General features: G+C 72.1%; 51 protein-coding genes, 1 pseudogene and 1 riboswitch (2 of these 53 running past the window's edge). Of the genes and pseudogenes, 29 read left to right on the top strand and 23 right to left on the bottom strand.

What is annotated here, in order from left to right; all coding sequences use genetic code 11:
• A protein-coding gene (locus ACIBAG_RS18470) for a CoA transferase (protein WP_399106234.1) crosses the window boundary here: on the top strand, positions 1-1,186 show its 3' portion. Its footprint begins 242 nt before the window's first position; the window shows 1,186 of its 1,428 coding nt (coding positions 243-1,428); its start codon lies beyond the left edge, outside the window; it ends in the stop codon at positions 1,184-1,186.
• 372 nt (positions 1,187-1,558) lie between these two features.
• Positions 1,559-2,587: a CopD family protein gene (locus ACIBAG_RS18465; RefSeq protein WP_399106346.1), complete on the top strand. Its 1,029-nt coding sequence runs from the start codon at positions 1,559-1,561 to the stop codon at positions 2,585-2,587.
• A gap of 346 nt (positions 2,588-2,933) precedes the next feature.
• Here the strand turns inward: ACIBAG_RS18465 and ACIBAG_RS18460 are convergent, their stop codons facing one another.
• Together ACIBAG_RS18460 and ACIBAG_RS18455 are read right to left on the bottom strand one after the other, a co-directional pair.
• Positions 2,934-3,977, bottom strand: a complete 1,044-nt coding sequence (locus ACIBAG_RS18460) for a zinc-dependent alcohol dehydrogenase family protein (protein WP_399106232.1) — start codon at positions 3,975-3,977, stop codon at positions 2,934-2,936.
• Between the two features lie 169 nt (positions 3,978-4,146).
• On the bottom strand, positions 4,147-4,857 hold the full coding sequence (locus tag ACIBAG_RS18455; RefSeq protein WP_399106230.1) for a VIT family protein: 711 nt from the start codon (positions 4,855-4,857) through the stop codon (positions 4,147-4,149).
• A 196-nt stretch (positions 4,858-5,053) separates the two neighbouring features.
• Between ACIBAG_RS18455 and ACIBAG_RS18450 the strand changes: the two genes are divergently transcribed.
• The 3 genes from ACIBAG_RS18450 (at position 5,054) to ACIBAG_RS18440 (ending at position 7,230) form a co-directional block, all read left to right on the top strand.
• The gene (locus tag ACIBAG_RS18450; RefSeq protein WP_399106228.1) at positions 5,054-6,073 is read left to right on the top strand and encodes a DEDDh family exonuclease; all 1,020 of its coding nucleotides are present in this window, start codon (positions 5,054-5,056) and stop codon (positions 6,071-6,073) included.
• A 79-nt stretch (positions 6,074-6,152) separates the two neighbouring features.
• Positions 6,153-6,386 (top strand): hypothetical protein, encoded by a 234-nt coding sequence (locus ACIBAG_RS18445; RefSeq protein WP_078662307.1) that lies wholly within the window; start codon positions 6,153-6,155, stop codon positions 6,384-6,386.
• A gap of 49 nt (positions 6,387-6,435) precedes the next feature.
• A complete protein-coding gene (locus ACIBAG_RS18440) occupies positions 6,436-7,230 on the top strand; it encodes an SURF1 family protein (protein WP_399106225.1) in 795 nt (264 codons plus the stop codon).
• Between the two features lie 279 nt (positions 7,231-7,509).
• On the opposite strand, the gene ACIBAG_RS18435 is transcribed toward ACIBAG_RS18440, so the two are convergent.
• On the bottom strand, positions 7,510-9,663 hold the full coding sequence (locus tag ACIBAG_RS18435) for a carbon starvation CstA family protein (protein WP_399106223.1): 2,154 nt from the start codon (positions 9,661-9,663) through the stop codon (positions 7,510-7,512).
• Between the two features lie 60 nt (positions 9,664-9,723).
• Positions 9,724-9,984, bottom strand: coding sequence for a DUF3311 domain-containing protein (locus tag ACIBAG_RS18430; RefSeq protein WP_399106221.1), 261 nt, complete (start codon positions 9,982-9,984; stop codon positions 9,724-9,726).
• Positions 9,985-10,152: 168 nt separating this feature from the next.
• On the opposite strand from ACIBAG_RS18430, the gene ACIBAG_RS18425 reads away from it, so the two are divergent.
• The 5 genes from ACIBAG_RS18425 to ACIBAG_RS18405 are packed head-to-tail and all read left to right on the top strand — an operon-like array spanning position 10,153 to position 15,175.
• Complete coding sequence (locus tag ACIBAG_RS18425) at positions 10,153-11,691, top strand: sodium:solute symporter (RefSeq protein WP_399106219.1); 1,539 nt, start codon at positions 10,153-10,155, stop codon at positions 11,689-11,691.
• An 8-nt stretch (positions 11,692-11,699) separates the two neighbouring features.
• Positions 11,700-12,263, top strand: coding sequence for a sigma-70 family RNA polymerase sigma factor (locus tag ACIBAG_RS18420; RefSeq protein WP_399106344.1), 564 nt, complete (start codon positions 11,700-11,702; stop codon positions 12,261-12,263).
• On the top strand, positions 12,260-12,592 hold the full coding sequence (locus ACIBAG_RS18415; protein WP_399106217.1) for a hypothetical protein: 333 nt from the start codon (positions 12,260-12,262) through the stop codon (positions 12,590-12,592). Before ACIBAG_RS18420 ends, ACIBAG_RS18415 begins: the two co-directional genes overlap by 4 nt.
• 34 nt (positions 12,593-12,626) lie before the next feature.
• Complete coding sequence (locus ACIBAG_RS18410) at positions 12,627-14,414, top strand: glycoside hydrolase family 15 protein (protein WP_399106215.1); 1,788 nt, start codon at positions 12,627-12,629, stop codon at positions 14,412-14,414.
• 5 nt (positions 14,415-14,419) lie between these two features.
• Positions 14,420-15,175, top strand: a complete 756-nt coding sequence (locus tag ACIBAG_RS18405) for an SDR family oxidoreductase (protein ID WP_399106213.1) — start codon at positions 14,420-14,422, stop codon at positions 15,173-15,175.
• Here ACIBAG_RS18405 and amaP read toward each other — a convergent pair.
• Genes amaP through ACIBAG_RS18380 form a run of 5 tightly spaced genes read right to left on the bottom strand, consistent with a single transcriptional unit; the run spans position 15,172 to position 17,537 of the window.
• Positions 15,172-15,759 carry an alkaline shock response membrane anchor protein AmaP gene (gene amaP, locus ACIBAG_RS18400; protein ID WP_399106211.1) on the bottom strand — a complete coding sequence of 196 codons (588 nt, stop codon included), beginning with the start codon at positions 15,757-15,759 and terminating at the stop codon, positions 15,172-15,174. The two genes, ACIBAG_RS18405 and amaP, sit on opposite strands and share 4 nt — an antisense overlap.
• A complete protein-coding gene (locus ACIBAG_RS18395) occupies positions 15,756-16,436 on the bottom strand; it encodes a DUF6286 domain-containing protein (protein WP_399106209.1) in 681 nt (226 codons plus the stop codon). The genes amaP and ACIBAG_RS18395 overlap by 4 nt, the downstream gene beginning before the upstream one ends.
• Complete coding sequence (locus tag ACIBAG_RS18390; RefSeq protein WP_399106207.1) at positions 16,433-16,804, bottom strand: Asp23/Gls24 family envelope stress response protein; 372 nt, start codon at positions 16,802-16,804, stop codon at positions 16,433-16,435. The genes ACIBAG_RS18395 and ACIBAG_RS18390 overlap by 4 nt, the downstream gene beginning before the upstream one ends.
• Before the next feature lie 5 nt (positions 16,805-16,809).
• Positions 16,810-16,995 (bottom strand): hypothetical protein, encoded by a 186-nt coding sequence (locus tag ACIBAG_RS18385; protein WP_399106205.1) that lies wholly within the window; start codon positions 16,993-16,995, stop codon positions 16,810-16,812.
• A 59-nt stretch (positions 16,996-17,054) separates the two neighbouring features.
• Positions 17,055-17,537: an Asp23/Gls24 family envelope stress response protein gene (locus ACIBAG_RS18380; protein WP_399106203.1), complete on the bottom strand. Its 483-nt coding sequence runs from the start codon at positions 17,535-17,537 to the stop codon at positions 17,055-17,057.
• 87 nt (positions 17,538-17,624) lie between these two features.
• Between ACIBAG_RS18380 and ACIBAG_RS18375 the strand changes: the two genes are divergently transcribed.
• A complete protein-coding gene (locus tag ACIBAG_RS18375; RefSeq protein WP_399106201.1) occupies positions 17,625-18,347 on the top strand; it encodes a nucleopolyhedrovirus P10 family protein in 723 nt (240 codons plus the stop codon).
• Between the two features lie 23 nt (positions 18,348-18,370).
• On the opposite strand, the gene ACIBAG_RS18370 is transcribed toward ACIBAG_RS18375, so the two are convergent.
• The 4 genes from ACIBAG_RS18370 to ACIBAG_RS18355 form a co-directional block, all read right to left on the bottom strand.
• Entirely contained in the window at positions 18,371-19,174 is an 804-nt protein-coding gene (locus ACIBAG_RS18370) for an enoyl-CoA hydratase/isomerase family protein (protein ID WP_399106199.1), read from the bottom strand.
• Positions 19,175-19,339: 165 nt separating this feature from the next.
• Positions 19,340-19,561 (bottom strand): helix-turn-helix domain-containing protein, encoded by a 222-nt coding sequence (locus tag ACIBAG_RS18365; RefSeq protein WP_004002281.1) that lies wholly within the window; start codon positions 19,559-19,561, stop codon positions 19,340-19,342.
• Between the two features lie 335 nt (positions 19,562-19,896).
• Positions 19,897-21,495, bottom strand: a complete 1,599-nt coding sequence (locus ACIBAG_RS18360) for an ABC-F family ATP-binding cassette domain-containing protein (RefSeq protein ID WP_399106197.1) — start codon at positions 21,493-21,495, stop codon at positions 19,897-19,899.
• A gap of 93 nt (positions 21,496-21,588) precedes the next feature.
• Complete coding sequence (locus ACIBAG_RS18355) at positions 21,589-22,506, bottom strand: hypothetical protein (RefSeq protein WP_399106195.1); 918 nt, start codon at positions 22,504-22,506, stop codon at positions 21,589-21,591.
• 318 nt (positions 22,507-22,824) lie between these two features.
• Between ACIBAG_RS18355 and ACIBAG_RS18350 the strand changes: the two are divergent.
• Positions 22,825-23,104 (top strand): annotated as a pseudogene (locus ACIBAG_RS18350) (hypothetical protein).
• 13 nt (positions 23,105-23,117) lie between these two features.
• On the opposite strand, the gene ACIBAG_RS18345 reads toward ACIBAG_RS18350, so the two are convergent.
• From ACIBAG_RS18345 to ACIBAG_RS18335, 3 genes are all read right to left on the bottom strand, one after another.
• Positions 23,118-24,518, bottom strand: a complete 1,401-nt coding sequence (locus ACIBAG_RS18345; protein ID WP_399106193.1) for a hypothetical protein — start codon at positions 24,516-24,518, stop codon at positions 23,118-23,120.
• Between the two features lie 180 nt (positions 24,519-24,698).
• Positions 24,699-25,826: an alpha/beta hydrolase gene (locus ACIBAG_RS18340; protein WP_399106191.1), complete on the bottom strand. Its 1,128-nt coding sequence runs from the start codon at positions 25,824-25,826 to the stop codon at positions 24,699-24,701.
• 148 nt (positions 25,827-25,974) lie between these two features.
• On the bottom strand, positions 25,975-26,739 hold the full coding sequence (locus ACIBAG_RS18335; protein WP_399106189.1) for a class II aldolase/adducin family protein: 765 nt from the start codon (positions 26,737-26,739) through the stop codon (positions 25,975-25,977).
• 207 nt (positions 26,740-26,946) lie between these two features.
• Between ACIBAG_RS18335 and ACIBAG_RS18330 the strand changes: the two genes are divergently transcribed.
• The 3 genes from ACIBAG_RS18330 (at position 26,947) to ACIBAG_RS18320 (ending at position 29,356) form a co-directional block, all read left to right on the top strand.
• Complete coding sequence (locus tag ACIBAG_RS18330) at positions 26,947-27,693, top strand: lysozyme (RefSeq protein ID WP_399106187.1); 747 nt, start codon at positions 26,947-26,949, stop codon at positions 27,691-27,693.
• A gap of 165 nt (positions 27,694-27,858) precedes the next feature.
• Positions 27,859-29,091, top strand: coding sequence for an anion permease (locus tag ACIBAG_RS18325; protein ID WP_399106185.1), 1,233 nt, complete (start codon positions 27,859-27,861; stop codon positions 29,089-29,091).
• Positions 29,092-29,134: 43 nt separating this feature from the next.
• Positions 29,135-29,356, top strand: coding sequence for a hypothetical protein (locus ACIBAG_RS18320; protein WP_093907307.1), 222 nt, complete (start codon positions 29,135-29,137; stop codon positions 29,354-29,356).
• 46 nt (positions 29,357-29,402) lie between these two features.
• On the opposite strand, the gene ACIBAG_RS18315 is transcribed toward ACIBAG_RS18320, so the two are convergent.
• Positions 29,403-33,680: a trypsin-like peptidase domain-containing protein gene (locus tag ACIBAG_RS18315; RefSeq protein ID WP_399106183.1), complete on the bottom strand. Its 4,278-nt coding sequence runs from the start codon at positions 33,678-33,680 to the stop codon at positions 29,403-29,405.
• Positions 33,667-34,023, bottom strand: a complete 357-nt coding sequence (locus tag ACIBAG_RS18310; RefSeq protein ID WP_399106181.1) for a CU044_2847 family protein — start codon at positions 34,021-34,023, stop codon at positions 33,667-33,669. Before ACIBAG_RS18310 ends, ACIBAG_RS18315 begins: the two co-directional genes overlap by 14 nt.
• A 199-nt stretch (positions 34,024-34,222) precedes the next feature.
• Positions 34,223-34,365: riboswitch (cobalamin riboswitch) on the top strand.
• Positions 34,366-34,465: 100 nt separating this feature from the next.
• Between ACIBAG_RS18310 and ACIBAG_RS18305 the strand changes: the two genes are divergently transcribed.
• The 13 genes from ACIBAG_RS18305 (at position 34,466) to cobC (ending at position 51,806) form a co-directional block, all read left to right on the top strand.
• Entirely contained in the window at positions 34,466-35,407 is a 942-nt protein-coding gene (locus ACIBAG_RS18305) for a cobalamin biosynthesis protein (RefSeq protein WP_399106179.1), read from the top strand.
• Positions 35,404-36,951, top strand: a complete 1,548-nt coding sequence (locus ACIBAG_RS18300) for a cobyric acid synthase (RefSeq protein ID WP_399106177.1) — start codon at positions 35,404-35,406, stop codon at positions 36,949-36,951. The genes ACIBAG_RS18305 and ACIBAG_RS18300 overlap by 4 nt, the downstream gene beginning before the upstream one ends.
• On the top strand, positions 36,948-40,619 hold the full coding sequence (cobN, locus tag ACIBAG_RS18295) for a cobaltochelatase subunit CobN (RefSeq protein WP_399106175.1): 3,672 nt from the start codon (positions 36,948-36,950) through the stop codon (positions 40,617-40,619). Before ACIBAG_RS18300 ends, cobN begins: the two co-directional genes overlap by 4 nt.
• Positions 40,616-42,634 carry a putative cobaltochelatase gene (locus tag ACIBAG_RS18290; protein WP_399106173.1) on the top strand — a complete coding sequence of 673 codons (2,019 nt, stop codon included), beginning with the start codon at positions 40,616-40,618 and terminating at the stop codon, positions 42,632-42,634. Before cobN ends, ACIBAG_RS18290 begins: the two co-directional genes overlap by 4 nt.
• Positions 42,634-43,233, top strand: a complete 600-nt coding sequence (gene cobO / locus ACIBAG_RS18285) for a cob(I)yrinic acid a,c-diamide adenosyltransferase (protein ID WP_399106171.1) — start codon at positions 42,634-42,636, stop codon at positions 43,231-43,233. The genes ACIBAG_RS18290 and cobO overlap by 1 nt, the downstream gene beginning before the upstream one ends.
• A 7-nt stretch (positions 43,234-43,240) precedes the next feature.
• A complete protein-coding gene (locus tag ACIBAG_RS18280) occupies positions 43,241-44,644 on the top strand; it encodes a cobyrinate a,c-diamide synthase (protein ID WP_399106169.1) in 1,404 nt (467 codons plus the stop codon).
• On the top strand, positions 44,629-45,375 hold the full coding sequence (gene cobI / locus ACIBAG_RS18275) for a precorrin-2 C(20)-methyltransferase (protein ID WP_399106167.1): 747 nt from the start codon (positions 44,629-44,631) through the stop codon (positions 45,373-45,375). The genes ACIBAG_RS18280 and cobI overlap by 16 nt, the downstream gene beginning before the upstream one ends.
• Before the next feature lie 74 nt (positions 45,376-45,449).
• On the top strand, positions 45,450-46,268 hold the full coding sequence (cobM, locus tag ACIBAG_RS18270) for a precorrin-4 C(11)-methyltransferase (RefSeq protein WP_399106165.1): 819 nt from the start codon (positions 45,450-45,452) through the stop codon (positions 46,266-46,268).
• Complete coding sequence (gene cbiE / locus ACIBAG_RS18265; protein ID WP_399106163.1) at positions 46,265-47,509, top strand: precorrin-6y C5,15-methyltransferase (decarboxylating) subunit CbiE; 1,245 nt, start codon at positions 46,265-46,267, stop codon at positions 47,507-47,509. The genes cobM and cbiE overlap by 4 nt, the downstream gene beginning before the upstream one ends.
• A complete protein-coding gene (gene cobJ / locus ACIBAG_RS18260; protein ID WP_399106161.1) occupies positions 47,506-49,212 on the top strand; it encodes a precorrin-3B C(17)-methyltransferase in 1,707 nt (568 codons plus the stop codon). Before cbiE ends, cobJ begins: the two co-directional genes overlap by 4 nt.
• Positions 49,209-49,826, top strand: a complete 618-nt coding sequence (locus ACIBAG_RS18255) for a precorrin-8X methylmutase (RefSeq protein ID WP_399106159.1) — start codon at positions 49,209-49,211, stop codon at positions 49,824-49,826. Before cobJ ends, ACIBAG_RS18255 begins: the two co-directional genes overlap by 4 nt.
• Positions 49,823-50,752: a sirohydrochlorin chelatase gene (locus tag ACIBAG_RS18250; RefSeq protein ID WP_399106157.1), complete on the top strand. Its 930-nt coding sequence runs from the start codon at positions 49,823-49,825 to the stop codon at positions 50,750-50,752. The genes ACIBAG_RS18255 and ACIBAG_RS18250 overlap by 4 nt, the downstream gene beginning before the upstream one ends.
• Positions 50,742-51,806 (top strand): Rv2231c family pyridoxal phosphate-dependent protein CobC, encoded by a 1,065-nt coding sequence (cobC, locus tag ACIBAG_RS18245; RefSeq protein WP_399106155.1) that lies wholly within the window; start codon positions 50,742-50,744, stop codon positions 51,804-51,806. The genes ACIBAG_RS18250 and cobC overlap by 11 nt, the downstream gene beginning before the upstream one ends.
• 20 nt (positions 51,807-51,826) lie before the next feature.
• Here the strand turns inward: cobC and ACIBAG_RS18240 are convergent, their stop codons facing one another.
• The 5 genes from ACIBAG_RS18240 to ACIBAG_RS18220 all read right to left on the bottom strand — a co-directional run bounded on the left by ACIBAG_RS18240 (position 51,827) and on the right by ACIBAG_RS18220 (position 56,530).
• On the bottom strand, positions 51,827-52,747 hold the full coding sequence (locus tag ACIBAG_RS18240; protein WP_399106153.1) for an SCO1860 family LAETG-anchored protein: 921 nt from the start codon (positions 52,745-52,747) through the stop codon (positions 51,827-51,829).
• Positions 52,748-52,913: 166 nt separating this feature from the next.
• Positions 52,914-54,005 (bottom strand): amidohydrolase family protein, encoded by a 1,092-nt coding sequence (locus tag ACIBAG_RS18235; RefSeq protein ID WP_399106151.1) that lies wholly within the window; start codon positions 54,003-54,005, stop codon positions 52,914-52,916.
• A 21-nt stretch (positions 54,006-54,026) separates the two neighbouring features.
• Positions 54,027-54,836, bottom strand: coding sequence for an amino acid ABC transporter ATP-binding protein (locus ACIBAG_RS18230; protein ID WP_399106149.1), 810 nt, complete (start codon positions 54,834-54,836; stop codon positions 54,027-54,029).
• Positions 54,833-55,675, bottom strand: a complete 843-nt coding sequence (locus ACIBAG_RS18225; RefSeq protein ID WP_399106147.1) for an amino acid ABC transporter permease — start codon at positions 55,673-55,675, stop codon at positions 54,833-54,835. The genes ACIBAG_RS18230 and ACIBAG_RS18225 overlap by 4 nt, the downstream gene beginning before the upstream one ends.
• 3 nt (positions 55,676-55,678) lie before the next feature.
• Positions 55,679-56,530: a transporter substrate-binding domain-containing protein gene (locus ACIBAG_RS18220; protein ID WP_399106145.1), complete on the bottom strand. Its 852-nt coding sequence runs from the start codon at positions 56,528-56,530 to the stop codon at positions 55,679-55,681.
• Between the two features lie 202 nt (positions 56,531-56,732).
• Between ACIBAG_RS18220 and ACIBAG_RS18215 the strand changes: the two genes are divergently transcribed.
• On the top strand, positions 56,733-57,354 hold the 5' portion of the coding sequence (locus tag ACIBAG_RS18215) for a pyridoxal-phosphate-dependent aminotransferase family protein (RefSeq protein ID WP_399106143.1). 488 nt of this gene lie beyond the right edge of the window; only the first 622 of its 1,110 coding nucleotides appear in the window; the start codon lies at positions 56,733-56,735; the stop codon falls past the right edge of the window.

Here is a 57,354-nt window from a genome sequence, read left to right as displayed (position 1 = left end):
GCGGCTGGACGACGGGGCGGTCGCCACGGCGTTCGTGAGTGAACGGCATCTGCTGGTCGACGGGCGGGTGCCGGTCAACTTCGCGCCGCTGTCGCGGTTCTGGCGGACGGCGGACGGCTGGGTGCGGACGCACGCGAACTATCCGCACCACCGGGCCCGGCTGCTGGCCGCGCTGGGTGTGGCGCGGGAGGATCCGGAGGAGGTGGCCGCGGTGCTCGCCGAGTGGTCCGCGCACGAGGTCGAGGAGTCCGTGTACGCGGCCGGCGGGCTGGCCGTGGCGCTGCGTACGCCCGAGGAGTGGGCGGCGCACGAGCAGGCGGCCGCGGTGGCCCTGCGGCCGCTGGTCGAGCGCGAACGGCTCGACTCGGCACACGCGCGCGTGCTCCCGCCTCTCGACGGCACTCCCCTGCTGCCCGCCGCCGGAGTCCGCGTGCTTGACCTTACCCGGGTCATCGCGGGCCCCGTCGCCACCCGCACGCTCGCGCTGCTCGGCGCGGACGTACTGCGTCTGGACGCACCGCAGCTGCCCGAACTGCCCGACCAGCACGCCGACACGGGCTTCGGGAAGCGCTCGGCGACCCTGGACCTGGCGGCCGACCGGCGCGCCTTCGAGGAACTGCTCGCGTCGGCGGACGTCGTCGTCACCGGGTACCGGCCGGGCGCCCTCGACAGGCTCGGGCTCTCGGCGCGGGAACTGGCCGAGCGGCGGCCCGGTCTGGTCGTGGCGCAGTTGTCGGCCTGGGGGGCGTACGGGCCGTGGCGCGAGCGGCGCGGGTTCGACAGCCTCGTACAGGTCGCCACCGGGATCGCCGCGACCGAGGGAGCCCGGGCCGACGGACCGGCCGGACGCCCCGGCGCGCTGCCCGCGCAGGCCCTCGACCACGGGACGGGGTATCTGCTGGCGGCGGCCGTGCTGCGGGCGCTGACCGAGCGGCGGGAGCAAGGGTACGGCCAGTGCCTGCGGCTGGCTCTGGCGCGCACGGCGCAGTGGCTGACGAACGACATCCGGCGGGGCCCGGAGGTTGACCTGGCGTACGAGTCACCCGACGCCTGGCTCACCGAACGGGACAGCGCGGTCGGGCGGCTGCGGTACGCCCTGTCTCCGGTGTCGTTCACGGGCGGTCCCGTCGACTGGGCGCGGCCATCGGGGGTTTGGGGCGCGGATTCGGCGAGGTGGGACGGGTGAGGATCGGGGGCTTCGCGTCGGAGCCCGGCGGACGGGCGGCCGGGCGGCCAGGCACCTCTCCTTCCGTCGGGCCTGAGCGACTGAGGCCTGACTCCCCTCCGTCGGGCCTGAGCGACTGAGGCCTGTCTCACCTCCGTCGGGCCTGAGCGACTGAGGCCTGTCTCACCTCCTCGGGCGGGTGGCCCAGGCATTGTCTCCTCCCATCCGCCCGAACGGCCGAGTCCCCGTCCCCTCGCCTTGCCCCGAGCCGCGGATGCCGGCGTTCCGCACGCTCGGCCCGAGCATCGGCCTGAGCAAGGAGGCTGCCCCAGCCGTACCTCTGGGCGGAATGCCGCACCACCACTTGTTTTCCAGCACTTGCCCGACTCTGTGATGTTTTGTGAAGATCACGAGGTGACATTGACCGAACCCTCCGCCACCGCGTCGGACGGGAGTGCGCCGAGACCGCGTCCCGGCGTCGGCCCCGCCGTCGCCGTTCTCGTTCTGGTCGGGCTGGCGGCGCTGATCCCGCTGCTCGGGCCGTCGGCCGCGCTGCACGGCACCGGGGAGGCCGCCGCGCCCGGCACCGGTGGGATCGCGCTGCTGCGCACGGTGCTGTTCGCGGCGCTGTGCGTCCCGCTGGGCGAGCTGTTCGTGAGCCGGCTGGCCAGGTCCCTGCCCGGCGCTCCCCCGGCGCTGCCCCGCAGTTGGGCGCCGTACGCGGCCGCCGCCGGTTTCGTCGCCGCCCTCGGTCTCGCCTCGGTCGTGTCCACGGGCAACCTCGTCCCGGACAGCCCCGCCGACCTCGACATCGGCGGCCTGTACGCGTCGCGCGACGGCAAGCTGGCGCTGCTGGAGGTCAACGCCTTCGCCATGGCCGGACTGTGCGCCTTCTCGCGCCGGCCGACCACCCAGGTCTGGCCGTTGGCCGCGGTCGTGGTCGCCGAGGCCCTGCGCGCGCACCCCACGACCGAGTACAGCCCGCTGCTCGGCTCCGGCCTGACGCTCGTGCACCTCACCTGCGCGTCGCTCTGGGTCGGCGGACTTCTGTACGCGCTGCGAACCCTGCGTGGATGGGGTGCCGCGCCCGCGGGTGCGGCCCTGCTCGGCCTCTACGCGCGCGTGGCGGCCGTGCTGCTCGCCGCCATCACGGCGACCGGGGTGTGGAGTTCGTTGCGCAGGATGCCGTCGGACACGGTCCTCGGGCAGTTGACGGACACGGCGTACGGGCGCGCCCTGCTGGCCAAGGTGCTGCTGGTGGTGGCCGTGGCCGCGCTGGCCCTGTGGGCCCGGACCCGGCTGCGCCGCACGACCGACCCGCTGACCGCCTGCTCTCCCGCGCGCGCGGAGGTCGTCGCCCTGGGAGTGGTGGTCGCGCTGTCGGGCCTGCTCACGGCCCTGCCGGTACCGATCCGCTGGTGAACCCCGCCGGGCGGCCCGCAGCCGGCTGCTCCCCGGCCCCGGTGCCTGAGCCCCTCGGCCGGCTTCTCCCCAGGCCCCGGCTGACCGAGGCCCGCAGCCGACCTCGTTCCCGGCCTCAGTCGGCACAGGAACTCAGCCGACCCTTTTCCCCAGCCTCAGTCAGCACAGGAACTCAGCCAACCTCTCCCCAGCTCAGTCCACACAGACCCGCAACCGGCCACCCCCCGGCCTCAGATCAGCACAGAATCTCAGCCGACCCTTTTCCCCAGCCTCAGTCAGCACAGGAACTCAGCCAACCTCTCCCCAGCTCAGTCCACACAGACCCGCAACCGGCCACCCCCCGGCCTCAGTTGGTGACCAGGACCTTGAGCGCCGTGCGCTCGTCCATCGCCTTGTAGCCGGCGGGGACGTCCTCCAGGCCGACGGTCAGGTCGAAGACCGGCGACGGGTCGATCGTGCCGTCCAGGACGTCGGGCAGCAGCTCCGGGATGTACGTGCGGACCGGCGCGACACCTCCGCGCAGCGCGATGTTGCGGTCGAACATGACGCGGAGGTCGACACCCGTGCCGCTGCCGTGCGGTACACCGACCCAGCCGACGGTGCCGCCGTCGCGGGCGATCCCGAGCGCCGTACGCATCGACTGCTCGGTACCGACGGCCTCGACGACGGCGTGCGCGCCCTGTCCGCGCGTGAGTTCGCGTACGGCCTCGACGGCCGCGTCCCCGCGCTCGGCGACGACGTCGGTGGCGCCGAAGCGGCGCGCGATGTCCGTACGGACCTGGTGGCGTCCCAGCGCGATGATCCGCTCCGCGCCCAGGCGCTTGGCGGCGAGCACCGCGCACAGGCCGACGGCACCGTCCCCGACGACGGCGACCGTGGCGCCCGGGCGGGCTCCCGCGCCGAGGGCGGCGTGGTGGCCGGTGCCCATGACGTCGGACAGGGTCAGCAGGCTGGACAGCAGCCGGTCGTCGCCGGCCGCGTCCTTGGGGAGCTGGACGAGGGTGGCGTCGGCGAAGGGGACACGCACGGCCTCGCCTTGGCCGCCGTCGGAGCCCTCGGAGCCCCAGAAGCCGCCGTGCTCGCAGGAGGTGGTCAGACCCTCCCGGCAGTAGTCGCAGACGCCGTCGGACCACATGAACGGCACGACGACGAGGTCACCCCGCTTGACGCCCGTCACCTCGGAGCCGGTCTCCTCGACGACACCGAGGAACTCGTGACCGATCCGCTGACCCGGCTGCCGGACCGCCTCGCCCCGGTACGCCCACAGGTCGCTGCCGCAGATACAGGCGCGCAACACCCGGATCACGGCGTCGGTGGGCTGCCGCACCACCGGGTCGGGCACGTCCTCCACGCGCATGTCGAAGGGGGCGTGGATGGTGGTGGCGCGCATGGCGAGGATCCTTCTCGTCTCTTGTCGTACGTCGCACTCGAATGGGGTGGTCGAGCGCGCGTCCCACCGTACGTCGCCGTCGGCGCCCGGCGCGCTTCGAGGGCTCCGAGTATGCCGGTGGCCCGGGGGAACCGCGCGGCAAATAGGCACCCACCGGCGGTGGCCGCAGCTACACCCCGGCCACGTCCAGCAGCGACCCGGCCGCGTAGGTGACCCCCATGGCCAACGCACCGCCCGCCACATTGCGCAGCACCGCGCGGGTGGGGGCGGCGGCACCCAGGCGGGCGCTGCTCCAGCCGGTCAGGGCGAGGGCGGCCAGCACGGAGACGACGGTGACCGCCAGCCGCCAGGCGGAAGGCGGCAGCACCATCGCGAGCAGCGGCAGCAGCGCCCCGGCCGTGAACGCCAGGAAGCTCGCCCACGCCGCGTGCCACGGGTTGGTCAGCTGGTCCGGGTCGATACCGAGCTCCACGCGCGCGTGTGCCTTGAGCGCGTCCCGTTCCGTCAACTGGACGGCCGCCTCCCGGGCCACCTCCCGGGAGAGCCCCCGCCGCTCCAGCAGGACAACCAGTTCCTCCAGCTCCGCCTCGGGCCGCTCCAGCAACTCCCGCTTCTCCACGGCCAGCGCGGCCTTCTCCGAGTCGCGCTGCGTGGACACCGAGACGTACTCCCCCGCCGCCATCGACATCGACCCGGCGAGCAGCCCGGCCAGCCCGGCCGTGAGCAGCGCCGAGCGGTCGTCCGTCGCGCCGGCCACGCCGACGACGAGTCCCGCGGTCGACACGATGCCGTCGTTCGCCCCGAGGACGGCCGCCCGCAGCCAGTTCAGCCGCTCGCCCAGCGCGCCGCCGCGGGCCTCGTCATGCGTTGGTCCGGTCACATGCGGAGGATCGCACCGCAGGGGACATCCGGGACGTACCGACGCTCACGTCCGGGAACCGTGGTCACCGGGACGCGGCAACACGCCGTACACGCCGACCGGTTGACGCGTGTGCGTTCGCCCCGCTCGAACAGGCGGGCGCGGCAAGGCACCTGACGGTCAGGGCTGTCAGTGGCGGCCCGTATCCTCAGTGACCATGCTCGAAGACCGTACGACCGCAGCGTCCTCCCCCACAGTGTGGCCGGCCGCGTATCCGCAGGGATACGCGGTCGTTGACGTGGAGACCACGGGCCTGGCCCGGGAGGACCGGATAATCTCCGCGGCCGTCTACCGGCTGGACGCGCGCGGTGAGGTCGAGGACCACTGGTACACGCTGGTCAACCCGGAGCGCGATCCGGGCCCGGTCTGGATCCACGGTCTGACGAGCGAGGTGCTCGAGTCGGCGCCGCTCTTCACTGACATCGCCGAGGAGTTCTCGGCCCGCCTCGACGGCCGGGTGCTCGTCGCGCACAACGCGGTCTTCGACTGGCAGATGATCGCGCGGGAGTACGCGCGCGCGGAGCGGCAGGCGCCGGTACGGCAGCGGCTGTGCACCATCGCGCTGTCCAAGGAGCTGGGCCTGCCGCTGCCCAACCACAAGCTGGAGTCTCTGGCCGCGCACTTCGGCGTCGTACAGCAGCGCGCGCACCACGCGCTGGACGACGCGCGCGTGCTGGCGGAGGCGTTCCGGCCGAGCCTGCGGGCCGCGGCGGCGGGCAGTGTGCGGCTGCCGCTGCAGGAGTGCCGTCCGCTGACCGAGTGGCGGGACACCGCCACGCCCCGGATCGGGCAGCAGCCGGGCGGGTACGGCGGCTACAGCGGCTCCGGCGGCTACAGCGGCTATCGGCCGACCAGTTGGCGGCCGTCCCGCAAGAGGCCCGCCTGCCCCTATCCCAACCCGGGCCGCTACGAAGAGGGCAAAAGGCTCAAGCAGGGCATGCGGGTCGCCTTCTCCGGGGACACGTCGGTCGAGCGGGACCTGCTGGAGGACCGCGCGATCGAGGCCGGGCTGCATGTGTCGACGAGCCTCTCCCGGCTGACCAGCCTGCTCGTCACGAACGACCCTGACGCGGGCACCTCGAAGGTGGTCAAGGCCCGGCAGTACGGGACGCCGGTGGTGGACGAGGCGGCCTTCGGGCAGCTCCTCCGGGATGTGGAACCCGCCTCGGAGCAGTGACCGTACGGACGGGTGATTGCCGCGCGACTCGCCCGGAGCCGTCTCGCCCGGGCCGCGGTGACGGCTCACCCTGTGGCGCATGGCGACATGTGAAGTATGCGGAAACGACTACGGCATGACCTTCGAGGTGCACGCGCAGGGCGCGGTGCACGTCTTCGACTGTTTCTCCTGTGCGATCCACCGCATGGCTCCCATCTGCGAGCACTGCCGGGTGCAGATCATCGGGCAGGGCGTCGAGGTCGAGGGCCACTGGTACTGCGGCGCCCACTGCGCCCGCCAGGAGGGAAAGGTGGGGATCGTCGACAAGGTGTGACCCGGTACCCGCCTGAAAGCACCCCACGACCGAGTTGTACGGTCGTGGGGTGTACCGCTTCCTGTTGTCCCGGCAGTGGGTGATCCTCACGCTGGTCGCCCTCCTCCTCATCCCCACGATGATCAGGCTGGGCTTCTGGCAGCTGCACCGCTACGAGGAGCGCAGCGCCCGCAACCAGCTGGTCGCCGACGCGCTGGGCGCGAAGCCGGTGCCCGTGGAGGAGCTGACGTCCCCGGGGCACACCGTCACCTCGAAGCAGCGGTACCGCACCGTGACCGCCGAGGGGCGGTTCGACACCGACCGGGAAATCGTCGTCCGGCGGCGCGTCAACGCCGACGAGGAAGTCGGCTTCCACGTCCTGACCCCCTTCGTCCTCACGGACGGCAAGGTGCTGCTGGTCAACCGTGGCTGGATCCCCGCCGACGGGCCGAGCCAGACGGCCTTCCCGAAGATCCCCGCACCGCCGAGCGGGCAGATCACCGTCACCGGGCGGCTGATGCCCGACGAGACGACCGAGGCGAGCGGCATCAAGAACCTCGAGGGCCTGCCCGACCGGCAGGTCATGCTGATCAACAGCGAGCAGGAGGCGCGGCGCCTGGACGCCCGGGTGCTGGGCGGCTACGTCGTGCAGACGGCGCCCGAGCCGAAGGGCGACACACCGGAGCTGATCGGGAAGCCCGGTGACGAGAACGCTCCGCTGAACTACGCGTACGCCGTCCAGTGGTGGCTGTTCGCGGCCGGCGTTCCCATCGGGTGGGTGATTCTGGCTCGTCGCGAGGCAAGGGAGCGGAGGGCTGCCGCCGCTGTGCCGGAGGAGTCGGAGTCGGCGGCGGCTGCTGTCTAGCGGTCTCGTCCCGGGAGCTTCTGTCTCTGAGCGGCTGCGGGTCGTCCGTGGCTGGTCGCGTCCACGCGGCGGAGCCGCAATATCGACACAGCCCCGCGCCCCTTGCGTACGTGCAGTGGACGTACCTCAGGGGCGCGGGGAACTGTCCGAGCGACCACGAACCCCCCGCAGCCGCCCTCCGGCATCAGCAGCAGCGGCCCTCCGGCCGGCCCTCTTGGTGCCGCAGGCTCGATACGGCCATCAGCTCCCGCACATACCAGCGCACCCACCTCACCACCCTCACGACCGAACCTCCACCAGCGGCTCACCCTCCCGCTCCGGCACGTCGATACGGGACTCGACGTACGGCGCCTCGGTCGTCGGCAGCGGGCCGCCGGAACGGACCGCGCGCACGCACACCACCGCGCAGTTGACCAGGACCGTGAGGACCAGCAGCAGGAAGATCGCCATGAGCACGCCGTCGACCGTGTTGTTGAGCACGATCGTGTGCATGTCGTCCATGTTCGTGGCGCCCGGCAGGAGCTGCCCCTCCTCGATGGCCTGCGCGTACTTGTCCCGCAGGGCGAAGAAGCCGATCGCCGGGTTGTCCGAGAAGATCTTCTGCCAGCCCGCGGTGAAGGTGACGGCCACGTCCCAGGCCAGCGGGATGCCGGTGACCCAGGCCCAGCGCAGCCTGCCGGACTTGATCAGCACGGTGGTGGTGACGGCCAGGGCGACCGCGGCGAGCAGCTGGTTGGCGATGCCGAACAGCGGGAAGAGCTGCTTGATGCCGCCGAGGGGGTCGGTGACACCGGCGTGGAGGAAGTAGCCCCAGGCGCCGACGACCAGGGCGCTGGTGATCCAGATGCCGGGCTTCCAGGTGACGCGACCGATCGGCTTCCAGACGTTGCCGAGCATGTCCTGGAGCATGAAGCGGCCGACGCGGGTGCCGGCATCCACCGTGGTGAGGATGAACAGCGCCTCGAACATGATCGCGAAGTGGTACCAGAAGGCCTTCATCCCGGCACCGCCGATCACCCCGGCGAAGATCTCCGACATGCCGACCGCGAGGGTGGGCGCACCGCCGGAGCGGCCCACCAGCGTCTCCTCCTCGACCGCCTTGGCGGCTGCCGTGAGCTGGTCCGGGGTGATGGTGAAGCCGAGGTTCCGCACCGCTTCGGAGGCGGTGTCCACGGTCGGGCCGAGCAGCGCGGCCGGCGAGTTCATGGCGTAGAACAGGCCCGGTTCGAGCACGCAGGCGGCGATCAGGGCCATCACGGCTACGAAGGACTCCGTGAGCATGGAGCCGTAGCCGATCAGCCGGACCTGGGACTCCTTCTGGATCAGCTTCGGGGTCGTACCGGAGGAGACCAGGGCGTGGAAGCCGGACAGGGCGCCGCAGGCGATGGTGATGAAGAGGAAGGGGAAGAGGGAGCCGGCGAACACCGGTCCGGCGCCGGTGGAGGCGAAGTCGGTCACCGACTCTGCCTTCAGGTTCGGGGCCGCGATCACCACGCCCACGGCCATCAGGGCGATCGTGCCGACCTTCATGAAGGTGGAGAGGTAGTCACGGGGTGCCAGCAGCATCCACACCGGCAGCACGGAGGCGACGAAGCCGTAGCCGACCAGGCAGAAGACCAGGGTCTCCGGGCTCCAGACGAAGTACTCGGCGAGCGAGGAGTCCTGGATCCAGCCGCCGCCGAGGATGGCGAGGAGCAGCAGGGCCACGCCGATGAGGCTGGTCTCCACGACCCGGCCGGGGCGCAGACAGCGCAGGTAGAAGCCCATGAAGAGGGCGATGGGGATGGTCATGGAGACCGAGAAGGTGCCCCACGCGGACTCCGCCAGCGCGTTGACGACGACCATCGCGAGGACCGCGAGCAGGATGATCATGATGGCGAAGACGCCGATCAGCGCGGCGGCCCCGCCGACCTTGCCGATCTCGTCCCGGGCCATCTGCCCCAGACTCTTGCCGTCCCGGCGCATGGAGAGGAACAGGACGATCATGTCCTGCACCGCCCCGGCGAAGATCACGCCCGCGATGATCCAGATCGTGCCCGGCAGATAGCCCATCTGGGCCGCCAGGACCGGGCCCACCAGCGGACCGGCGCCCGCGATCGCCGCGAAGTGGTGGCCGAACAGCACCCGCTTGTTGGTGGGGTGGTAGTCGACGCCGTCCTCGAGGCGTTCGGCGGGGGTGGCGCGGCTGTCGTCGACCTGGAGTACCCGGCGGGCGATGAAGCGCGAGTAGAAGCGGTAGGCGATCGCATACGAGCCGAGGGCCGCCACGACCAGCCACACGGCCGAGATCTCCTCGCCCCGGGACAGGGCGAGCACGGCCCAGCCGAGGGCGCCGACGAGGGCTACAGCGCTCCAGATCGCCACCGACCTCGGCGACATTCGTGATTTTTCCGGCGCCGAGCGACCGGATTCGGGCATGGCTGATGCGGGCATGGCGGCTCCTGACCTGAACAGGTGGGCTAAGCGGGTGTGCGACAGACGGGGAAGTGCGGCTCAGCGATCGCGATGTCGATCCTGATGTGGATCGTGATGTCGATGTCGATCTCGATGTCGGTCCGTCAGCGCGTACGCCACGAGCAGGCAGAGGCCGCACCCCGGCACCCAGGCGAGCTGGTACCAGTAGAAGAACGGCGTCCCGGCCAGCCGCGGCTCGGCACCGGCGTACCAGGGGACCCACAGCAGGCCTGCGGCCGGCGCGAGAAGCAGTACGGCGATCGCGACGCGCCGTAGCCGGTGATGACCGGTCCGTGCCATGACCTGCGCTCCTCTCCCGCTCACTGTGGGTTTGTGCAAGAGTTGCGCACTCCCCCAGACCGGTTGACAGCGAGTTTCCGGGAAATTTCCCGCCGGTTCCGTGTCATCCGCTCCTGCCGCTCGCGCAACTTAGGCGCGAGGGCACAGGCACACCAAGGACGGTGACCCATGGCCGACGGCGCCATGACCGCGACGTTCCTCGCCGTGATCGGCGGGGCGTCGCTGCTCGCCGTCACCGCCCGGCGCCTCAGCCCGAGCGACCGGCTGCCGTCGCTGGAGGGCTGGGCGCTGGCCGACCGCAGTCTCGGCCCGGTGTGGACCTGGCTGCTGCTGGGCGGCACGATCTTCACCGCGTACACCTTCGCCGCGATACCGGGCCTGGCCTACGGCAACGGCGCGCCCGCCTTCTTCGCGGTGCCGTACACGGTGATCGTCTGCCCGCTCGCCTTCGTGCTGCTGACCCGGCTGTGGGCCGTGGCCCGCCGGCACGGCTATGTCACTGCGGCCGACTTCGTGCGCGGCCGGTACGGTTCGGCACCGCTGGCCCTGGTGGTCGCGCTGACCGGGATCCTCGCGACGATGCCGTACCTCGCGCTGCAACTGCTCGGCATACGGGCGGTGCTGGCGGCCGGGGGCGTGTATCCGCGAGGCGCGGCCGGTGATCTGGTGATGGTGGCGCTGTTCGCGGGGCTGGCCGTCGCCACCTACCGGCACGGGTTGCGCGCGCCCACCGTCATCTCCGCGCTCAAGGCCGTCGCCGTCTTCGTCTCGCTGACCGCGGTGACCTGGCTGGTCCTCGACCGGCTCGGCGGCCCGGGTGCCGTCTTCGACGGTGCGGCCGAGCGCCTCGGCGGACCGGCACTGCTCCTCACCCCCGAGCAGCAGCCCGCCTACGCCACCCTCGCGCTCGGCTCCGCGCTCGCGCTGCTGATGTACCCGCACGTGCTCACCGCGGGTTTCGCCGCCGACGGGACGCAGACCCTGCGCAAGGTGTCCGTGGCGCTGCCCGCCTGGACCGGGCTGCTCGCCCTGTTCGGCTTCCTCGGCATCGCGGCCCTCGCGACCGGCGTACGCGCACCGGACGGGGGCGCCGAGGCTGCCGTACCGATGCTGGTCGACCGGCTGATGCCGGGCCCGCTGGCCGGGCTGGTGTTCGGGGCGATCACCGTGGGGGCGCTGGTCCCGGCGGCGGTGATGTCGATCGCGGCCGCCACCAGCTTCGTCCGCAATGTGTACGTCGAGTACGTCCACCCGACGGCCACACCCAAACGGCAGGTGCGCATCGCCAAGACGGTGTCGCTGACCGCGAAGGTGGGCGCGGTGGCGTTCGTGTTCGGGCTGCGCGACCAGGACGCCATCAACCTCCAGCTCCTCGGCGGGGTCTGGATCCTGCAGATCTTCCCGGCCGTCGCGGTGGGCCTGTTCACCGGGCGGCTGCATCCGCGGGCGCTGCTCGCCGGGTGGGGCGTGGGCATGGCGGCGGGGACCTTCATGGTCGTACGGGAGGGGTTCTCGTCGATCGTGCCCATCGGCTCCGGCCCGGAGATCTACGCCGGGATCGCCGCCCTGCTCCTCAATCTGACCGTCGCCGTGGCCGGGACCGCGGTGCTCGAACGTCTGGGCGTCCCGCGCGGCGCCGATCTGACCGACCTGCCGTCACGCCTGAGCGTCAGGCGGCGCCCCGAGACGGGAGCGAACAACCTGTGAGACAGCACCTGAGACGCGAGAGCGGCGCTGCGGCGGTACCGGCCGTTGCGCTCACCCCCGCGGTGAGCGACCCGGCGGACCTGGAGCGCGAGGCCGGTCTGGCCCGCCTGTTCGAGCTGCACTACTCCTCGATGCTGCGCCTCGCCGTCCTGCTCGGCGCCGACGACCCGGAGAACGTGGTCGCCGAGGCCTACTACCAGATCTACCGGAAGTGGCGGCGCCTGCGGGACACCGAGGCGGCGGAGGCGTATCTGCGCTCCACCGTGTGCAATCTGACGCGGATGCGGATACGGCACCTCCAAGTGGCCCGCAAACACGTGGAGAAGCCCACGCCGGAGGAGCTCGTCGCCTCCGCCGAGAGCACCGCGCTGCTGCGTGACGACCAGCGCGTGCTGATCGACGCGCTCCAGCAACTGCCGGCCCGGCAGCGCGAGGCGCTGGTGCTGCGGCACTGGCTCGGACTGAAGGAGAGCGAGATCGCCGCGGCGATGGGCATCTCCTGCGGCTCCGTCAAGACCCATACGGCACGCGGCCTGGCCGCCCTGACCCAGGCGATGGAGGCCCGGCGATGACGCACCGAGACACCACTGGGTCGCGGGGCACCAGCCCGGACCGCACGGAGCGGGAGCTGCGCGAGGCGCTCGCCGCCCTCGCCGACGGTGTGCGGGCGGCGCCCGACGCCTACCGCACGGCGCGCGGCGAGTGGCTGCGCCGGGAACGCCGGCGCCGGCTCGTCCTCGCCGTCCTCGTCATGGTCGTGTTCGCCCTGGCCACACTGATCGGACTGTGGGTCCTCAACCAGGCCCCGGCTGATCCCGGCGTCATCTTCTCCGGCACCGGGTCCGCGTTCTCCGGCACCGGACCGGCGACGGGCGGGTCACTCCCCCGGCCCCACCCCTGATTGGCCCAGCGGCCCTTGGGGAACCCGCCATTGCGTGCACCCGCGCATCGAGGACTACGCCCTGATCGGTGACGAGCAGACGGCTGCCCTGATCGGCAGGGACGGCTCCGTCGACTGGCTGTGTCTGCCCCGCTTCGACTCGGGAGCCTGCTTCGCCAAACTTCTCGGCGACAAGGAGAACGGCCACTGGCGCATCGCCCCGAAGGCCGCGAAGGGCCACTGCACCCGCCGCGCCTACCGCCGGGACACCCTGGTGCTGGACACCGAGTGGGAGACCGCCGAGGGCACGATCCGCGTCACCGACCTGATGCCCCAACGCGACCGCGCCCCCGACCTCGTACGCATCGTGGAGGGCCTCGACGGCGACGTCACCGTGCGCAGCACCCTGCGGATCCGGTTCGACTACGGCTCGATCGTCCCCTGGGTGCGCAGGTCCGACGGGCACCGGGTGGCCGTGGCCGGACCGGACTCGGTCTGGCTGCGCAGCGAACCGGAGGTGCGCACCTGGGGCAAGGACCGCGCCACGCACTCGGAGTTCACGGTCGGCAAGGGCGAGAAGGTCGCGTTCGTGCTCACCTGGCACCCCTCGCACGAGCCGCGCCCACCGCTCGTCGACCCGCACAAGGCACTCTCCAACAGCGTCCGCGACTGGCGGAAGTGGGCGGGGCGCTGCCACTACGACGGCCCGTACCGCGACGCCGTCGTCCGCTCCCTGATCACCCTCAAGGCCCTCACCTACCGGCCGACCGGCGGCATCGTCGCCGCCCCCACCACCTCGCTCCCCGAGGAGCTGGGCGGTGTCCGCAACTGGGACTACCGCTACTGCTGGCTGCGCGACTCCACCCTCCTGCTCAACGTGGGACTCTCGGCGGGCTACCGCGAGGAGGCCGAGGCCTGGCGCGACTGGCTGCTGCGCGCGGTCGCGGGCGATCCGGCCGACCTGCAGATCATGTACGGCCTGGCGGGCGAGCGGCGGCTGCCCGAGTTCGAGGTGCCGTGGCTGTCCGGCTTCGCCGGCTCCCTTCCCGTACGCATCGGCAACGAGGCGGTGAAACAACTGCAGTTGGACGTGTACGGCGAGGTCATGGACACGCTGGCGCTGGCCCGGGAGGCGGGACTGCCCATCAAGCCGCACATGTGGGCGATCCAGTCCTCCCTCATGGACTGGCTGCAGTCGGAGTGGCGCCGGCCGGACGAGGGCCTGTGGGAGGTGCGCGGCGGCCGACGGCACTTCGTCCACTCGAAGGTGATGGTGTGGGTGGCCGCGGACCGGGCGGTGCGCACCCTGGAGACGAACCCGTCGCTCAAGGGCGACCTCGCCGGCTGGCGGGAGTTCCGCGACGAGGTGCACCGCGAGGTCTGCGAGAAGGGATACGACGCCCAGCGCAACACCTTCACGCAGTCCTACGGCTCCCGGGAACTCGACGCCGCGCTGCTGCTCATCCCGCGCGTCGGCTTCCTGCCGCCCGACGACCCGCGCGTCATCGGCACCATCGACGCGATCCGCGCCGAGCTCAGCCACAACGGCTTCCTGCGCCGCTACAGCGTGGACGGCACCACCGTCGACGGCCTCCCGGGCAGCGAGGGCACGTTCCTGGCCTGCTCGTTCTGGCTCGCGGAAGCGCTGCAGATGACGGGGCGTACGCGGGAGGCACATGAGCTGTTCGACCGGCTGGTGCGCCTCGCCAACGACGTCGGCCTGCTGTCCGAGGAGTACGACCCCGTCGCCGACCGCCAGCTCGGCAACTTCCCGCAGGCCTTCAGCCACATCGGCCTGGTGAACACCGCCCTCGCCCTGTTCGGGGGCGACGGGGCAGGATAGGTGCCATGGATCTTGGACTGAAGGACCGGGTGTACGTCGTCACGGGCGCCACCCGCGGGCTGGGCAACGCGGCGGCGCGTGAGCTGGTGGCGGACGGCGCGAAGGTGGTCGTGACCGGCCGCGACGAGGAGCGGGTCGCGGCCGCCGCGGCCGAACTGGGGCCGAACGCCGTCGGAGTGGCCGTCGACAACGCCGACGCGGACGCGCCGGCGCGGCTCCTCGCCGCCGCACGGGACGCCTTCGGCGGGTTCGACGGCATTCTCGTGAGCGTGGGCGGGCCGCCGGCCGGGTTCGCCGCGGACAACACGGACGAGCAGTGGCAGTCGGCCTTCGAGTCGGTGTTCCTGGGGGCCGTCAGGCTTGCCCGGGCGGCAGCGGCGGAACTGGACGAGGGCGGGGTCATCGGGTTCGTGCTGTCGGCGTCGGTGCACGAGCCGATTCCGGGGCTGACCATTTCGAACGGGCTGCGGCCGGGGCTCGCCGGGTTCGCCAAGTCACTCGCGGACGAGGTGGGGCCGCGCGGAATCCGGGTCGTCGGGCTGCTTCCGGCGCGTATCGACACAGACCGGGTGCGGGAGCTGGACGGGCTGTCCGCCGACCCGGAAGCCACCCGGGCCGCGCACGAAGCGCGCATTCCGCTGCGGCGGTACGGAGCTCCGGAGGAGTTCGGACGTACGGCCGCGTTCCTGCTGTCGCCGGCGGCCTCCTATCTGACGGGGATCATGCTGCCGGTGGACGGCGGCAGCCGGCACGGGTTCTAACTGACCCTTTCGGCACGGTGCTTGACGCCCCGTAGGCGGACCTCCGTCGGCAGTTCGGCCAAGCCCGCCGAATTGCGGGCGTGCGCCAGAGCCTGGCCGGTGAGGTCGTTCAGCGCCGTCCCGGGGTCCACGTGCGGTTCCAGCAGGAGGCGTACGCGGGCCTCGGGGGCGCTGCGCCTGCCCGTCAGGTGGACGTGGGCGCGCTGCACGCCCTCCAGCCCCGCAGCCTCGCTCGCCAGCACGTTCTCCAGGGCCCGTCCCCGCAGCAGCGCGCCCTCGCCGTCGCCGGTGTCGACGAGGACCTCGGTGAGGCGGCGCCGGCGCAGGTTCGCGGTGAGCCACCACAGGGCGAGCAGGACCAGAACGGCCAGGACGGCGAGGACCGTCGGCCACCACCAGCCGTCGTCCCGCCAGCGGGTGCGCTCGGCGTCGCTGAGCAGTACGTCGTGCCGGTCGTCGTGGATCCACCAGGAGGGAGCCGGCGCACCCAGTCCCACGGCGAGCACCGAGCCGCCGATCACGAGCAGCACCAGCCCGACGATCCCGACCAGCACCCGGTTGACCACCCTGAGCACGGCCCTCACCCCTTCCGTCCGGGCCGCCGTACCCGCACCGACAGCGCGGGCGAGCGGGTCAGGCCGAGGCCCCTGATCGCGTCGGCGAGCGTGGCGTCCAGGTCGGCGCGTACGTCGTCCAGTTCGCGGAAGTGGGAGACGGCGCGGACGTCGGCCCGCTTCCGGCGCATCCGTACCCGTACCGACTGGACGCCGGAGACCTCCATGGCCCGGTCCCGCAGGACGAGGGCGGCGAGGTCTCGGTGCAGGCCGGCGCGGACGTCGGGGTGGGTGCGCCGCATCGGCAGGACGGAGCGCAGGCCGGGCGTGGTCGCCAGGACGAGCAGCCAGAGACCCAGGACGGCGGCGACACCCGCGCCGACCAGCACCCAGATGTCGTCGAGGGGACGTCGGGCGAGCTGGTCGGCGAGTTCCCGGCGCCATTGCATGGCGGGCCGGTCGGCGCGCACCGAGGCGATGTCGTACAGGAAGAAGCCGGCGACGACGAAGAGCAGCAGGGCCGTGATCGCGGCCGGAATCCGGCGTGCCGACCAGAACCGGCCGTTCCCACCGCCGTCGCCTTCGGCGGTGGGCGGAGGCTCGTAGTCCGCCGCCGACGCCGACTGGTCGAGAGTGTCGGGGCCGGTCGCCTTCTCGATGACCGGCAGTCGTTGTGTGGTGCCCTCGGAACCCTGGGACTCGCTCATCGCGTCCTCCCTGCCGCGCCCTGCACGGGCACCGGGTGCAGCCGCTCCACGTGCACGGCGACCTCCGGCACCTCCATGCCCACCAACGCGACTACCCGCTCCGCGACATGCCGACGCACGGCCGCGCAGCGGGCGCCGATGTCGGTGGGGTAGTCGAGTTCGAGGTGGATGCGGATCCGGGCGGTCCGGTGGGCGACGACGACGTCGGCGGACGGCCGGGCGGCACCCTTGGCCGGCTGCCCCACCGCCTCGCGGGCGGCCTGTGCGGCGATCTTGGAGACGACCCGGTCGGCGATCCGGGTGGCCCCGCGCTCGCCCGGCGGGACGGCGGGACGGGGTCTGCCGAGTTCACCGGCCCCCGCACTCACCGGCCTCACCGCCGCCGTTCGTCACGGTGCCGGAAGAAGTCACCGAGTTCGTAGTCCCCCTCCAGGAACCGCCCGACGACGAAACCGACGGCGCCCAGGGCCGCCACCAGCAAGAAGGCGCCGAATCCGCCGAAGTACCCGGCGAAGCCCAGTGCCATGCCGGCGATCATGCCGACCACGGCCATGCTCATGGTGCGCTCCTCAGCTCCTCAGCAACTCCCCGGCCACTGCGTTGTCGATCGCCGACGCCTCACTGGATCCGGCGCTCCGGTTCCTCTTCCTCTTCCTCTTCCTCCGGGAGCTTCACATCACTCACCGCGATGTTGACCTCGACGACTTCGAGGCCTGTCATCCGCTCGACGGCGGTGATCACGTTCTCGCGCACGTCCCGGGCGACGTCGGCGATCGACACTCCGTACTCGACGACGATCTCGAGGTCGAGCGCGGCCTGCACCTCGCCGACCTCGGCCTTCACTCCCCGCGTCACGGACTTCGTACCGCCCGGCACCCGGTCGCGGACGGCCCCGAAGGTCCGTGACAGTCCGCTGCCCATGGTGTGTACGCCGTCCACATCGCGCGCGGCCATCCCGGCGATCTTCTCCACGACGCCGTCCGCGATGGTCGTCCGTCCCCGGGCGCCCGGGTCTGCGCCCCCGCGCCTGGGCATCTGCGTCTTCCGGGTGGTGGGGGCCTCGCCCTCCGTCCCCCGGTTCTGCTCCGTCGTCTCAGTCATGACCGCATGTCCTTTTCGGTTGTCGTCCCTCGACCACCGTAAGCACGGTTACGCGATCGTGCGCCAGGGATGCGGCAGGCTGGAGGAATGGCGACGGCAGACCGGTGGACGCAGGCAGTGAAACGACAGCTCGGCCTCGGCAGACTCCTGCCCCTGGGCGACCCGCACGACGGCGCATGGATCGCCGAGACGGCGGCCGAGGCGGTGCTGCGGCGCGCGGCAGAGGGCATGCGCGGGGTACGGCTGGACGCGCTGCGGATCGGGCTCACCGACCCCGAGGACGTGCGCGAGGCCGCCGTACCGGCCCCGCCGAGCGCCCTGCCGCCGGGCCCGCTGCGGGTGACCGGGGAGTTCGCGGCGACGGCGACCGAGCCGCTGCCGGCGACGGCGGAACGGCTTCGCGGCCTGCTGGCCGGCACGGCGACGCAACGCCTCGGGCTGACGGTGACCGAAGTGGACCTGCGCGTGACGGCGCTGCTGGACGAGGATCCGGAGAACCCTCCCGTAGGGCAGCCCGAGCCGACGCCGGCCGCGGAACCCGGGAACCCCGACGAGGAACGCGTCGCCGCCGCGGCGCTCGCCGTCCCGGGCGTGGCGCAACTGACCGGTTTCCTCGGCGGGTTGAGCCATGCCGTGCACATCGAGGAGCGGCAGGGCGAGGCCGCCTTGCCGCGCCGTCATGTGCGCGTGGAGCTCGCGGTGCGCGCGGACCACCGGGCCGTGGAAGTGGCCCGGGAGGTCCGCGAGAAGGTGGGAAGGGCGCTGGCGGATCACCCGACGGTGGCCGTACTGGTGACGGCCGTCAGCTGATCAGCGCATGCCTCGTCGCCCGGTCACTCGCCGAGGCCGGCCAGGTCCCGCAGCCGTCGTGCCTGCGCGGCCCGCTCGGCGCCGCGCTGCTCGTCGTAGGTGCGGTCCACGGCACCACGAAGCAGCGCCTTGGTCTCGATCACGGCATCCCGCGGCGCGGCCACGACGGCCCCCGCCAGATCCCGTACGGCGTCGTCGAGCTGTTCGGCGGGCACCGCGAGGTTGGCGAGCCCGCTGCTGACGGCCTCCTCGGCCGACACGAACCGCCCGGTCACGCAGATCTCCAGCGCACGGCCGTAACCGACCAGCCCGACCAGCGGATGCGTACCCGTCAGGTCCGGCACCAGCCCGAGGCTGGTCTCACGCATGGCGAACTGCACGTCGTCGGCGACGACGCGCACGTCACAGGCGAGCGCGAGCTGGAAGCCCGCCCCGATGGCATGGCCCTGTACGGCGGCGATGGACACGATGTCGTTGCGCCGCCACCAGGTGAAGCCCTCCTGGAACTCGGCGATGGCAGCGTCGAGTTCACCGTCGCTGCTGCGCGCGAGTTCGATGAAGGAGGGCTCGCCCTCGATCCCGTCGGGCGTGAACATCTGCCGGTCGAGCCCGGCGGAGAAGGACTTGCCCTCACCGCGCAGCACGACGACCCGCACACTGCCCGGCACAGTCCGCCCGGCCTCGGCGAGCGTCCGCCACATGGCGGGGCTCTGCGCGTTGCGCTTGGCCGGATTGGTCAGCGTCACCGTGGCGATCGCGCCGTCGACGGTGAGCCGTACGCCGTTCTTGTCGAGCAGGGGAGCGAGTTCCTGGTCGGGCGAAGCCATGGGGTGCCTCCGATGCGTGCGGTCATCACGGGATGCCGGGAGGGCACCCCCTAAGTGACTGCACAGTAACCACCCGGTCAGTCTGGGGGTCCCCCCAGGTCCCTTAAGGACACTGGGGGACGACCGACCGGGTGGCCACCATCGAAGCCGATGGGCCGCCCGGGCTCAGGACGATGCGGCCTTCTTGCCCCGCGTCGCCCCGCCACGCCCACGGAGCGTGACGCCCGATTCGCTGAGCATCCGGTGAACGAAGCCATACGAGCGGCCGGTTTCCTCGGCCAGCGCCCGAATGCTCGCACCGGAGTCGTACTTCTTCTTCAGGTCTGCCGCGAGCTTGTCGCGCGCGGCGCCGGTTACCCGGCTGCCCTTCTTCAGAGTCTCGGCCACCCGTGCCTCCTCATGGGAAGTGCGCTCTGGTCTCCTCATGATCACCCCTCCGGGCCTTCATGGCCACCCATTCGGCAAGGTCCGTGAGACATGGTTTTGACGACAGGAGCACATCCCCACATGCGGAATCTGTAATTCCGCTGAGCGGTGTCCGTACGGCCGAACGGGTTCATTCGCGAATGAGCAGGTCAGGGACGCGCGACGGCCGAGCCCTTGTCGATAAAGGACTCGGCCGGGAAATTGATGTAGTACACACCTCGGTACGAGGAGATCTCACACAGATGATGGATCACCGATGGGCCGAATGATCCATACGCCGGTGATCACGCATTCGATCAAGCCAGGGCGACGAGATCCGCGTAGTCGGCGCCCCACAGGTCCTCGACACCGTCCGGCAGCAGAATGATCCGCTCCGGCTGCAGCGCCTCCACGGCGCCCTCGTCGTGGGTGACGAGCACGACCGCGCCCTTGTAGGTGCGCAGGGCCCCGAGGATCTCCTCGCGGCTGGCCGGGTCGAGGTTGTTGGTGGGCTCGTCGAGGAGCAGGACGTTCGCCGACGACACCACGAGGGTGGCGAGGGCGAGCCGGGTCTTCTCACCGCCGGAGAGGACACCGGCCGGCTTGTCGACGTCGTCGCCGGAGAACAGGAACGAGCCGAGCACCTTGCGGACCTCGACGAGGTCCATGTCCGGGGCGGCGGAGCGCATGTTCTCCAGCACGGTGCGGTCGGCGTCCAGGGTCTCGTGCTCCTGGGCGTAGTAGCCGATCTTGAGGCCGTGACCGGGGATGACGGCGCCGGTGTCCGGCTGCTCGACTCCCGCGAGCAGCCTGAGCAGGGTCGTCTTGCCGGCACCGTTCAGCCCGAGGATGACCACCCTCGACCCCTTGTCGATGGCCAGGTCGACGTCGGTGAAGATCTCCAGGGAGCCGTACGACTTCGACAGCCCCTCGGCGGTCAGCGGGGTCTTTCCGCAGGGTGCGGGCTCCGGGAAGCGGAGCTTGGCGACCTTGTCGGACTGCCGGACGTCCTCGAGCCCCGACAGCAGCCGCTCCGCACGCCGGGCCATGTTCTGCGCGGCGACGGTCTTGGTGGCCTTGGCGCGCATCTTGTCGGCCTGCGCGTTGAGCGCCGCGGCCTTCTTCTCGGCGTTCTGCCGCTCGCGCTTGCGGCGCTTCTCGTCGGCCTCGCGCTGCTGCTGGTAGAGCTTCCAGCCCATGTTGTAGATGTCGATCTGGGCGCGGTTGGCGTCCAGGTAGAACACCTTGTTGACGACCGTCTCGACCAGGTCGACGTCGTGGGAGATCACGATGAAGCCGCCGCGGTAGGTCTTCAGGTAGTCCCGCAGCCAGACGATCGAGTCGGCGTCGAGGTGGTTGGTCGGCTCGTCGAGCAGCAGGGTGTCCGCGTCCGAGAACAGGATGCGGGCGAGCTCGATACGGCGGCGCTGACCGCCGGAGAGGGTGTGCAGCGGCTGGCCGAGCACCCGGTCGGGCAGGTTGAGCGCGGCGGCGATGGTGGCGGCCTCGGCCTCGGCGGCGTACCCGCCCTTGGTGAGGAACTCCGTCTCCTGGCGTTCGTACTGCTTCAGGGCCTTCTCGCGGGTGGCGCCCTGGCCGTTGGCGATGCGCTGTTCGTTATCGCGCATCTTGCGGATCAGTACGTCCAGGCCGCGCGCGGAGAGGATGCGGTCGCGGGCGAGGACGTCGAGGTCGCCGGTGCGGGGGTCCTGCGGGAGGTAGCCGACCTCGCCGGAGCGGGTGATGTTGCCGCCGGCGGGGATGCCCTCGCCGGCGAGGCACTTGGTGAGCGTGGTCTTGCCGGCGCCGTTGCGGCCGACGAGGCCGATGCGGTCGCCCTTGGCGACGCGGAAGGTCGCGGACTCGATGAGGACGCGCGCACCGGCGCGCAGCTCGATACCGGAGGCGGAGATCACGGACAGACTCCAGGGCAGGGATGGGTGGCGGGACGGGCGGCTGAGGACGTTCCCGCCGTCTAATGCGCGAGGAGAATGGCCATGAGGGCCAGTCTAACGGGGCCGTGCAACCACTTTTTCTGGGTTCACGTGTTCGGAGGCCCGCTCGGCGCCCTCCCCGCGGACTTCGTTGCCGAGCGGCTTGCGGTGCGGGGTGATCCGCCCCAGGTCGTCCAGGGCGATGAGCTGGGCGGTCCAGGCCGCGCGGGGGCACGGCTGGGCCAGGAGAAGCACCTCGCCGTGACGTTCGGCACGTGCGGGCTCGAAGGCACAGCCCTCGCGCGCGGGCAGCACCCAGCGCAGGTCGCCGTCGGCGATCCGGTACGCGGCGACGCGGCGCGGTGTCACGACCGCGAGCATGCCGCGGCCGAGGGGGCGCAGGACGCCGGTGCCGCCGCGGGCGGCCAGCCAGTCGCGGGCCGCGGGGAGGGCTCGGTGCCAGCGGACGGTACGGCCGTCGGTGTCGGTGACCATGCCGTCGTCCCAGAGGGTGATCACGTCTACGCGCGCGTGAGGTGGAGGCACGAGGAGCGAGGAGCGGGAGGAGCGGGAGGAGAGGGCGGGGGCGGGGGGCGAGGTGAGCGGGAGTGAGGTGAGGGGGCGGCGGCCTTCCCGGGTGTAGCGCCAAAGGGGGGTGCCGGTGTGGGGGGCGTAGACCTCGATGGCTGTGGGGGTCGTGCGGAGGTGGGGCGTCGACGTCCGTTGCGGGGGTGGGGCGTGCGGGGTGGTGGCGTGGTGCGCGTGCGGGGGGACGGTCACGTGGGTGGTGAGGTGGTCGCCGTAGGGGGTCGGGCGGGTGTGGTGGGCGGCGGTGAGGAGTGGGGGCGCCAGCAGGAGGAGCAGGCCGGGGGTCAGGAGCGTGCGGAATCGGCGAGGGGTGCGCCGGGTGGGGGGCCGGCTGCCGGTGCGGAGCTGGACGGGAATGCGGAGCCGGTCCAGGGCGCGGACCCCCGGTGCCTCGGAACGACCCACCAACGCCCCCTCAGGAACCCGTCGCGGGGCCTTCTCGGCCCGTCCTGGCATCCGCTTCCGGCGGATCAGGCGCAGAGCGTAGCCATGTTCGAGGCGAGCAGCCGGACAAGCAGTCGGGACACGGCGAGCCGGCACGCCGTCTCCCTCGTTCAGCCCTCTGGCGGGCCGGGCGCCCGCGGCCGGGGGGCCGTTGTCAGTGGTCGCTGCGAGACTGGCAGCGGATCGACATTCCGGCAGTCGCAAGCGATGGACCACGGGGACCGATCACGGCGACGGACCGGCGCCGGATCGCTGAGGGATCACAAAGGGGTGATCGGCATGGCAGGCACGAGCGGTGGGCGTCCGAGCATCTACCCGACGGTGCAGTACGCGGACGCGAAGGCGGCGATCAGGCAGCTGACGGAGGCATTCGGGTTCACGGAGCTGGCGGTGTACGAGACCGAGGACGGCAAGGTCGCGCACGCCGAACTGGTGCAGGGCAACGGCGCGGTGATGCTCGGCTCGACCGGCACCGGCAGCGCCGCGGGACTACATGGCCCGGGACATCGAGGGCAATGTGTGGAGCTTCGGCACCTACGCGCCCGCGATAGCCGGCTGAGCGCCGCCCCGGCTCAACTCCCCCCGGTGTGCACCTGGAAGGCGGCGCGGCGTACGACCTTCGCGAGGGCGGGGTCGGGGTGCGCGGCGGCGAGCGCGACCAGGACCTGCACGGTGCGGGGATGGCCGACGGCACGCACCTCGTCGAGAAGCGCGGGCACGGTCGGCTGGAGCGCTGACTCCAGGTGCCGTACGAGCATGGGGGACTCACCGTGGTCGGCGACGGCGGCTGCGGTGTCGACCCACAGCCAGGTGGCCTCCTCCCGGGTGAGCACCTCGTGGGCGTCCTCGGGGTCGACTCCGTCGTGCTCGGCGAGCCAGAGCAGGGCGTACGGCCGCAGGGCCGGTTCGTCGACGACGGCGCGTACGTCGGGCTCGGCGGGGGCGCCGACGACGCGCAGCGCCTCGAAGGCGAGGCCGCGCAGGAGGGCGTCCTCGCCACGGGCGGCGCCGAGGAGTTCGGTGACGGCGCTGCCGACGGGGCGGGCGGCGAGCCAGGCGCGGTACTCGTCGCGGGCGGCGTTCGGACGGAGCTGGGCGCAGCCGCGGAGCATGTCCTCGGCCGCCTGCTCGATGTTCCCGGCGGGGCTCTGGGCGGCGACGCAGATCTGCTCCAGCTTGACCCAGACCGCCCAGTTGCCGAGCGGGGTGAGGGTGGCCTGTCCGTCGCCGTAGGTGAGGGCGCCGACGGAGGCGAGGGCGTGCAGGGCCCAGTCGAGGAGCGGGGCGAGGGGCGTGTCCGCGGCCGCGGGGTCGGCGACCGGCTCGGGCTGCGGACCGTAGGGGATCTCGCATCTCTCGGTGCGCAGTTCGGTGACGCGCTGCTCCAGCAGGTCCAGGAGCTGCTCGACGGGGACGGGCCCGGCCGACAGCTGGAGGAAGGAGAGCACTTGAGGCATGGCGGACACGACGTCGGAGACGGCGCCGTGCTCATGCTGGCCGGGATCCGGGTGCGCGAGCGACCAGGCGTCGAAGAGGGCGACCCAGCCGCGCAGGACGGCGCTGTCGTCGCGGTTCCAGGCGCGCAGCCGCCAGCCGGGCCGGGCGGTGTCGCCGTGCACCTCCACGAGACCGGCGAGGCGCGCGGTGTCCCAGTCGGCGCGCACCTGAGCCACGGTCAGGCCGAGGTCGCTCGCCGCCCGTTCGGCGGTCGCGTCGGAGAGGGTGCCCTTGCCGTCGGAGCCCGCGCCGTCTCGGCCGGGGCGCAGGGCGGCGTCGGCCCAGTGGGCGACGCGGGCCGCGGCGGCCAGAACGGAGCGAGCCATTCTGGCCAGCTCGGCCTGGGCCGGTGTGCCCTCCGGAGGGCGGGGAACAGGGCGCCTTGGGCGTCGCTGGTTCACGGCTCTGGGGGCGGCGGCCAGGGGTCGCGGGCGGACGAGTCGAAGCCTGGAGTCGCGCGGGATACGGGACGTCACGGGTGCAGTCTTCCGGTTGACGGTCCGAAAACCCAAACGGAATGTCACGAGGGGCGACGGGGATGGCCAACGCACGGGGTCTCGCGGGCGGAAAGGGACCGATAACAGGCCAGTGGTACGGGGTTAAACGGAATCTGTGGGACCGGTACGGGCCGGAAGGGGGGCGGAGGCCGGCGGACGTCACATGAGCGGCGTCATGAAGCGGCGCAGCGCCTCCTCATAGGACTCGGGATCGGCGTTCCACATGGCGGAGTGCGGGGCGTTGCGGACCGTGTGGAGGGCGACCAGGTTGGGCTGGGCGTCGGCCAGGCGGCGGGAGAGGGTCCAGGGGGCCACCCGGTCGCCGGGGCCGTGGAAGACGAGGGTCGGCACCGTGAGGCGGTCGGGCGTGCCGTCGCCGGTGGTGCGGTCGAGGTCCAGGCCCGTGCGGCCCTGTGCCGCGCGCACCGCGAGCGGCAGCAGCGCGCTCGGTGTGTGGCGGGCCCTGGCGAGGGCGCGCAGTGTGGCCTCCCAGCTGAGCACCGGGGAGTCGAGGACGAGGCCGGAGACACGGTCGCGCAGTCCCGAGTGCGCGGCGGCGCGCAGCGCCATGGTCGCGCCGGTGGACCAGCCGAGGAGGACGAACTGCTTGGCGCCGTACCGCACGGCGTAGCGCATCGCCGCGTCCAGGTCACGCCACTCGGTCTCGCCGAGGTGGTTCAGGCCGTCGGGCGGGCGGGGCGCGCCGAGGTCGCCGCGGTAGGAGAGGGCGAGGACCGGGAAGTGGCGGCCGTTGAGGAACCGCATGACGTTCATGGCGTGTTCTCGGGTGGTGCCGAGGCCGTGCACCGCGATGACCCAGGTGTCCCGCGCGCCGGGGACGAACCAGGCGGGCAGGGAGCCGAGTTCGCCGGGGACGTCGACATCGGCGTGGTCGAGGCCGAGGGCGGCGCTCGGGTTGCCGACGTACACGTTCGGGGTGAGCCAGACGCTGTCGCCGGGTCGGAGGGTGCCGTGGGTGACGCGTTCCAGGCGGCGTACGACGGTGTCGGCGGAGTGGTTCGCGGTGACGATGACGGGGCCGACGACCGCGTGGGAGCCGTCGCCGGAGAGACCGTAGGTGCCGGGGCGCAGGGAGGCGAGGTCGCGGGTGAGCGCGATCTGGCCGGCGGCCGTGGCGTGCACGGTGAGCCGGGGTTCGGTGGGCAGGGGCCGGCCCGGTGTCGCCGTCAGCGCGGCACCGCTGGCGAACCGGCCGGCTGCGACGCTCGCGGCGCCGGCGGCCAGGGCCACGGTGACGGCGGCGGCCGTCGCTTTGACAGTGCGCACGTGTCCAGTGTCCGGGTGGACGGGGGGAGCGGCCAGTGGGAGGGCGGGTTGGGGTGAGGTCGCTTTTGCCTCGCCCCGACCCGCCCCTACCGGTCCCTCCCCAAGCTCTTCGGGCATGGGCGCCCGGACAGGCTCGGCAGAGCGCGGTTCAGCGTCCGGAGGCGGCGTCCCGCTGCCCATACCCCCGCAACCGCTCCCCCACCTCCGCCACCTGCCCCGCCGACAGCAGCGTCGGCGACAGCCCCGGTACCGAGGACGCCGTGAGCCACAGGCGGCACATCCACTCCAGCTGGGCCGTGCGGTCGTAGGCCTGGTCCAGGGTCGCGCCGTAGCTGATCGTGCCGTGGTTCCGGAGGAGGCAGGCGGTGCGGTCGGTGAGCGCATGGAGCATGTTCTCGGCCAACTCCTGGGTGCCGTACGTCGCATAGGGGGCAACCCGGACAGGGCCCCCGAGGGCGGCGGCCATGTAGTGGATCAGCGGGAGCTCGGGGACGAGGGTCGAGACGGCCGTCGCGTGGACCGCGTGGGTGTGCACGACGGCGCCGGCGTCGGTGGCCCGGTAGACGGCGAGATGCATGGGCAGCTCACTCGTCGGCACCAGCGACCCCAGTACCCGCCCGCCGTCCAGGTCGACCCCTGTCACATCCTCCGGCGTCAGCCGGTCGTACGGCACGCCCGACGGCGTGACCAGCACCGTGTCACCGACCCGCACCGAGACGTTCCCGGACGTGCCGACGACCAGCCCGTCGGCGACGGTCCGCCGCGCCGTCGCCACGAGAGCCTCCCAGGCCTCCGCCTCCTCGGGCCGCGCACTCCTGCCCCACGACTCCCCCACTTCCTGTGCGCCCTCCCGCCCATCCCGCGCTTCCCGCGCATCCCGAACGCCCCGCTCGTCCCGCCGCTCCTCAGCCATGCGGCGATCCTGCCAGGCGCGACCACGACGCGGTCCTCAAGTGGCCGACGAGCCGGGGCACTTTAGGGCGGAAGACGGACGTCCGGAAGATGCCATACCGGGATGAATACCCCACCCCCAGGCTTGGCCGGAGATCGATCGACTTTCAAAGACCTTCCAGTACTCTCTGGGAGATTTGTCGTGCACGTCGCCATTCCGGGGGGAAATATGGCTCGTGATCGCAAACCGTCCCGCCACCGCTCCCGCCTCATAGCGGCATCCGTGGCAACACTCGCCCTGGGGGGAACCGCCCTCGCCGAGATCCCGGCGATGGCGGCCGGCAAGCCCAAGGGCCACGACGTCTCTTCCCACCAGAAGAACGTCGACTGGCAGAGCTCGAAGGCGAAGGGCGCACGGTTCGTCTACGTCAAGGCCACCGAGTCCCACACCTACCGCAACCCGTACTTCAACCAGCAGTACAACGGCTCCCGCAACGCGGGCCTCATCCGCGGCGCGTACCACTTCGCGCTGCCGAACAAGTCGTCGGGCAAGACGCAGGCGCAGCACTTCGTGCGCAACGGCGGCGGATGGACGTCGGACGGCTGGACTCTGCCGCCCGCACTGGACATCGAGTACAACCCGTACAGCAAGCACAAGTGCTACGGGCTGAGCAAGGCCAAGATGGTCAACTGGATCCAGTCCTTCAGCAACGAGGTGAAGCGGCTCACCGGCCGTCGTCCGGTGATCTACACCACCACCCACTGGTGGAACACCTGCACCGGAGCCAGCCGCGCCTTCGCCTCGAATCACGCGCTGTGGATAGCCCGCTACAACTCGTCCAGCGCGGGATCACTGCCGGCCGGGTGGCAGTTCTGGACCATCTGGCAGTACGACAACGGCGGCAGCCTGCCGGGTGACCAAAATCTCTTCAACGGGTCCATGACCCAGCTCAAGAAGTTAGCCCGAGGCTACTAGCCCTTGCGGCGCCCGGGCCGCGCGGTGAACGACGGAGACGGAGCTCCCCTCCAGGGAGATCAACCCTGCCTTCCGGACACCGCGCGGCCCCTCTCAGTTCACCTCTCGTTCACTCAGGTTACGTACGTTCGTCCGGCCAATGACCTCGAACGATTGCCTGGGTAAATGGAAAACTTCTCGCTGATCCTCGCGATTGTGGTGGTAACCGCACTCGCGTTCGATTTCACGAACGGTTTCCACGACACCGCCAACGCGATGGCCACGACCATCTCGACCGGTGCGCTCAAGCCCAAGGTCGCGGTGGCCATGTCCGCCGTGTTGAACCTTGTCGGCGCCTTCCTCTCCGTGGAGGTCGCCAACACGATCTCCAAAGGTCTCGTCGACGAGACCGGCATCCGCCCCGAGGTCATCTTCGCCGCGTTGGTCGGCGCGATCCTCTGGAACCTGCTGACCTGGCTGGTCGGACTCCCGTCCAGCTCCTCGCACGCCCTGATGGGCGGTCTGATCGGCGCCACCATCGCCTCGGCCGGTGTCGGCGCGGTGCACGGCGACGTGCTCGTCACCAAGGTGCTGATCCCGGCGATCGCCGCCCCGCTGGTCGCGGGCATCGCCGCGATGCTGGCCACCCGCCTGACGTACTCCCTCGGCAAGAAGGCCGACGGCGACGCCTCCAAGAAGGGCTACCGCGCCGGCCAGATCGCCTCGGCCGGCCTGGTCTCCCTCGCCCACGGCACCAACGACGCGCAGAAGACGATGGGCATCATCACCCTCGCCCTGGTCGCCGGCGGCACCCTCGCGCCCGACTCCGACCCGCCCATGTGGGTCATCCTCTCCGCGGGCATCGCCATCGCGCTCGGCACCTACCTCGGCGGGTGGCGCATCATCCGCACCATGGGCAAGGGCCTGACCGACCTCCAGCCGCAGCAGGGCTTCGCCGCCCAGACAAGCGCCGCGACGGTCATCCTGGCCTCCTCCCACCTCGGCTTCTCCCTCTCCACCACGCACTCCGTCTCCGGCGCGGTGATGGGCGCGGGCCTCGGCCGCAAGGGCGGCGTGGTCCGCTGGTCGACGGCCACCCGCATGTTCGTCGCCTGGGGCCTCACGCTCCCGGCCGCCGCCCTGGTCGGCGCGATCGCCGAGTACGTGACCGGCTTCGGTGCCTGGGGCACCGCCGTCGTCGCGGTCTTCCTGGTCGCCTCCAGCGCCGCGATCTGGAAGATCTCCCGCCGCGAGGTCGTCGACCACACGAACGTCAACGAGACCGACGAGCCGGCCGGCGTGGTGACCACGGCGATCGCCGCCGTGACCCCGCCCCCGGTCGGCACGGCGACGGAGGACCTCGCGGCCACCATCCCGGCCCCGTCCTCCGAGCCGACGCCCTCCCAGGCCACCGTCTGACCCCGCCCGGTTACTCCTCCCGGCTACTCAAGGAAGCAGCAACATGAAGATCGACTGGGCGGCCCTCGGCTCCGTCTTCGGCGTGAGCCTCGTGGTCACGGTGGCCCTGGTGGGCCTGTTCACCCTCGGCATCGCGGGCCTGTCCCGCCAGGAGAAGGCCACGGCCCAGGGCGGCTCGGCCGCCCTCGCGGTCACCGGCGCGTACGCGTGCTTCGCGGCGTGCGCGGCGGCCGTGGCGTACGGGATCTATCTGATCGTGGCCTGACGTCTCGACCTCTCCGTCCGCCCTGCCGGTGGTCGCCCCGCGGTGACTATCGGCAGGGCGGATCCATGTCCGCGTGCTCGGGGGCGGGCAAGGAAGACAGGCGGAGTGCCTCTCGTACGTCCGGGGGCTGGGGCCCGAGGCGGTCGCAGAGGTACGTGCGGGAGCCGTCGCCCAAGGGGCGAAGGTCGTAGTCCAGGAAACCGGCGTCGGTGAAGCCGCGCAGACGGTTGCCGGTGAGGCTCCAGACACGGGGGTGCGCATTCAGTGTCATCAGTGGGGCCGTCCCATCTCCCTCGTCCCACAGCTCCGGCTTCCCGACGCCGCTGTCGCTGGGGACCACCACGAGCCGCCCGTTCCTGTCGTACGGCCCCACAAACCCCGCGTCACCGGTGAGGAGGCGCGGTTCTCCGTGCCCCGGTGTCCACAGCTCGACGCCTCTCGTCGTGCTCACCGCCACGACGACGCCATCGGATCTGAACACCGCCTCCGGGTGCCCCGGTGCCTCGGCCACCACTCCGAAATCCGTGTCCCACTCGGGGTCGCTCTGCCCCGGCCGCCAGACCTCCGCGCGTCCACCGGCTCTCAGGACGAACACCTCGTCGTCGTTCTCCGGCCGCCCCACGGCAAGGACACACGCACGCGGGTGCGGCGTGCTTCCCGGCGGGCAGTCAATGTGGGCAAGAGGAGTCACCTTGCCGCTGTGCCCGTGCAGAACCGACAGTCCGCTTTCCTGCAGGATCAGAAAATCCCTCTCCCGGTAGCGCTGCACGTCCTTGATCAGGAAGCGATGACCTGCGGTGGACGCGTCCGCATCCCGGTGGGTGACATCCGCGGTGTTGAGCAGTTCCCAGGCGTCGTCGCGCCAGACGAGGAGCAGGCTGCCGTCCTGGCTGAGGACGACGCTCTCCGAGGACTCGCTGGAAGGCTTCATGGGCACCGTGCCGTGCCGGGATTCCTTCCCCTCGGCGGACACGACCACGTGAAGCACATCCTGCTCGGTGTCCGCGCCCACCCGACGCAGCTGCGCGGTGATGCCGGGCGCCGGCACATGGTCGGAGTCACTCACATCCCCCTGGACGGTGTCCCACTTGGGCAGGGGGGCCGGGAGAGCCTCGAACCTGAGGAGGTCCCGGCCGAACGCGCTGAACACCACGACTTCCCCGGCCTTCCTGACGACGCACAGCGCGTCCGTCGACAGGACCTTGGGCAGCACCATGTAGGAGCGGTTTCCGGTGACCAGATCCTGCAACTGCACAGGACCTGTCTCGAGCACGCTCCTCTCCAGCCGTGCGCGCTCGTCGAGCCTCCCCTCCTGCACCAGGAACCGGCCGGCGCAGTCGGTGTCGAAGGGGTAGTCGGCAGGCCACTTGCCCTTGGTTTTCGGGTCACTCGACGTACTGAGCTGCGAGTGCCAGTAGAGGTCGTCCTCCGTCAACGTCCCGAGAGAACGTCCACCCGTGCCCAGCGTCGCGCTGTACAGCCCTTTTCCGAGACGCTCGTTCGGCTTCGCGCGCACCGCCTCGGCGTCCTCGCTGTAGGCGGTGACGGTCACTTCGCCCGTGCCCCGGTTCCGCAGGGCGGCCCCGATCAGACACTCGTCCGCCTTCAACAGTCCGTCGGGAGGCTTGTGGCCCCGGCCTTTCACCTTCACACCGGTGAGAGATACGACGCGCAGCCGGTCCCTCAAGTCATCCGGACCGCAGAGCGTGGCGCCCGACGCATGCGCGACAGCATGCAGCAGCCGCCCGCCGTCCGGCGAGAAGTCCAGGGTCAGTGAGTCCTCGGCATCCAGCGGCGAGTCCCACTGCCACCTCTGCGCCGGGATCCGGTCCGTGTCCAAGGGACCCGTCAGATCCCAGATCCGAACCGTCCCGCCCGCCGACGCGGCCGCGGCCTTGCGCCCGTCGTCACTGACCGCCACCTCGTCGGCCGCGGCCGGTGGATCCGGCAGCCTCACGCTCCTGGGTGCGTCGCCGAGGAGGTCGGTCACGACGTACACCTGCTGGCCCACGTCCGTTCCCTCGTGCCGCACCACCATCCGGCGACCGTCCGCCGAGGCCGCCAGCTGCAGCACTCTCCCCGTGGGGAAGATGCGGTGTGCTGAGCGCAGCGAGGAGAGCTCGAACCCCTGGCGGGTCAACGCCGCCCGTGCCGCCGCGCTGCTGCTGGTGGTGCGGCCCGCAGACAGCGCGAAGAGGGCGGCGTCGACCGGATTGCTCTCCGCGCCGGCCTGCGCGTGCCCGGCGAGAATCCGCGCGGCTTCGTCCTTGTCCCGCCGGCCGTCCTCGTCGATGAGCTGGTAAAGCCCGAAGGAGAGCCCGACAGCCAGCACCGTCAGACACGCGACCAACGCGACCCCGGTCCGCCCCCGCCGCACCGACCGCCTCCGCTGCAGCCGGCTGAGGCGCACGAACTCCGTCTCCTCGGCCGAGACTTCGTCCGGTCGCTGAGCCGTCCATGTCCTGGCCGCCGCCAACTCCTGCTGCCGCAGGAGCAGATCGGGGTCTCGTCCGCCCTCCTCCCACTCCCGCATCCGTGTGCGCAGCCTCTCGAGCCACACGATGAAGTCCCGCGACTCGTCCAGCCAACCCCGCAGAGTGGGCCACTGCCGCAGCAGCGCCTCGTGGGCCAGGGCCACCGTCTCCCGGCCGGAGCTGTCGCGGGCGATGACCAGGAGGCGGGTGGCGGCCAGGGCCTGGGCGGCGGTGCGCAGTTCGGGCGGGAGGTGGTCGAAGGCGCGGGCCACGCGGGCGTACTCCTTGCCCTTGACCGGCCGGGCAAGTCGTTCGAAGAGGCGGCGGGCGACCGTCTCGTCGGGGCCGCCCGGTGCCTTGCACACCTGCGCCAACTGCTGGTCGGCATAGCGGGACAGCGCGCCCTCGACCCGGCCGATCTCCCGGTACGCGGCATGGGTGAGGCGGCCGTGCGTCTGCCGCTCCCACAGCTCGGCGAGCGCGAACTCCACCAGGGGCAGAGCGCCGGGCTCGCCGCCCGCGTCGGAGACGATCAGTTCCGCCAGGCCGGGCTCGAACTCCACGCCGGGGACCGTGTCGACGGGGCGGCGCACCACCTCGTCGAGCTGGGCCGGGGTCATCGGCGCGACCATCTGGACGGTGCCGCTCAAGGCCTCCGCCCGGCCGTCGGCGACCAGTTCCTCGAGGGAGGCCGAGCGCAGGGTGGCCAGGATGTGCAGGCGGCGGCCGGCCGGGTGGACGGCGCGGGTCATCGGCAGGAGGACATCCAGCAGGGCGCGGGCGTCGGCGGGGCGTGCCCCGACGGTCTCCTCGAACTGGTCGAGAAGGATCACATGGCCCCGGGGACCGGCCTCGTCCAGGAGACGGGCACCGAGCAGTACGGCCGTCTCCCTGCCCCGGGTGGTGGCCGTGGCGGCGTCCAGTCGCCCCGCCAGCCGCTGTGTGCTCGGGAACTGTCCGGCGAGCGCCTCTGCCAGTGTCCGTACCGGATCCGTCTCCGGTTGCCCCACGAAGTCCGTCACGGTCAGGCCCGCCGCCCGCAGCAACGGCAGTACGCCGGCCCGCACCAGTGACGACTTACCCACCCCGGACGCCCCGGCGACCGGGACGAAGGCGTGGGCGCGGACCGCCTCCGCGATGCGCGCGCTGTCGTCGCGTCGGGCGAAGAAGAGGGCCGCGTCCTGTTCGCGGAACGGTTCCAGGCCTCGGAACGGGCTGGGGCGCAGGTCCGGTTCCAGGCCGAGCAGCAGAGCGGTCGGGATGAGGTACGCGGTGCGCGCGCCGGAGCCGACATCCGCGGCCACGGTCATGCCGACCACGCCGCCCTGCTCGGTGTCCCACACGGGCGCCCCGCTGAAGCCCTGGCCGATCGCCGGGCCGTGCGGCGTCTCCTGGGCCTCCATGGACGTCCAGCCCTTGCCGACCGGCGCGCGGAGCCGGCCGCACACCCAGACCCCGTGGTCGTCGGTGCGCAGCGGGAAGCCCAGCACTCGGAACGGGTGGTCCCACACGGCCGTACCGCCCGCGAAGCGCACCGGGGCGGTGCCCGGGACGGGCTCGGCCAGGGACAGCAGGGCGATGTCGCCGCTGCCGTCCTCGGTGACCGCACGCCAGTGCGTGACCGTCGCCCGGACCTGGGCGGAGGACGGCGTCAGGAGAGGGAAGTCGATGGTCACGGGAGCGGCGGGCGGGGCCGGTTCGGCCGCGTCCAGGCCGAGCGCGTCCGCCACCACGTGGGCGCAGGTGCACAGCGTTCGCTCGGCGATCAGAAAGCCGCAGCCGGTGACCCGGCCGTCCTCGCCCCAGAACCGTGCGATGCCCCGCGGAAGTTCGTCGTCAGCGCTCGCCATCACGCTGCCCCGGCACGCCCGAGCCGACGGGATTCGCCCACTCCATGCTCACGGTGAAGTGGGCCTCCGTGGAACCCCGTGCCACCACGACCCCCGCCTCGGCGCTGAGCGTGATGCCGAACTCCACGGTCACCGATTCCGGCGGTCGCGGCAGCTCCCGGGCATGGTCCACGACCGCGCCGAGGGCGGGACGCACCCGGGCGAGCGCCTGTTGGAGGGTCTCGGCCGCTCCCGCCACGACACCGCCGCGGGAAACCCGCTGCACCCCGGCCGGCCCGTCCCCGGCCACCTCCAGCAGCACGACCTGCCCGTCGTCCAGCAGCATCTCGCCCACGTACGCCACGACCCCGGCCCTCCCCCTCGGCTGCGTGTCATCTCGATCCCGTATTGCAGGACTTCACGAACAGGGCCGCAAGGCACTGCCCCGGAGTCAGCTCATGTGGGTGAGCGCACGGTGACGAAGGGGGGTGTGAAGGGGCACGCCCGCTCGGCGGTGTGGGGTTGTGCACACTCCCCCACCGCAGGTCAAAGGCAAGTTGACGCCCCTTCCAACCCCGTGGTGGACTGCCGGAGCCATGTACGACGGCAGGAGAGGAAGCCGGTGTGAGTCCGGCGCGGTCCCGCCACTGTCACCGGGGTAGATAGCCCCGGGAGCCAGGAACTCTCGCCGTCGGTCTCGTCGAACCAGGGCGTGGACACCCTGAGTGAGGACATAACGCGATGCTCGCCTGCCGATCGACATGCAGTGTCAGACCCTCGTCTGAACCGACGGTCGGCTGACCCCGATGCGTGCCGATCGCGTCTTCGCGTACGGCGCCGCCGCCGGACTTCTCGGTGATCTGCTGCTCGGCGATCCGCGTCGCGGGCATCCGGTCGCCGCGTTCGGGCGGGCCGCCGGGGCCGTGGAGAAGGTGTTGTGGCGGGAGCACCGGGGGTGGGGCGCGCTGCACACCGCCGTGTGTGCGGGGGGCGCCGTGGCGCTCGGTGCCGTGGCGCAGCGGGTCGTACGTCCGTCCCGTGCCGCCTCCGTCGCGCTGACCGCCGCCGCCACCTGGGCCGTTGTCGGCGGGACCTCGCTCGCGCGGGAGGCCCGGAGTATCGGGCGGGCCCTGGAGGCGGGGGACGTGGCGGCGGCCCGTGAGCGGCTGCCGCATCTGTGCGGGCGGGATCCGCAGGCGCTGGATGCCGACGGGATCGCGCGGGCCGTGGTCGAGTCCGTCGCCGAGAACACCTCCGACGCGGTGGTGGGCGCCCTCGTGTGGGGGGCCGTCGCCGGTGTGCCGGGGCTGGTCGGGTTCCGGGCCGTGAACACGCTGGACGCCATGGTGGGGCACAAGTCGCCCCGGTATAGGCGGTACGGGTGGGCTTCGGCTCGCCTCGACGACGTGGCCGGCTGGCCGGGGGCGCGGCTGACCGCCGTGCTCGCCGTCGTCGCCGGAGGTGATCCGCGGGGTGCCGTGCGCGCCTGGCGTGCCGACGCCGACCGGCATCCGAGCCCCAACGCCGGGCCCGTGGAGGCCTCGTTCGCGGGGGCGCTCGGGGTTCGGCTCGGCGGGACCCTGTCGTACGGCGGGCGGGTCGAGCACCGGCCCGTGCTCAACGGGGCGGGGCGGACCGTCGCCGTCCACGACATCGAGCGGGCAGTACGGCTGTCCAGGCGCGTCGGGTGGCTCGCGCTCGGCGCCTGTGTCGCCGCGCGCCGGATCGTGAAGGGGCGTACGTCATGACGGGCGGAGGGCTTCTCGTCGCCGGCACCACCTCCGACGCCGGCAAGAGCGTCGTCACCGCCGGGATCTGCCGGTGGCTGGTGCGGCAGGGGGTGAAAGTCGCGCCCTTCAAGGCGCAGAACATGTCCCTCAACTCGTTCGTGACCCGCGAGGGCGCGGAGATCGGACGGGCTCAGGCCATGCAGGCGCAGGCCTGCCGGGTGGAGCCGACCGCGCTGATGAATCCCGTGCTGCTCAAGCCGGGTGGTGAGCAGAGCAGTCAGGTCGTGCTGCTCGGGAAGCCGGTCGGGGAGCTCAGTGCGCGCGGCTATCACGGGGGGCGGCAGCAGAAGTTGCTCGGGACCGTGCTCGACTGTCTCGCCGAACTCCGGGACACCTACGACGCGGTGATCTGTGAGGGGGCGGGGAGCCCGGCTGAGATCAACCTCAGGCGGACCGACATCGTGAACATGGGCATAGCACGCAATGCCGGGCTGCCCGTGCTCGTGGTCGGGGACATCGACCGCGGCGGCGTGTTCGCCTCCTTCTTCGGGACCGTCGCGCTGCTTTCGCCGGAGGACCAGAGGCTTGTCGCCGGGTTCCTCGTGAACAAGTTCCGCGGGGACGTGTCCCTCCTGGAACCCGGCCTCGACATGCTCCGCGGGCTCACCGGACGCCGCACCTACGGCGTCCTGCCCTTCCGGCACGGCCTCGGCATCGACGAGGAGGACGGGATGGGGGTCCCCCCGCTCGGGCGAAGCCGAGAGTGGGGGAGGGTCTCCCTGCGGGGGACGGTGCGGGAGTCGAACGTCGCCCCGCCCGTCGGGGAGGACGTGCTGCGCGTCGCCGTGTGCGCGATTCCGCTGATGTCCAACTTCACCGACGTGGACGCCCTCGCCGCCGAACCCGGTGTCGTGGTGCGGTTCGTGGACCGGCCGGAGGAGCTGGCCGACGCGGACCTGGTCGTGATCCCCGGTACCCGGGGAACCGTCCGCGCCCTGGAGTGGCTGCGGGAGCGGGGACTCGCGGAGGCGATTCGGCGCAGGGTCGCCGAAGGACGGCCCGTCCTCGGGATCTGCGGTGGTTTCCAGATCCTCGGCGAGCACATCGAGGACGAGGTGGAGAGCCGGCGCGGGCATGTCGACGGGCTCGGGGTCCTGCCCGTGCGGGTGCGGTTCGCCCGCGAGAAGACCCTCACGCGACCGGTGGGCCGGGCTCTCGGGGAGCCCGTCGAGGGATACGAGATCCATCACGGGGTCGCCGAAATATCAGGTGGCCAACCCTTCTTGGACGGCTGCCGGGTCGGGCAGACCTGGGGCACCCACTGGCACGGCTCGCTGGAGTCGGACGGTTTCCGGCGGGCCTTCCTGCGCGAGGTGGCGGCCGCCGCGGGCCGCCGTTTCGTGCCGGCCCCCGATACCTCGTTCGCCGCGCTGCGCGAGGAGCAGCTCGACCGGCTCGGCGATCTGATCGAACAGCACGCGGACACGGACGCGCTCTGGCGGCTCATCGAGTCGGGCGCGCCGCAAGGACTGCCTTTCATTCCACCGGGAGCGCCCGCATGAGCACTGTGTTGTTGTTGTCGACCGCCGACACGGATCTGCTGGCGGCCAGGGCCGCCTCCGGTGCCGACTACCGGATCGGCAACCCGACCCGCGTGGACGTCGAGGCTGATCTGCCCGCGCTCCTCGACGGCGCGGACATCGCCGTCGTACGGCTGCTGGGCGGCAAGCGGGCCTGGGAGGACGGGCTCGCCAGGCTGAAGGCCTCCGGTGTCCCGACCGTGCTGCTGGGCGGTGAGGCCGTGCCGGACGCGGAGCTGATGGCCGAGTCGTCCGTCCCGGCCGGTGTGGTGGCCGAGGCGCTGAAGTACCTCGTCGAGGGCGGGCCCGCCAACCTCACCGAGCTCGCCCGGTTCCTCTCCGACACCGTGCTGCTGACCGGCGAGGGGTTCGTCGAGCCGCAGAAGATGCCGGAGTACGGCGTCCATGGCGAGCGTGCCTTCGTCGACGGCCGCCCGACCGTCGGCGTGCTCTTCTACCGGGCCCATGAGCTGAGCGGCAACACCGCCTTCGTGGACACCCTGTGCGACGCCGTCGAGGCGCACGGCGCCAACGCCCTGCCCGTGTACTGCGGTTCGCTGCGGGGCGCGGACCCCGAGCTGTACGAGATCCTCGGTCAGGCCGACGCCCTCGTCGCCACGGTCCTCGCGGCCGGCGGCACGCACGCCTCGCAGGCATCGGCGGGCGGCGACGAGGAGGCCTGGGACATCGGCAGGCTGGCCGAGCTCGATGTGCCTGTGCTGCAGGGCCTGTGCCTGACGTCGTCCAAGAAGGCGTGGGACGAGTCCGATGCCGCCCTGTCCCCCATGGACGCGGCGATGCAGGTCGCGATCCCCGAGTTCGACGGCCGTCTCATCACCGTCCCGTTCTCCTTCAAGGAGCAGGGCACCGACGACGTGCCCGTGTACGTGGCCGACCCCGAGCGGGCCGCGCGCGTCGCCGGGATCGCCGTACGGCATGCGCGGCTGAAGCACAAGGCGAACAGCGACAAGAAGCTCGCGCTCGTCTTCACCGCCTACCCGACCAAGCACTCGCGGGTCGGCAACGCGGTCGGCCTCGACACGCCCGCGTCGGCGGTACGCGTCCTGGACGCGCTCCGGGACGCCGGGTACTCGCTCACCGAATATCCGGCGGGCGGCGACGAGTTGATCCACCGGCTCATCGAAGCCGGCGGGCACGACGTCGAGTGGCTGACCGAGGAGCAGCTGGCCGCCGCACCCGCGCGCGTGCCGCTCGCCGACTACCAGGCCTGGTTCGACAAACTGGACCCGGAGCTCAGGGACGCCATGCTGGAGGCGTGGGGCGAGCCTCCAGGGTCGCTGTACGTCGACGGGGAGGACATCGTCCTGGCGTCCCTTCAGTTCGGGAACGTCGTCGTGATGATCCAGCCGCCGCGCGGTTTCGGCGAGAACCCGATCGCGATCTACCACGACCCGGACATGCCGCCGTCGCACCACTACATGGCGGCGTACAGGTGGCTGGAGGCCGCGACATCGGAGGGGGGCTTCGGCGCCGACGCCATCGTGCACATGGGCAAGCACGGCACGATGGAGTGGCTGCCCGGCAAGGGACTCGGGCTGAGCGGCGGCTGCGCGCCGGACGCCGTTCTCGGCGACCTGCCGCTGATCTACCCGTTCATCGTCAACGACCCCGGCGAGGGCACCCAGGCCAAACGGCGCGGCCACGCCACCGTCGTCGACCACCTCGTGCCGCCGATGGCCCGCGCCGACACCTACGGCGACCTGGCCAAGCTGGAGCAGCTGCTCGACGAGTACGCGCTCGTCTCCGATCTGGACCCGGCGAAGGCACCGGCGGTGCGCGCGCAGATCTGGACGCTGGTCAAGGCGGCCGAACTGCACCACGACCTGCATGTCGACGAGCAGCCGGGCGACGACGACTTCGACGAGTTCGTCATGCACATCGACGGCTATCTGTGCGAGATCAAGGACGTGCAGATCCGCGACGGTCTGCACATTCTCGGTGGCGGTCCGGTCGGTGAGCCGCGCGTGAATCTCGTGCTCGCCGTGCTGCGTGCCTCGCAGGTGTGGGGCGGGCAGGCCAATGCCCTGCCGGGGCTGCGGGCCTCGCTGGCCGCTCATTTCGGGCTCGACGAGAAGCAGCTGCTGGCCGAGCCGGGCGCGCCGGTGAAGGTGCCGGTGGAGCTGTCCGATCTCGTCGAGGGCCCGTCCCGTACGGCCGCCGACGCCATCGACCTGCTGGAGCAGCTGTGCCGGCGGATCGCGGAGGGGATGGAGGAGCGTGACTGGGCGGTCGCGGAGAGCCGATCCCTGGTCCGTGACGTCCTCGGCACCGAACTCCCGGACGCGGTGGCCGTGCTGGAGTTCGCCTGCGCGGAGGTCGTGCCCCGTCTCGCCCGCACCACCGACGAGATCGGCCACATCCTCAAGGCACTCGACGGCGGTTACGTCCCGGCGGGTCCGTCGGGCTCCCCGACGCGTGGGCTGGTCAACGTCCTCCCCACCGGCCGGAACTTCTACTCCGTCGACCCCAAGGCCATCCCGTCCAGGCTGAGCTGGGAGGTCGGGCAGTCGCTCGCCGACTCGCTGGTGCAGCGGTACCTCCAGGACACCGGTGAGTACCCGAAGTCCGTCGGCCTCACGGTGTGGGGTACGTCGGCGATGCGCACCCAGGGCGACGACATCGCCGAGATCCTCGCGCTGCTGGGCTGCCGCCCGGTGTGGGACGAGGCGTCGAGGCGGGTGACCGGCTTCGAGGTGATCTCCCTGGAGGAGCTCGGCCGACCCCGTATCGACGTCACCGTCCGTATCTCCGGCTTCTTCCGGGACGCGTTCCCGCACGTCGTCGGCCTGATCGACGACGCCGTGCGCAAGGTCGCCGAGCTGGACGAGCCCGCCGAGCGGAACTTCGTGAAGGCCCATGCCGACGAGGACACCGCCGAGCACGGCGACCGGCGGCGCGCGACGGCCCGTATCTTCGGCTCCAAGCCGGGCGCGTACGGCGCCGGTCTGCTGCCGCTGATCGACGCCCGCAACTGGCGCTCGGACGCCGACCTGGCCGAGGTGTACGCCGTCTGGGGCGGCTACGCCTACGGGCGCGGGCTCGACGGGCGGGCGGCGCGCGGGGACATGGAGACCGCGTTCAAGCGGATCGCGGTCGCCGCGAAGAACGTCGACACGCGCGAGCACGACCTCGTCGACGCCGACGACTACTTCCAGTACCACGGCGGCATGGTCGCCATGGTGCGTCACCTGACCGGCGCCAATCCCGAGGCGTACGTGGGTGACAGCGCCACCCCCGACCAGGTGAAGACCCGCACGCTCGGCGAGGAGACGCACCGTGTCTTCCGCGCCCGTGTGGTCAACCCGCGCTGGATGGCCGCCATGCGCCGGCACGGCTACAAGGGCGCCTTCGAGATGGCGGCGACCGTCGACTACCTGTTCGGCTACGACGCCACGGCGGGTGTGGTCGACGACTGGATGTACGAGAAGCTCAGCGCGGAGTACGTCTTCGACGCCGAGAACCGGGACTTCATGAAGAAGTCCAACCCGTGGGCGCTGCGCGGCATCACCGAGCGGCTCCTGGAGGCCGCCGACCGCGGACTGTGGGCCGAGCCGGACGCCGACACGCTGGAGCGGCTGCGCGCCACCTACCTGGAGCTCGAAGGCGACTTGGAGGGCGACGAGAAGTGACGACTCCCTTCCCCTTTACGGCCGTTGTCGGCCAGGACGATCTGCGGCTCGCGCTGCTGCTGAACGCCGTGTCGCCGGCGGTCGGCGGTGTGCTGGTGCGCGGCGAGAAGGGCACCGCGAAGTCGACGGCGGTACGCGCCCTTTCGGCGCTGATGCCGCAGGTGCCGGTGGTCGCCGGGTGCCGTTTCTCCTGCGACCCGGGAGCCCCCGACCCGGCGTGCCCGGACGGGCCGCACGAGGAGGCCGGCGCGGGCACGCGCCGCCCCGCCCGCATGGTCGAACTCCCCGTCGGCGCCTCCGAGGACCGGCTGGTCGGCGCGCTGGACATCGAGCGGGCGCTGGCGGAGGGCGTGAAGGCCTTCGAGCCCGGCCTGCTCGCCGACGCCCACCGCGGGATCCTGTACGTCGACGAGGTCAACCTCCTCCACGACCATCTGGTCGACCTGCTGCTGGACGCTGCGGCGATGGGCGCGTCGTACGTCGAACGCGAGGGAGTCTCGGTCCGGCACGCCGCCCGGTTCCTGCTCGTCGGCACCATGAATCCCGAGGAGGGCGAGCTGCGGCCGCAGTTGCTCGACCGGTTCGGGCTGACCGTCGAGGTCGCGGCCTCGCGGGAGCCCGAGCAGCGGGTGGAGGTCGTACGGCGACGGCTCGCGTACGACGACGACCCGGGCGGGTTCGCCGCACGGTGGGCGGACGAGGAGGCCGCCGTACGGGCACGGATCGTGGCGGCGCGGGAGCTGCTGCCGTCGGTGCGGCTCGGTGACGGGGCGCTGCGGCAGATCGCGGCGACCTGTGCCGCCTTCGAGGTGGACGGCATGCGGGCCGACATCGTGATGGCCCGGACGGCTACCGCGCTGGCCGCCTGGGCCGGGCGGACCGATGTGCTCGCCGAGGACGTCCGGCAGGCGGCACTGCTCGCACTGCCGCACCGCAGGCGCCGCAACCCCTTCGACGCGCCCGGGCTGGACGAGGACAAGCTCGACCGGACGCTGGAGGAGTTCGGCGGCGAGGGCGACGAGGATCCCGACCCGGACGGGCCCGGCGGCGGTGGCGGGCAGCCGCCGTCCGAGGGGCCGCAGGGCGAGGGTCCACAGGGCGAGGGGGGTTCCGGGGCCCGGCCGGAGGCCGGTGACGGTGGCGAGCCGCAGCCCTCGGGTGCCGGCGCGGGCGAGCAGTCCGCCGTACGGGCCGCCGAGCCGTTCCGTACGAAGGTGCTGAGCGTGCCGGGCATCGGCGAGGGTGCCGCCGGGCGGCGTTCGCGGGCGCGGACCGAGCACGGGCGCACGACCGGGGCCCGGCGGCCGCAGGGAGCGCTGACCAAGCTGCACCTGGCGGCGACCGTGCAGGCGGCGGCGCCGCATCAGCGGGCGCGTGGGCGGTCGGGGCGTGGCCTGGTGGTGCGCCGGGACGATCTGCGGCAGGCCGTGCGGGAAGGGCGTGAGGGGAACCTCGTGCTGTTCGTCGTGGACGCCTCCGGGTCGATGGCGGCCCGGCAGCGGATGAGCGCGGTGAAGGGGGCCGTGCTGTCGCTGCTGCTGGACGCGTACCAGCGGCGGGACAAGGTGGGGCTGGTGACGTTCCGGGGGTCGGCCGCCGATGTGGCGTTGCCGCCCACGTCGTCGGTGGACGCGGCGGCGGCTCGGCTGGAGTCGCTGCCCACCGGGGGACGTACTCCGCTCGCGGCGGGGCTGTTGAAGGCGCATGAGGTGCTGCGGGTCGAGCGGCTCAGGGATCCGGCTCGGCGGGCGCTGGTCGTCGTGGTGACGGACGGGCGGGCCACGGGTGGGCCGGAGCCGGTGGCGCTCGCGGGGCGGGCGGCTCGGCTGTTCGCCGCCGAGGGTGTCGCGTCCGTGGTCGTGGACTGCGAGTCGGGGCCCGTGCGGCTCGGGCTCGCCGGTCAACTGGCCGGTGAGCTCGGCGGTACGGCGGTGACGCTGGACGAGTTGCGGGCGGACTCGATCGCGGGGCTGGTGCGGGATGTTCAGGGTGGGTCGAAGAGGAGGATCGCGTAATGCCTCAGGGGCAGCCGAGTGTGGTGCCGGACGATGGTCTGACGACTCGTCAGCGGCGTAACCGGCCGCTGGTGGTCGTGCACACGGGCATCGGGAAGGGCAAGTCGACCGCCGCCTTCGGGCTCGCGCTGCGGGCCTGGAACCAGGGGTGGCCCATCGGGGTGTTCCAGTTCGTCAAGTCGGCCAAGTGGAAGGTCGGCGAGGAGAACGCGCTGCGGGTGCTCGGTGCCAGTGGTGCGGGCGGGTCCGTCGACTGGCACAAGATGGGTGAGGGCTGGTCGTGGGTTCAGCGCGACGATCAGATGGACAACGAGGAGAAGGCACGGGAGGGCTGGGAGCAGGTCAAGCGGGACCTGGCCGCCGAGACGTACAAGCTGTATGTGCTGGATGAGTTCGCGTACCCCATGCACTGGGGATGGGTGGACACCGATGAGGTCGTCGACGTGCTGCGGAACCGTCCGGGGACCCAGCATGTCGTGATCACCGGGCGCAACGCGCCCGAGAAGCTCGTCGACCTCGCCGATCTCGTCACCGACATGTCCAAGGTCAAGCACCCCATGGACGTGGGCCAGAAGGGCCAGAGAGGCATCGAGTGGTGATGTCGTCGTGAGTTCCTCCCCCTCCGTCCCTCGGCTGGTCGTTGCCGCGCCTTCCTCGGGCAGTGGCAAGACCACCGTTGCCACGGGGTTGATGGCCGCGTTCGCCGCGCGCGGGCTTGCCGTGTCCCCGCACAAGGTGGGGCCGGACTACATCGACCCCGGGTACCACGCGCTCGCCACAGGGCGGGTGGGGCGGAATCTCGACGCGTATCTGTGCGGGCCGGAGTTGGTCGGGCCGTTGTTCCTGCATGGGGCGCGGGACTGTGACATCGCCGTCGTCGAGGGGGTGATGGGGCTGTACGACGGGGCCGCGGGGGAAGGTGAGCTGGCGTCCACGGCTCATGTGGCGAAGCTGCTTCGGGCGCCGGTGGTGCTGGTCGTCGACGCCTCGTCGCAGTCGCGGTCCGTCGCGGCGCTGGTGCACGGCTTCGCGTCGTGGGATCCGGAGGTGCGGGTCGGGGGCGTGATCCTGAACAAGGTCGCTTCGGACCGGCATGAGGAGTTGCTGCGGGAGGCGCTGGACTCGGCCGGGGTGCCTGTGCTGGGGGTGTTGCGGCGGGTGGCTCAGGTGGGTACGCCGTCGCGGCACCTGGGGTTGGTGCCGGTCGCAGAGCGACACGCTGCCGCTGTGGAGGCCGTGGCGGCGATGGCGGCGCAGGTCTTGGACGGGTGCGATCTGGAGGCGTTGCTGAGGTTGGCGCGGGGTGCTGGTGCGTTGTCCTGTGCGGCTTGGGATGCGGCTGAGGTCGTCGATTCCTCGCCCCCGTCGCCCCTGCCCTCCCCGCTGAGTGATGCCGGCCGGGACTCAAGAGTGAGGGTTGCCATTGCGGGCGGGCCCGCGTTCACCTTCTCGTACGCCGAGCACGCCGAGCTGCTCACCGCCGCCGGTGCTGAAGTCGTGCCCTTCGATCCCCTCCGTGACGAGCAACTCCCCGACGGCACACGGGGGTTGGTCATCGGTGGCGGGTTTCCCGAGGTCTATGCGTCCGAGCTGTCCGCCAACGAGCCGCTGCGCAAAGCCGTCGCCGCCCTCGCGGAGAGCGGCGCTCCGGTCGCCGCCGAGTGTGCCGGGCTGCTCTATCTCTGCCGGGAGCTGGACGGGCAGCCGATGTGCGGGGTGCTGGATGCCGCCGCGCGGATGAGCGAGCGGCTCACCCTCGGGTACCGGGACGCCGTCGCCGTCAGCGACAGCTCGCTCGCCGCCGCGGGGACGCGGATGCGGGGGCACGAGTTTCACCGGACCGTCGTCGAGCCCGGCTCGGGGGCGGCGCCCGCCTGGGGTGTGCGCGCCCCTCTGAGGCGGGTCGAAGGTTTCGTACAGCAGGGCGTGCACGCGAGTTATCTGCACACGCACTGGGCCGCACAGCCCGGTGTCGCCCGTCGGTTCGTGGAGAGGTGCCGGACGTCATGAGCAGCAGCAGGTTGGTCGGAGTCGGGGTCGGTCCCGGTGATCCGGAGCTGGTGACCGTCAAGGGCGTCAACGCTCTGCGCGCCGCCGATGTCGTCGTCGTACCGGTCATGGACACAGGTGAACGCGGGCGCGCGGAAGCGACCGTGCTGCACTACGTGCCCGAGGAGAAGGTCGTACGGGTCGTGTTCGCCCTCAACGAGCGGACCGATCGCGCGCGGCGCGAGGCCGCCTGGGACGCGGCGGGCGAGCGGGTGGCCGAGCTGCTGCGCGGGCATGACACGGTGGCGTTCGCGACCATCGGCGACCCCAACGTGTACTCCACGTTCACGTATCTCGCCCAGACCATCGGCGAGTTGGCGCCCGACACCGTCGTCGAGACCGTCCCCGGCATCACCGCCATGCAGGATCTCGCCGCCCGCTCGGGAGCCGTGCTCACCGAGGGGACCGAGCCGCTCACGCTGGTTCCCGTCACGGCCGGATCCGCCGTGCTCAAGGACGCGCTCGCCGGGCCCGGCACCGTCGTCGCCTACAAGTTCGGGCGGCATGCGGCCGAGGTCGCCGAGGCCCTGCGGGAGACCGGGCGGATCGAGGACGCGGTGTGGGGATCGGCGCTGGGGCTGACGGAGGAGTCGATCCGGCCGGCCGCCGAGCTCGACGGCGCTCCCCTCCCCTACCTGTCGACCCTCATCGCACCCGCGCGGCGCGACGGCGGGCGGGGCGGCAAGCTCTGACGCCCCTACGAAACCCGCACACCGAACACCCCGGCTCAACCCCTAGTCGTACTTGTCAGGAGAGGACCGTTCCCATGGCCGATGCCCCCACCGGCAAGGTGACCTTCGTCGGTGCCGGCCCCGGCGCCGCCGATCTGCTGACGTTCCGTGCCGCGCGTGCCATCGCCGAGGCCGACGTCGTGATCTGGGCGGCCAGCCTGGTCCAGGCGGAGGTCCTCCAGCACGCGCGTCAGGACGCCGAGATCCTCGACTCGGCGGCCATGTCCCTCGAAGACGTCGTCGCCGTGTACGAGCGGGCCCGGACGGAGGGCCTGCGCGTCGCCCGCATTCACTCCGGCGACCCCGCCCTGTGGGGCGGTACCCAGGAGCAGCTCGACCGGTGTGCCGCCCTCGGCATCGCCACCGAGGTCGTGCCCGGTGTCTCCGCCTTCTCCGCCGTCGCCGCGCTCGCCCAGCGGGAGCTGACCATCCCCGAGGTCGCCCAGTCGGTCGTGCTCACCCGGCTCGGGGGCGGCAAGACACCGATGCCGCCCGGGGAGGAGGTCAGGGAGTTCGCCAAGCACGGCACCACCATGGCGATCTTCCTGTCGGCGGCCCGCAGCGGGCAGCTCGTGCGGGAGTTGCTGGAGGGCGGGTATCCGACGTCCACTCCGGTCGTCGTCGCCTACCAGGCGACCTGGCCCGAGGAGCTCGTCGTGAAGTGCACCGTCGGCACGCTGGAGGAGACCGTCAAGGAGCACAAGCTCTGGAAGCACACCCTGTTCCTGGTCGGCCCGGCCCTCGACGCGCACGGCACGCGCTCGCACCTGTACCACCCCGGCCACTTCCACGGGTACCGGAAGGCCGACCCCGAGGCGCGCAAGGCGCTGCGTGAGCGGGGGGCCAGTACGTGATCACCGTCGTCGGTACGGGGACGGGGGCGCCGCCCGGCGAGGACCTGCTCGCCGGTGCCGAGCCCGCGCTGGTCGTCGGCGGGCGGCGGCATCTGGACGCCGTACGGCTGCCCGACGGGGTGGAGACGGTCGTGCTCGGGGCCCTCGCGCCCGCCCTGGACACCATCGAGGAGTACCTCGCGAAGGACCGGCCGGTGGTGGTGCTGGCCTCCGGCGACCCCGGGTTCTTCGGGATCGTGCGGGCGCTGGCCGAGCGGTTCGGTCCGGAGCGGCTGGATGTGCGGCCCGGGGTGTCGTCCGTCGCCACCGCCTTCGCACGGCTCGGGCTGACCTGGGACGACGCGGTCGTCGTCAGCGCGCACGGACGGGATCCGCGGACGGCCGTCAACGTCTGCCGGGCGCACCCGAAGGTGGCCGTGCTGACCGGGCCGGGCGCCGGTCCCGCCGAGCTGGGCGCGGCGCTGCGGGACAGCCGGCGTGCCCTGGTCGTCGCCTCCGCGCTGGGCGATCCGCAGCGCGAACGCGTGGAGCGGGTGACGCCCGCCGAGGCGGCGGCCCGTGACTGGGGTACGGCGGTGAGCGTCGTGCTGTGTCTGGACCCCGAGCGGGCCCTGGGCGCGGTGCGCACGGTGGCCGGTCCGGCGCCGGGGCCCGCCGGATGGGCCCTGGACGAGGCCGGCTTCGCGCACCGCGACTCGATGATCACCAAGTTCGAGGTACGGGCGCTGGCCCTGGCCCGGCTGGGGCCACGCCTCGGCGACCTGGTGTGGGACGTCGGCGCGGGCTCCGGCTCGGTGGCCGTGGAGTGCGCCCGGCTCGGGGCGGCGGCGGTCGCCGTGGAGAAGGCTCCGGACGGGGTGGAGCGGATCCGCGCCAACGCCGCCGCGCACGGCGTGGACGTGCATGTCGTGCACGGTGCGGCGCCGGACGCGCTGACGGGTCTCGCCGACGACCCCGACGCCGTGTTCGTGGGCGGGGGCGGGCGCGAACTGCCCGCGATCGTCAGCGCCTGCGCGCGGCGCGCCCGGCGCACGGTGGTCGTCGCCATGGCCGCGCTCGATCGGGTGCCCGCCGCGCGCGAGGCCCTGACCGGCGCCGGGTTCTCCTGCGACGGGGTGCTGTTGCAGTCGTCCCGGCTCGCACCGCTGCCGGGGGACGTGACCCGGCTGGCGGCGACCAATCCGGTTTTCCTGTTGTGGGGTGTCAGAAAGCCCCGGGACCCAGAGGGAGTTAGTCAGTGATCGGCCTCATTTCCGCCACCGCGGCGGGGGCGGTGGCGCGGGACCGGATGGTCGCGGCGTGGCCGGACCGCACGCGCGTGTACGACGGGCCCGTGGGGGACGCCGTACGGCGGGCGTTCGCGGAGTGCGAGCAGCTCGTGTGCTTCCTGGCGACGGGGGCGGTCGTCCGGCTGATCGCCCCGCTGCTGGGCGACAAGGCGACCGACCCGGGTGTGGTGTGCGTCGACGAGGGCGGACGGTTCGCCGTGTCGCTGGTCGGCGGGCACGGCGGCGGGGCCAATGAACTCGCCCGGGAGGTCGGCGAGTTGCTGGGCGCCGAGCCCGTGGTCACCACGGCGACGGACGCCGTGGGGGTGCCCGGTCTGGACACCCTCGGTTTCCCGGTGGAGGGCGATGTCGCCGGGGTCTCGCGGGCCCTGCTCGACGGTGAGCCGGTGGCTCTGCGGGCCGAGCTCGACTGGCCCCTGCCCGCGCTGCGGCTCGGCACGGAGGGGGCGTATGCGATCCGGCTGACGGACCGGCTCGTCGAGCCCGCCGAGCGCGAGGTCGTCCTGCGTCCGCCGTCCCTGGTCGTCGGTGTGGGGGCCTCCAAGGGCGCCCCGGTCGACGAGGTGCTGGAACTGATCGAGACCTCGCTCGCCGACGCCGGCCTCTGCGCCGCGTCCCTCGCCGAACTCGCCACCGTAGACGCCAAGGCCGCCGAGCCCGGCATCGTCGAGGCCGCCGCCCGCCTCGGCGTCCCCCTGGTCACCCACTCCGCCGAGGACCTGGCGGCCGTCGAGGTGCCCAACCCCTCCGACGCGCCCCTCACGGCCGTCGGCACTCCCTCCGTCGCCGAGGCCGCGGCCCTGGTCGGCGGCGGTGAACTCCTCGTGCCCAAGCGGAAATCGGGGCGCGCCGACGGGCGGCCGGCGATGGCGACCTGTGCCGTCGTACGGCGTCCGGGGCGCGGGCGGCTCGCGGTGGTCGGGCTCGGGCCGGGCGCCCGGGACCTGCTGACACCGCGTGCCAAGGCCGAACTCCGGCGCGCGTCCGTGCTCGTCGGCCTCGACCAGTACGTCGACCAGATCCGCGATCTGCTGCGGCCCGGCACCCGGGTCCTGGAGTCGGGACTCGGCGCGGAGGAGGAGCGGGCGCGCACGGCCGTGGCGGAGGCCCGCAAGGGGCAGGCCGTGGCGCTGATCGGCAGCGGGGACGCGGGCGTGTACGCCATGGCCTCCCCCGCGCTCGCGGAGGCCTCCGACGACATCGACGTGATCGGCGTGCCCGGCGTGACGGCGGCCCTCGCGGCGGCCGCGATCCTCGGTGCGCCGCTCGGCCACGACCACGTGTCCATCAGCCTCTCCGACCTGCACACACCGTGGGAGGTCATCGAGCGGCGGGTGCGGGCGGCGGCCGAGGCGGACATCGTGGTCACCTTCTACAACCCCCGTTCCCGGGGCCGGGACTGGCAGCTCCCCAAGGCCCTCGCCATCCTCGCCGAGCACCGCGCGCCGACGACACCGGTCGGTGTCGTACGCAACGCGTCACGGCCGGACGAGTCCAGTCGGCTCACGACACTGGCCGCCCTGGACCCGGCGACGGTCGACATGATGACGGTCGTGACCGTGGGCAACACCGCGACCCGGGACATCGCCGGGCGCATGGTGACGCCGCGCGGCTACCGCTGGCAGGAAGGCTCGCAGCAGGAGGGTGCCCGGTGAACCGCGTGGTCCATCCGATCGAGGAGGAGTCCTACCGGCGGCTGCGCGCCCGCCTGGACACCTCGCACTTCCCGCCGCTGACCCGGGCCGTGGTGGAGCGGGTCATCCACTCCGCCGCCGACCTGGACTACGCGACCGATCTCGTCATGGACGAGGCCGAGTTGGCGAAGGCGCACGCGGCGCTGCACGCGGGCGCGCCCGTGGTCGTGGACGTGGAGATGGTGGCGGCCGGGATCACCCGCCGGGAGACCGTCTGCCGGCTCCGGGACGCCGAGGCCGGTCCGGGGCTGACCCGGTCCGCGCACGCGATCCGGCTCGCCTACGAGCAGGTCGGCCCGGGCGCCCTCTGGGTGATCGGCAACGCGCCGACCGCGCTGGAGGAGCTGCTGACCCTGGACGCCGACCCGGCGCTCGTCATCGGCCTGCCCGTAGGCTTCGTCGGCGCGGTCGAGTCCAAGGCCGCGTTGCGCGAGAGCGGGCTGCCCGCCGTGAGCAACGTGTCCGAGAAGGGCGGGTCCGCGGTCGCCTCGGCCGCGCTCAACGCCCTGCTGTACCACCCCGTTCCACCCGCAGATCCGCAAGACTCCGATTCGCACTACGAGGAGAAATCGTGACCACCCCGCCGCCCGCCCTGCTCATCGCCGGTCATGGCACCCGGGACGATGCCGGAGCCGAGGCGTTCCGCGACTTCGTACGGGAACTGGGGCGCCGCCACCCCGAACTGCCCGTCGCGGGCGGCTTCATCGAGCTGTCCCCGCCGCCGCTGGGCGAGGCCGTCACCGAGCTGGTCGAGCGGGGCGTACGGCGGTTCGCCGCCGTGCCGCTGATGCTGGTGTCCGCCGGGCACGCCAAGGGCGACATCCCGGCCGCGCTGGCCCGCGAGAAGGAGCGGCACCCCGGGATCTCGTACACCTACGGCCGCCCGCTGGGCCCGCACCCGTCGCTGCTGTCGGTGCTGGAGCGGCGTCTCGACGAGGCGCTCGGCACCGGGGGCAGCCGCACGCCCGGGGACCGTGCGGATGTGACGGTGCTGCTGGTCGGGCGCGGCTCGACCGATCCGGACGCCAACGCCGAGGTGCACAAGGCGGCGCGGCTGCTGTGGGAGGGGCGCGGATACGCGGGCGTGGAGACGGCGTTCGTGTCGCTGGCGGCGCCGGACGTGCCGAGCGGCCTCGACCGGTGTGTGCGGCTCGGGGCGCGGCGGATCGTCGTCCTGCCCTACTTCCTGTTCACCGGCATCCTCCCGGACCGCGTCCGCCAGCAGACCGAGGGCTGGGCGGCCGCGCACCCGGAGATCGAGGTGCGCTCGGCCGATGTCATCGGCCCGGAGCCGGAGCTCCTCGACCTGGTGATGGAGCGCTACGAGGAGGCCCTGAAGGGCGACCTTCGGATGAACTGCGACTCCTGCGTGTACCGCATCGCGCTGCCCGGCTTCGAGGACAAGGTCGGCATGCCGCAGCAGCCGCACTTCCACCCGGACGACGACGGGCATCACCACCACGGACACCACCACCACGGCTCCCACTCCCATGCGCACTGAGGGCGGGCACGACCTGCGGCACCATGGTGACGCGGAGGTCCGTGACGACGGCGCCACGCTCATCGATCTCGCCGTGAACGTCCGCGCGGACACCCCGCCCGTGTGGCTGCGCGAGCGGATCGCCGGGTCGCTGGGCTCCCTCGCGGCCTACCCGGACGGGCGGGCCGCCCGGGCGGCGGTGGCGGCACGGCACGGGCTCCCGGTGGAGCGGGTGCTGCTGACGGCGGGGGCGGCGGAGGCGTTCGTCCTGCTCGCCCGCGCCCTGAAGGTGCGCCGGCCGGTCGTGGTGCACCCGCAGTTCACGGAGCCGGAGGCGGCCCTGCGGGACGCGGGGCACACGGTCGACCGGGTGCTGCTGCGGGCCGAGGACGGCTTCCGGCTCGACCCGGCGGCCGTCCCCGAGGAGGCCGACCTGGTGGTGATCGGCAACCCGACGAACCCGACCTCGGTGCTGCACCCGGCCGCGTCCGTCGCCGAACTCGCCCGTCCGGGGCGGACGTTGGTGGTCGACGAGGCGTTCATGGACGCGGTGCCGGGTGAGCGGGAGGCGCTGGCGGGGCGTACGGACGTCCCCGGCCTGGTGGTGCTGCGCAGCCTGACCAAGACCTGGGGGCTGGCCGGCCTGCGGATCGGCTACGTCCTCGCCTCCCCCGAGATCATCGCCGACCTGGAGCGCGCCCAGCCCCTGTGGCCGGTCTCCACACCCGCGCTAGCCGCCGCCGAGGCCTGCGTCTCACCCCAGGCCCTCGCGGAGGCGGCCCACGCCGCCCACCGCATCGCCGCCGACCGGTCCCATCTCGTAGCGGGCCTCGCCGAGTTCGCCCCGGCCGGACTCCGGGTCGTCGAGCCCGCCGAGGGGCCCTTCGTCCTCGTACGACTGCCGGGGGCGGCCGCCGTACGACGGCATTTGCGCGAGCTCGGCTTCGCGGTCCGGCGCGGGGACACCTTCCCCGGGCTCGGCGAGGAGTGGCTGCGGCTGGCGGTGCGGGACCCGGGGACGGTCAGCCGGTTCCTGGGGGCGCTGGAGCGGGCGGTGGGGGCGGCGCGCCACTGAGCCGGGAACCGGCTCGGGGGTCAGCCCTGCCGACGGCGTGCCAGCGCCACCGCTCCGCCGCCCGCGACGAGCAGGGCGACCGCGCCGCCCGCGATGTACGGCGTCATGGAGCTGCCGCCGGTCTCGGCGAGTCCGTCCTCGGCGGACTGGCCCTGGGGCTTCACATCGCCCGCCGGACCGGTGCTCGGCTCGGTGCTCGGCTGGGCTCCCGCGGCGGACGCGGCCGGCGTCTCGCAGGTGGCCTTCGCCAGGGTCAGGGTGCCCTCGACCTCGGCGACGTTCAGCTTCAACGGGTTGACGGTGACCTTGAGTTCGAGGGCGGTGGCGGCGGCCGTGCGCGTGGTGTGCTCCGTCCTGGAGTAGTCGAGCCGGACCTCGCCGACGCCCGGCACCTCGACGTTCGTGGTCCCGTCGGCGGTGAGCGTGACCTTCTTGCCCAGGACGGTGACGTCGCCCAGCAGGTTGGACGAGGCGGTCGGCTTCTTCCCGGCCTCGCAGGTGGCCTTCGAGGTGACCTGGCCGACCTCGATGAGCGACAGCAGGGGCAGGCCCGGGACGTGGACCCTGGCGTGGGCGAGGTGGGTGTACCCCTCGGCCCTGCCGTCCTCGACCGTCGCCTTCGACTGGGCGACCTCGGCGTCCAGGACGCTGAAGGGCTGCCCGCCGTCGACACCGTTCAACTGGGCCGTCAGCGTGGTCTTCTCGGCGCTTCGCGGGGCCTCCACCTCGTTCAGGGAGACCGTGAGCGGGACGTTCACGGTCTTGTTGAGCAGGGAGACGTCGAGCCCGGTGCGCAGCACGACGGCGCTCGCGTGGCCGTCGTCGCCGGTGGCGTGCGCGGGGCCCGCCGCGGCCAGGGCCGCTGGACCGGCCGCCAGGGCGGTGGCCGTCGCGACGGTGGCGAGACGGCGTGCGGGCATGCGGAAGTTCTTGCCGTTCAAGGTGGGGACTCCTCGGCGGAGGCTTGCTCGGGACCCGGCAAGAATCGCGCATGCGGAATGCACGGTCAGCACCCTGACAGGAGTTCACCCCTACGTGTGTTTCCCGTGCAGGTTTTCGAACCAGGTGACTCGCACGTTCTCCACAGTCCCCCGCTCATCGGCCGGCTCAGCCGACGATCTTCCCGTTCAGGACGACGCGTCGCGGTGCCGCCAGCACCCGCACGTCGGCCCGGGGGTCGGACTCGTACACCACGAGGTCCGCCGCGGCCCCTTCCTCCAGTCCCGGCCGGCCCAGCCAGGCCCGCGCCGCCCAGGTCGTCGCCGCGAGGGCCTCGACCACCGGGATACCGGCGGCGACCAGTTCCGCCACCTCCGCCGCCACCAGGCCGTGCGGCAGGGTGCCGCCCGCGTCGGTGCCCACGAAGACCGGGATCCCGGCGTCGTAGGCGGAGCGGACGGTGTCGTAGCGGCGTTCGTGGAGCCGGCGCATGTGGGCCGACCAGCGGGGGAACTTGGACTCGCCGCCGTCGGCCAGCTTGGGGAAGGTCGCGATGTTCACGAGGGTGGGGACGATCGCCACCCCGCGCTCGGCGAACAGCGGGATCAGGTCGTCGGTCAGGCCAGTGGCGTGCTCGATGCAGTCGATACCGGCCTCGACCAGGTCCTGGAGCGAGTCCTCCGAGAAGCAGTGCGCGGTGACCCGGGCGCCGAGGCGGTGGGCCTGCGCGATGCCCGCCTCGACCGCCTCGCGCGGCCAGGTCGGCGCGAGGTCCCCGAGGTCGCGGTCGATCCAGTCGCCGACCAGCTTGACCCAGCCGTCGCCGCGCCGGGCCTCCCGGGCGACGTAGGCGACCAGGTCCTCGGGCTCGATCTCGTGGGCGTAGCCGCGGATGTAGCGGCGGGTGCGGGCGATGTGCCGGCCCGCCCTGATGATCTTCGGGAGGTCGTCGCGGTCGTCGACCCAGCGGGTGTCGGAGGGCGAGCCGGCGTCGCGGATCAGCAGGGTGCCCGCCTCGCGGTCGGCGAGGGCCTGCTTCTCGGCGACGTCGTCGTCGACGGGACCGTGCGCGCCGAGCCCTACATGGCAGTGCGCGTCCACGAGGCCCGGCAGGGCCCAGCCGTCGACGGTCCGGACGTCGCGGGCGCCGACGGGACGGTCGTACGAGATCCGCCCGTCGACGACCCACAGCTCGTCCCGGACGTCGTCCGGCCCGACGAGGATCCGGCCCTTCACGTGCAGCACCGCGCGTTCGCTCATGTACCGCACCCTAGTGACCGGCTAGTCGCCCTTGCCCACCTGGTCCGAGGTCTCCTCCTCCACATCCGCCATCGCCGGGTCGAGGAGGCGGGAGAGGAAGTGGCGGGTGCGTTCGTGCCGCGGGTTGCCGATGACCTGCTCGGGGGTGCCGTCCTCGACGATCACTCCGCCGTCCATGAAGACGACCCGGTCGGCGACCTCGCGCGCGAACGTCATCTCGTGGGTGACGACCATCATCGTCATGCCCTCGTTCGCGAGCATGCGCATCACGGCCAGGACGTCGCCCACCAGCTCGGGGTCGAGCGCGGAGGTCGGCTCGTCGAACAGCATCACCTGCGGGCCCATGGCGAGGGCACGGGCGATGGCGACGCGCTGCTGCTGGCCGCCGGAGAGGGACGCCGGATACGCCGTGGCCTTCTCCGCGAGGCCCACCCGCTCCAGGTTCTCGGCGGCGACCCTGGCGGCCGTGGCCTTGTCGCGCCGCAGCACCCGGCGCTGCGGCAGCGTGAGGTTCTCGGTCACCGTGAGGTGCGGGAACAGGTTGAACTGCTGGAAGACCATGCCGATACGGCGGCGTACGGCGTCGATGTCGACGTCCGGGTCGGTGAGCTCGGTGCCGCCGACGAAGACCTGGCCCTTGGTGGGTTCCTCGAGGAGGTTCACGCAGCGCAGGAGCGTCGACTTGCCGGATCCGGACGGGCCGATGACGCACACGACCTCGCCCTGGTCGATCTCCAGGTCGATGCCGCGCAGCACCTCGTAGTCGCCGAAGGACTTGTGCAGGCCGCGGACTTCGATCTCCGGGCCGGCCTCGATGGGCCTGTCGCTCATTTCACGGCCTCCTGGGCCTTCGCCTCCATGCGGCGTACGACGAAGCCGAGCGGGATGGTCACCAGGAGATAGCACAGGCCGGCGACCAGGATCGGCGTGGAGTTGGCGGTCTGGCTGGCCAGGTCACGGCCGAACTTGGACAGTTCGCGCTCCTCCAGCGTGACACCGAGGAACAGCACCAGCGAGGAGTCCTTGAAGAGCAGGACCAGTTCGTTGGTGAGCGGCGGGAGGATGATCCGGAAGGCCTGCGGGATGATGATCGAGATCATGGCGCGGGCGGGCGAGAAGCCGAGCGAACGCGCCGCCTCCATCTGTCCCTTGGGCACCGCCTGGATGCCCGCGCGGATCGTCTCCGCCATGTACGCGGCCGCCACCAGGCCGAGCGCGAGCGCGACCTTTCCGTAGGTGCCGCCCGGGATCTCGGTGCCCGGGAAGGCCAGCGGCACGGCGACACCGATGAAGATGAAGATCAGCAGGGCGGGCAGGCCGCGGAAGATCTCGATGTAGACGCCGGCGAGCCAGCGGTACGGGCCCACGGACGACAGGCGCATCAGCGCGATCACCATGCCGAGGACCAGTCCGACGGCGAAGCCGGACAGGGTGTACAGCACGGTGTTCTTCAGCGCGAGCGTGATGACGTCCGGGAACATCTGCTCGGCGATGTCCTCCTGCGCGAACTGGTTCGCCAGCCGGTCCCAGTCGGCCGCGACCGCGAAGGCGATCACGGCCGCGACGAAGACGACGTACTGGATGCCGCGCGACAGGCTGCGCTTCTGACGCCGGGTCAGGCCCTTCTTCCTGGGCTGCTTCGGCTGGAGTTGTACGTCTGTGTCGGCCATGGGTCAGGAGGCGGCGGGCGAGGCGGAGGCGGCGGACTCGTCGTACGGGCCGATCCACTGCTCGTAGAGCTTCTTGTAGGTGCCGTCGGCCTTGGCGTCCGCGATCGCCTTGTTGATGGCCTCGCGGAGCTTGTCGTTGCCCTTCTTCACCGTGAAACCGTACTGCTCACCGGTGTTGATCTGCTCGGCGACCGCGAAGGCGTCCGCGTTGGCCTTGTCCTTCAGCCAGCCCTGGACGACCGGGTAGTCGATGACGACCGCCTGGACCTGGCCGGTGCGCAGGCCGTTGAGGACGGCGTCGGAGGACTCGAAGGAGACCGGGTCCAGGCCCTTGCTCTTGGCGTAGTCCTCGCCGGTCGTCTGCGCCTGGGCGCCGACCTTCTTGCCCTTGAGGTCGGCGAAGGAGGAGATGCCGCTCTTCTTGTCGACGAGGACGGCCTGGGTCGCCTCGAAGTACGGGTCCGAGAAGTCGACGTTCTTCTTGCGCTCCTCGGTGATGGTCATGCCGGCGGCGGCGAGGTCGCACTGGCCGGCGTTGAGGGAGCCGCCGGTCTTGAAGTTCTCGAAGGGCTGGTCGACGATCGCCTGCTTGACGCCCAGGTCGTCCGCGACCAGGTCGATGAGGGAGACGTCGAAGCCCTGCACCTTGCCGTCGATCTCCGACTGGAAGGGCGGGTACGGCAGGTGGGTGCAGGTGGTCAGCTGGCCCGCCTTGACGACTTCGACGCCGCCGGCCGCCGTCTTCGTACCGCTGCCGCCGTTGTCGTCGGAGGAGCAGCCGGCCACGAGGACCAGCCCGGCCGTCGCGGTGGTTGCGGCCAGAATGCGGGTCCGGCGCCCGAGGGTCGTCTTCACGGGGAGCCTCCTATGAGGGAACTGTGGCTTCCGATTATAAGGAGATGTTTGAGGTCCTCAAACCAAACCGATGGTCACGGGGCCATCACGCCTAAGAAGTCATTAGTGGGATGGCGAGTTGGGGCGGCGGCTACCCTCGTTTTCATTGATCCCGAAAGGATCCCGGATCCCGCAAGGATCCCGCGAGCAAGGAGAGCCCGCCGTGACCCATCCCTTCCTGGACCTGGCCCCGCTGAGCGCCGCGCGATTCGCCGCGATCGAGGACCGGGTGGCGCGGCTGCTCGGTACCGAGCAGGACGTCGTGATCATGCAGGGCGAGGCGCTGCTGCCGCTGGAGGGGGCGATCCGGGGGACGGCCGGGCCCGGCACGACCGCGCTGAACGTGATCACCGGCCCGTACGGGCAGACGTTCGGGAACTGGCTGCGGGACTGCGGTGCGACCGTGATCGACCTGGCGGTGCCGTTCCATACAGCGGTCACGGCGGACCAGATCCGGGAGGCCTTCGCCGAGCACCCCGGGATCGACTTCGTGTCCCTCGTGCACGCGGAGGCCGCCACCGGCAACACCAATCCCGTCGCCGAGATCGGCGAGGTCGTGCGGGAGCACGGGGCGCTGTTCTACCTGGACGCGGTGGCGTCGATCGGGGCCGAGCCGGTGCTGCCGGACGCGTGGGGCGTGGACCTGTGCGTCATCGGGGCGCAGAAGGCGATGGGCGGGCCGGCCGGGGTGTCGGCGGTGTCGGTGAGCGAGCGGGCGTGGGCGCGGATGGCGGCGAATCCGCGGGCGCCGCGGCGGTCGTATCTGTCCCTGCTCGACTGGAAGG

It is taken from the genome of Streptomyces sp. NPDC051243 (assembly GCF_044455405.1).
GTDB lineage: Bacteria > Actinomycetota > Actinomycetes > Streptomycetales > Streptomycetaceae > Streptomyces.
This window is presented reverse-complemented; position numbering and strand designations above follow the sequence as displayed.

Coding starts and splice junctions, on each gene's coding strand:
- ACIBAG_RS18465 (WP_399106346.1), top strand. CDS start 1,559: ATGTTTTGTGAAGATCACGAGGTGACATTGACCGAACCCTCCGCCACC.
- ACIBAG_RS18460 (WP_399106232.1), bottom strand. CDS start 3,977: ATGCGCGCCACCACCATCCACGCCCCCTTCGACATGCGCGTGGAGGAC.
- ACIBAG_RS18450 (WP_399106228.1), top strand. CDS start 5,054: ATGCTCGAAGACCGTACGACCGCAGCGTCCTCCCCCACAGTGTGGCCG.
- ACIBAG_RS18445 (WP_078662307.1), top strand. CDS start 6,153: ATGGCGACATGTGAAGTATGCGGAAACGACTACGGCATGACCTTCGAG.
- ACIBAG_RS18435 (WP_399106223.1), bottom strand. CDS start 9,663: ATGCCCGCATCAGCCATGCCCGAATCCGGTCGCTCGGCGCCGGAAAAA.
- ACIBAG_RS18430 (WP_399106221.1), bottom strand. CDS start 9,984: ATGGCACGGACCGGTCATCACCGGCTACGGCGCGTCGCGATCGCCGTA.
- ACIBAG_RS18425 (WP_399106219.1), top strand. CDS start 10,153: ATGGCCGACGGCGCCATGACCGCGACGTTCCTCGCCGTGATCGGCGGG.
- ACIBAG_RS18415 (WP_399106217.1), top strand. CDS start 12,260: ATGACGCACCGAGACACCACTGGGTCGCGGGGCACCAGCCCGGACCGC.
- ACIBAG_RS18405 (WP_399106213.1), top strand. CDS start 14,420: ATGGATCTTGGACTGAAGGACCGGGTGTACGTCGTCACGGGCGCCACC.
- ACIBAG_RS18395 (WP_399106209.1), bottom strand. CDS start 16,436: ATGAGCGAGTCCCAGGGTTCCGAGGGCACCACACAACGACTGCCGGTC.
- ACIBAG_RS18385 (WP_399106205.1), bottom strand. CDS start 16,995: ATGAGCATGGCCGTGGTCGGCATGATCGCCGGCATGGCACTGGGCTTC.
- ACIBAG_RS18380 (WP_399106203.1), bottom strand. CDS start 17,537: ATGACTGAGACGACGGAGCAGAACCGGGGGACGGAGGGCGAGGCCCCC.
- ACIBAG_RS18375 (WP_399106201.1), top strand. CDS start 17,625: ATGGCGACGGCAGACCGGTGGACGCAGGCAGTGAAACGACAGCTCGGC.
- ACIBAG_RS18370 (WP_399106199.1), bottom strand. CDS start 19,174: ATGGCTTCGCCCGACCAGGAACTCGCTCCCCTGCTCGACAAGAACGGC.
- ACIBAG_RS18335 (WP_399106189.1), bottom strand. CDS start 26,739: ATGGCTGAGGAGCGGCGGGACGAGCGGGGCGTTCGGGATGCGCGGGAA.
- ACIBAG_RS18330 (WP_399106187.1), top strand. CDS start 26,947: ATGGCTCGTGATCGCAAACCGTCCCGCCACCGCTCCCGCCTCATAGCG.
- ACIBAG_RS18325 (WP_399106185.1), top strand. CDS start 27,859: ATGGAAAACTTCTCGCTGATCCTCGCGATTGTGGTGGTAACCGCACTC.
- ACIBAG_RS18320 (WP_093907307.1), top strand. CDS start 29,135: ATGAAGATCGACTGGGCGGCCCTCGGCTCCGTCTTCGGCGTGAGCCTC.
- ACIBAG_RS18315 (WP_399106183.1), bottom strand. CDS start 33,680: ATGGCGAGCGCTGACGACGAACTTCCGCGGGGCATCGCACGGTTCTGG.
- ACIBAG_RS18305 (WP_399106179.1), top strand. CDS start 34,466: ATGCGTGCCGATCGCGTCTTCGCGTACGGCGCCGCCGCCGGACTTCTC.
- ACIBAG_RS18300 (WP_399106177.1), top strand. CDS start 35,404: ATGACGGGCGGAGGGCTTCTCGTCGCCGGCACCACCTCCGACGCCGGC.
- cobN (WP_399106175.1), top strand. CDS start 36,948: ATGAGCACTGTGTTGTTGTTGTCGACCGCCGACACGGATCTGCTGGCG.
- cobO (WP_399106171.1), top strand. CDS start 42,634: ATGCCTCAGGGGCAGCCGAGTGTGGTGCCGGACGATGGTCTGACGACT.
- cobM (WP_399106165.1), top strand. CDS start 45,450: ATGGCCGATGCCCCCACCGGCAAGGTGACCTTCGTCGGTGCCGGCCCC.
- cobC (WP_399106155.1), top strand. CDS start 50,742: ATGCGCACTGAGGGCGGGCACGACCTGCGGCACCATGGTGACGCGGAG.
- ACIBAG_RS18235 (WP_399106151.1), bottom strand. CDS start 54,005: ATGAGCGAACGCGCGGTGCTGCACGTGAAGGGCCGGATCCTCGTCGGG.
- ACIBAG_RS18230 (WP_399106149.1), bottom strand. CDS start 54,836: ATGAGCGACAGGCCCATCGAGGCCGGCCCGGAGATCGAAGTCCGCGGC.
- ACIBAG_RS18225 (WP_399106147.1), bottom strand. CDS start 55,675: ATGGCCGACACAGACGTACAACTCCAGCCGAAGCAGCCCAGGAAGAAG.